Genomic DNA, 54,723 nt, shown 5'->3' on the forward strand with positions numbered 1-54,723 from the left:
GGTGCGGAGGAAGGTCATCAGGTCGGGCTGATCCCGCCATTGCTTTTGTCCTTCGGCACCGCCTTCCACTTCGCATGTCGCTAGCGCCCGCGCCTTTGTTTCCAGATTGATCTCGGCGTAGATATTGGTCGTCTCCAACGAAACGTGCCCAAGCCAGCCGCGTATCGTATTGATGTCGACACCGGCCTGGAGTAGTAGCGAGGCGGTCGTATGCCGAATCACATGTGGGTGCACATTCTTGCCGGCAAGCGACGGCGCGTTGGCTGCAGCACGGATAGCGCGGCGCTTGACCAATGCATGAATGCCGGAGCGCGTCATCGTCTGGTGGAATCGATTGAGGAACACCGGCGCGTCTGCGGCCCTCCCCTCGGACTCTGAGCGCAACGCATCGAGTGTGGATTTCCAGAGCGGGCAGCGGCGATGTCTGTTCCCCTTGCCGACGATGCTGACCGAGCACGTGTGCCAGTCAACGTCGCCAATCTTGAGCTGCGCAGCTTCGCTTGCACGCGCTCCTGAGTTAAACATGAAGAGCAGTAACGCATGTTCGCGCTGCCCCTGCGCTGTATTGACGTCAGAGGCAGCGAGCAGGGCGTCCATTTCCTGCCTGCTAAGGTAGCTGATCTCCGGCCGACTGGTTCTCTTGACAGGAATCAGATGAATCTGTGCCCACCAGTCGACGTATTCAGGCGCATGTTCGCCGATGAAACGAGCCAGCGCATGGATGCCGCCAAGCCGCTGATTTCGTGTGCTGACCGTACAGTGGCGTTGTTCTTCCATGTGCGTCAGGAACAGACGGACCATTTGCGCGGAGAGATCATCAACGGTCAGGCGATCGATCCGCTTGTCGACCTTGGCGGCTAAATACGGAAGCAACAGCATGAGCATGTCGCGGTAACTTCTTTGCGTATTGACGGCAAGGTTACGTTCGCCCACCAGATACTCAATCAGGAAACGTCGGATCCACGGACCCAGCAGGGATGAGTTATTCATGTTGCACCTCAAGGACGTATGTTTCAAAGCGCGTGCTCGCTGCATTCAGCAACTCGGGCGTCAGGGTAAGGTAGCGTTGGGTGCCCGCGAGATCGATGTGGCCGAGATAGGTCGCGAGCTGCGGCAACAACAGTTGCAAATCCGCGCCGCAGCGATACCAGGCGATTAGCCGGTGCACTGCGCCTGAGTGTCGCAAATCATGCAGCCTCGGCTGGCAGGACGCACCGCCTTCGCGTTGGATATTTGCCAGAGTACGCTGTCGCTGAAAGGCCTTGCGCACAGCTTTCTGGCTCAGGGGGCGACCATCGCGTAAGCAGAAGAACGGCGCATCCGGTGCCTGCCCAAATCTCTGGTTGCGTTGCCGGGCATAAGTTTGCATCGCTCTATTCAGATCTACGCCTAGCGGAACCAGCCTGGATCTATAGAATTTGCTCTCGCGCACGTGCAGGACGGCTTCGTCGAGATCGACGTCCTGCATGGTTAGCCGCAAGGCTTCGCCATGGCGGAGGCAACCGCCGTACAGAATGAGAATGAGTGCACGCAAAACATATGCATCCAGCAGACCGCGTGGACTGCATGCCGCCGACGCCACGTCGAGCAGGCGCTTTAATTCCTGCTGCGAATAAATATAGGGTGTCAGCGGTGGCGGCAATCTCGGACTGTAGCGAGGAAGCGGCGAAGCCTGGACATATCCACGCGAGAGAGCAAAACGAAACAGGCAGTCAAGTACAGACCTTCTCTTCCGCCAATGGTTAGTCAGCGGCCTGTTGCCTGTCAGAAAGTCCTGTACCTGTCCGACCGTGACCGATTCCACATCAATGTTGCCATCAACCCGGTGGCAGAATGAGGCAAGCGTGGCCGCCTCGGAATTGAAGCGCATGCCCAACGCCCGTTTGTGGCTCACGTATTGGGCGACGAGTTCGGAGAGCTTCATAGCAGACTCCCCAGATCGATTTCGGCTACACACCGCAGTCCGGTCAGGTCGACCTTCGCATAGATTCTCGTCGACGAAGCGCTGCGATGGCCGAGGTGATCACCGATCTCCTTCAGCGCAAAACCCGCGTCGAGTAAGTGCCGGGCGTTGGCGTGCCTCAGGCAATGTGCGCCACGCCGCGGAATATCGATGCCCAGCGTCGTGAGACGCGAGCGGACAATGCCGCTTACGCGTCCGGGTGACAGCGGTCGGATCGGCGCCTCGACCGACAGGAAGAGCTCTCGATGGGCGCTTCGTGGACGCGCTTCCTTCAGGTAGCGCAGAATGGCGTTTCCAACGGTTGCCACCAGCGGGTATTGCTGTGTGCAGCGTTGCTTCGGACGATTGACATGAAGGATCTCGCCGCACCAGTCGATGTCCTCCAGACGGAGCCGTACTACCTCGCCGCGCCTCAGTCCGTAAACAACCAGCAGCATGATCATCGCACGGTTGCGTAGATCGATCGTGCTCTCGCCGACAAAGCTGGCGACAAACCTTTGCACGTCATCCCAGTTCAGCCCGAGCGGCAACCCCTCCTCTCTATACACCACAGGTGCCTCAATGCCCGACGCAACGTTGGTAGCCCACCCTTGTCCTTCTGCGTACCGGAAGAAATTGCGCAGCGTGCTCGCAAGCGCGTGCAATGAGACTCTGCTCCAGCCGCGGTTGCCTTGATAGGCGAGGTAGGTGTCGACATCGTGGATGGTGAGAGCATCGAGTGCCTTGTCAGGGCGACAGACCATTGCCAGAAAATGGCCGATCTCATCACGACAGGTTGAAATCGTGGCAGAGGAAAGTCCTCGCTGGTCGCGCATGAAATCGACGTAGTGCTCGACATAGCGAACAAATGGTTCTTCTATAGGATGCCGTTCCTCCAGACGCCCCAGAAAACGCAGCCAGGCCGTCGCGGTATGGATGAACAGAAGCCGCGAGCTGCGGGACTCGTTCGTGCGCTCACTTCGGAGAAGTCGAATCCGATGGTCAACCGCAAACGCGATTTCCTCGTGCGTTATTAACCGCGGGCGGGACAGATCAATGCTCTGTGAAAAAACCAGCAGGATCCACGCGATCTTCCGAATCGACCTGAGCGGATAACCCTGTTCCTGACAATGTACGAGGAAGCGCTTCCTGGATTCCACGCAGGGCGCGAGATTGTGGGCAGCAAGAACATGCGGACGCGTAAAGAGAGTCTCGAACATGATATTCCCCCATCATTGATCAGTGGAATATCAGTATCAGCCTGAAAATTATGTCGTCATGGAAACGTCAACGCGATAGACGATGGGGGTTGTTGAGAACCACTGTGACATATTTTTTACCGCACCATACTCGTGGCGGCCGGCCAAAACAATTGTCGCTGCCCAGCCGAGCGTGAATCCGACGCGTGCCGCCGCCTGAGCGATGGCAGTCAAATCACCGCGCATCGATGTATGCGCGTTCGATAGCAAAACCGGGCTATGCATCGGCTGCTTTCGAACACGCGATGAAATCCGGGACTGGAAGAAGCTGACTGACTTCCGGCGACACCAGATCCTGAATGAGAAATCCCAGCGACGGGCGAAAGTGACTCGGGGCGCACCGACAACCCACGCGGAAAGCTGAAGAGGCGGGCGTGCGGGACGCCACCACCTGAATGTCCAGTCTGCTGCGTCTTGCGGTCCGTTCGCGGGGAATCGGTCAACGGCAGAAGTGGGTCGGCTACCGAAGTTTGTAGCTCCGGCGCTTCAGCGGCTCGTGCCGCCGACCGGCATCATTCATCTGGCTCACCCCCCGGCATCGCATCTTCTACGATGCCTTCAGGTAATCGGCGCAGAGCGCATGAATCCGCTGGACAACGGGCGAGCGGTAGTCGAGGAACCAACCTGTGCGCAGATTGAAGGGTCGATGCAATCTGCATCGCCCTTCGGGAAGGGACGCACACTCTCTTGCCCGGCGATCACGCGTGACGCCTCTACAAGCCTGGCACGCTCCAGCCAGTCACATTCAGCGTTGTTCGACCTCAGGCAGATCTGCACAGATTCAATCAGGTGATCCGTGCGCAGCCACACGCCCTCGCGTGCGAATGCAAAGAGCTGGCCGACCACAAGGAAGCACAGCAATTCGGTCCGGGCTTCGTCGTCAAGAAGTCTCAAAATGCGCCCCCCGGGATCTTGATGAATCCGTCGATAGGATAGCAGGCGATTCTCTGCGCGGATCTCCCCGCTCCGCATTTCCCTATGCATGGTCCTGTCCCGGCACATAGGCATCAAGCGTAAACTTCCTGCGTAACGCGACAAAGCGCTCCAGCACATTATCGCCGAAAAGCGGGTCAACAATAGCCGGCACTGCCACAGCAACCGCAGCCCAGTCCTCTTCAGTCAGCGCCTGTGCTGCGCGGCCCATCACATCCCGCTCCTCAGTGGAGATGTGGTGGCGGTAATACACAAGATACGTAGCGGTGGCGGCCTCGAGAGCCGCACGCGGTGCCAGTACGTCTCCCGCTGCGTCATTCAGGCGGTTAAAGAGTTCTTCTCCGGCCGTGGCAATTACGCGATGCTCTTGCAGAAGCCGGTTTACCACCAATTGAGTTCCCGGATTCCGTTTGACAAGCCGCGCATATGCAACGTCTTCCGGTGGATGATGAAACCGATCCGAATAATCCCGCAAGTAGAAGAGAATATCGCTCATAAGGGCGTAGTCCGGACTCTCGCCCCGGTGGAAGGCAGCTACCTGTTCGTCCAGAAGGTCAAGTAGTCGACCAAAATTGACGTGATCGGTATGCCAATTGGCAAGTGGGTTGGTCATGATGAGCCTCATCGAAGCGAACTATGTGCGCGATAGGCAATCGCTCGTGTCGGCCTGGTCTCATGCGCCCACGGCGATCCGTGAATTTTGAATACGTTGGCGCCGACCTGAATGGGGGCTGACGCTAGTCAATGCGGGGCGCTGCAGCCTTCGCGTTTCAGCGGAACGGAAACAGCGTCATCAAACTACCAACAACCGAGTTCGTTGTTTCTTGCCTCTTGCGCTACAGGGCGTACTGCAGCGCAAGATCGAGTGCAATCACAACCATCGAACAACTGAGGCCAGTCAGAAGATTCGAAACACGGTGCTCGAAGTCGTGATGTCGGCCGATCGACACCGCAATCAGGAAAAGAGTCGCGACGACGACTTGGATTCCGACGAACACGAGCATGAGCATGAGCAGGAACTCATATCCCATAAATCTGAAATTCGAGAAATGCATTCCGTAGTCGTAGATCCACCTGCTCACTCGATGAATCTCGTACAGCAACAGGAGGATCGGAAACACGTAGCTGATGACGTAGGTCGGCATCGTTGCATGCCGCAGTTCGATATTGAAATGATGTGTGGCTTGCATGGTCACTCTGCCCTACACGTCTCGCGGTCAGCGATCCCGCCCCGGCTGCTTTCGGGTACGACGCAAATCCACAATTCGCAACTCCAATGCGAGTCGACCTTGACTGCACCATGTTCCCGTTAGCGGCTCGACACATTGATCTAGATCAAAGTTGGGCAAAGTACGAGAGCTAGCAAGGAGCCCGCCGGAATAGCGGACTTTGCCCCCAGCGATTCGTCACAGCCGGCTAACGCGATTCAAGCCACTCAGAGAGGGTTTTCGCTTCGTCGGAATCCAACGTAAGGACGACGGCTTTCATGACGGGAGCGTTGGTGCGCGTCCACAACATGGCCAAAAACGCGGCTGTCACATACGCGCCAGAGAACGTCCGAGTTAATTCGGTGCATCCTGGTCTTATTCGCACGCCGCTCGTCGTCTGTCAGTCGGAAGACATGAACGCCGGAATCATCAAGAACACGCCAATGGGCCGGATGGGTACACCTGAAAAAGTTGCTGCCCGCTGGGTATTTCCGGCAAGTGACGAGTCCTCCTTTGTTACAGGCAGCGAGCTCGTCATCGACGGTGGGCATCTGGCGCGGCAGATGGAAGCAATAGCGGGCGTCGGCGACGGTGCGCGTCGCATAGCCACCGTCGATCGTGTAGCCGGTGAAGCCGGGCGCGTTGCAGAGGTTCTCGCGCCCGTCGGCGCAGAAACGGCAATGGCCGCAGGTATGCCCGAGCCACGGCACGCCCACGCGGTCGCCGGGCGCGAACCCCGTCACGCCTGCCCCGAACGCCGCGACCGTGCCGACGATCTCGTGGCCGGGAATGACGGGCCTTTTCGGGTGCGCGAGATCGCCGTCCACGACGTGCAGGTCGGTGCGGCACACGCCGCACGCGCGCACATCGATCAGCAGTTCGCCTGCGCCCGGCGCCGGGTCGGGTAGATCGGCTTCCCGCAGTCGCGGATTCTCGCCGTCGAATATCATCGCTCGCATCGCCAGCCTCCTCGGATCTACGTTCGGCGTCGCCCGGGGAAGCGGCACTTACATGCGGTCAAAACGCTTCAATAGCGTCCCAGCCTCCACGCCAACTTCCCACCATGCTGGCTCAATGTACCTGCCCTAACCATGCACAACCAAAACCGGACAGGACGATATTCGCAGAAAGCCCTCAGCGACACTGCCCAGCACAGCCCTGCTTACGCCGTGCCTGCCGTGGGTGCCGATCACGACCAGATCCGCTTCCTGCATTTTTGCGCAGCGCTGCAGGCATTCCGGGATCGAGTCGGATTTTCCAAGCGTCTCGCAGATCTCAACTGAGCACGAAACCTTCTGATCAATCGTCGCCCGCCTAACCTCTTCAAGCGCGAGGCGGCCGTCCTCGTTCAGCACCCTGCCGAGCGCCTCGGGATCGAAGTAGCCGGAGTACGGCGCAAGGCCCCACTTGTGCACGACGTACACAGCATGCACGCGGGCGTGCGCAAGTGCTGCGAGCGCCACGGCTTCCTGCGTAGCACGTCGCGCAGAATCATTACCGTCCACTGCCAGCAGAATCTTTCGATAAACGGGCTTTGCCATTTGACGGCTCCCCTGATTCGCGTCGTGTCATGACGACGCATTGACCCTACGCAACGGGCTCCGGTTTCGACTGATCTACGTCAACTGGTTGTGAATCGCAGGCGCGACGGCGGCTGCTTTCGCGTGCCCAAAATACTGGTTGATCTGAGTCAACCGCGCTCGCGAGCGAGCCACGAGACTGAAGCCGCACGACACGAGAGATGCTTGTCTTGATTGCCACCGCATTGCGCATGCGAGGAGACCATGTCCCATCCCGAACCGACGCCCACTGGCATCGCCCCATCACCGATTGCCTTGCTGAAGGGCGCTGCCATCGACGGCATGCCGGCTTATGAAGCGCTTGTTGACGAAGCGCGACGCGACCCCGACTCGTTCAGGGCACGTCTCGCCCGCGAGCACCTCGATTGGAAGCGCCCCTTCACGCGTACGCTCGACGCATCGGACGCGCCATTCTTCAAGTGGTTCGACGACGGGCTGCTCAATGCCTCGTACAACTGCCTTGATCGCCATCTAGCGAACGGCGGTGCTGAGCGCACTGCGCTGATTTTCGAGGCGGACGATGGCGAGGTCACGACGCTCACGTATGCCGAACTGCACGCGCGCGTGTGTCGGGTCGCGAACGCCCTGCGCGCACGCGGAGTACGGCGCGGCGATCGCGTGATGATCTATCTGCCCATGTCGATTGAAGGCGTGGTCGCGATGCAGGCATGCGCGCGCATCGGCGCACCGCATTCGGTTGTGTTCGGAGGCTTTTCCGCCAAGTCGCTGCATGAACGCATGGTCGACGTCGGCGCATGCGTGCTCATCACCGCCGACGAGCAGGCGCGCGGCGGCCGCCACCTGCCGCTCAAGACAATCGCGGACGAAGCGCTCGCGATTGGCGGTAGCGAGAAAGTGCATACCGTGGTCGTCTATCGGCGCACGGGCGGCTCGATACCATGGCATCCGCCGCGCGACGTCTGGCTGCACGAGATCGAGCAGGCGCAACAGTCCGAGTGCGAGCCCGAATGGGTTGACGCGGAGCATCCGCTCTTCATCCTCTACACCTCTGGGTCGACAGGCACGCCCAAGGGGGTACAGCACAGCACGGGCGACATGCTGTGGGCGGCGCTCACGATGAAGTGGACCTTCGATATCCGGGCGTCGGACGTATTCTGGTGCACGGCCGACATCGGCCGGATCACGGGGCACAGTTACATCTGCTACGGCCCGACTGCGGCGGCCGCAACCCAGGTGATCTTCGAAGGCGTGCCGACGTGGCCTGATGCGGGCCGCTTCTGGCAGATGATCGAACGCCACAAGGTTTCGATTTTCTATACCGCGCCCACTGCCATCCGCTCGCTCATCAAGGCGGCAGACAGCGAACCCGATGTCCATCCGTCGCGCTATGACCTGAGTTCGCTGCGCCTGCTCGGCACCGTGGGCGAGCCGATCAACCCGGAGGCGTGGCGCTGGTTCGCGGCACAGGTGGGCGGGGGGCGTTGCCCCGTGTTGGACACGTTCTGGCAAACGGAAACCGGCGGCCACATGATCGCGCCACTTCCGGGCGTCACGCCGCTCGTGGCGGGCTCGTGCACCCTGCCGCTGCCCGGCATCGAGGCGGCCATCGTCGACGAATCGGGGCACGAAGTGCCGAATGGCAACGGCGGCCTGCTCGTCATCAAGCGGCCCTGGCCTTCGATGCTGCGCACGATCTGGGGCAACCCCGCGCGCTATCGCGGCGGCTACTTTCCGGAAGAACTCGGCGGCAAGCTCTATCTCGCCGGCGACGGTGCGATTCGCGACGCGCAAACGGGATACTTCACGATCACGGTCCGCGTGGACGACGTGCTCAACGTCTGCGGCCACCGCGTGGGCACGATGGAGATCGAATCTGCGCTCGCCGCCCATCCACAGGTGGCCGAAGCCGCCGTGGTAGGCCGGCCCGACGCGACCACGGGCGAAGCCATCGTCGCCGTTGTGGTGCTCAAAGGCGCGCGCCCGCTCGACGAAGAGGCACAACGCATTGCCGACGCGCTGCGCACCTGGATCGGCCACGAGATCGGCCCGATCGCCAAGCCGCGGGAAATCCGCTTCGGCGACGCCATGCCGAAAACACGTTCCGGCAAGATCGTGCGCCGCCTGCTTCGCTCTGTCGCGAAGGGCGAGGCCGTTGAGCAGGACACCTCGACTGTCGAAAACCCCGGCGTCATCGCGCAATTCAGCAAGGCTGCATGAACAGGACATATTCACCATGAAAACTTCCGCACCCAACCCCGCATCCCTCGGCCTTGCCGGATTCGCCCTCACCACGTGGCTGCTCAGCATGATCAACGCCGGATGGTTTGGCGGCGATGCGCTGGGTCTCGTACTCGCCTGCGCCCTTGCGTTTGGTGGCACCGCGCAGGCGATCGCGGGGCTCATCGAAATCCCTCGCGGCAACACGTTCGGCGCCACGGCATTCGTCGCCTATGGCGCGTTCTGGTGGTCGTTAGCGCTGTACCTCATGTACCTGCACGAGCATGTCGTGCCCGCTTTTGTCGGCTGGTACCTGCTGCTTTGGGGCGTTTTCACGTTTTATATGTGGATTGCCACCTGGCGCGCGTCACGCGTCCTGCGACTTCTCTTCCTTGCGCTGTGGATCACGTTCTTCCTGCTAGCCGCGAGCGAATGGACCGGATCGAACCTGATCCACCACGCGGGCGGTTACGCCGGGCTGATCACCGCACTCGTCGCGTTCTACCTTTCCGCGGCGGAAATCATCAACGAGACCCACGGCCGCAGCGTGCTGCCAACCGGTGCGCCGGCCAGCGCGAATGCCGACGATCTTGCCGGTGCACGCACTGCGTGACCTCGAGCGACTGGAGAACACCATGACCGAACTTCAACGCATCGACTACGAACCCACGCCGCTGCTACCCCCCGCCCCCGCTAGCGGCCAAGCGCAGGAGTTCATCACCCTTCCGCGCCCTCGCCTCGGCGCCGGCGCGCCGCTCATGACCGCCCTGGCAAGCCGCAAGAGCACGCGCGCCTATGCGGATGTGCCCATGACGCTCGACACGCTCGGCGACTTGCTCTGGGCCGCCAACGGCGTCAACCGCCCGGATACTGGTGGGCACACGGCACCATCCGCGCACGGACTCCACGAGATCGACATTTATGTTGCGCTCCCGCAAGGCGTGTATCGCTACGAGCCGGCGCTTCATCATCTCGTGCTCAAGCATCTCGCCGACGCGCGCAACAGGACCGGCTATCAGGATTTCGTGGGCAAGGCGCCGCTCGACCTGGTGTACGTGATGCGGGGCTCGCAGGTGCTCGCTACGCCGCCGCAGCAGCGCGAACTTTTCGCCGGCATTGCCGCAGGTGCGATTTGCCAGAATGTTTCGCTTTACTGTGCATCGGAAGGGTTTGCCACCGTGGTGCGCGGCTGGATCAACCAGAGGCTGCTCGCCGACGCGCTGCGCCTGAACGAAGACGAGGTGCCGCTTCTCGCGCAGACCGTCGGCAAGCCCGCGGTGAATTGACCAGCGGCCGGATCAAGTCATAGCGGCGCCAGGCCGGAAAATGAAGCGACGATGTCCACACGCGTCGATTTGAGCGCTGTCCAAACCGGGTACCGGCTTTGTTATGTCCGCACGCCCTGGGCCTGGTTCACGCGCATCCCGCTCGACCAGCAATGGGGCGAGCACTGGGAGCGTGCGCCGTATATGCGCGAGGCTGGCTTGCCCTACTCCGACGAAGCCGACCAGATCCTCAAGGTCGGCTTCGATGGGCCGTTGCTGGGCCCAGAAGAGGGAGAGTACGCCCACCCGTACAGAGCGCAGGAAGTCCAATGCCAAACAGGCGTCGTGGCTGCGCACCGAAAGCTACCTCGGAGGCCCTACCATTCACATCATGGCAGGTGTCACGCTGCGGCGATTTATGGAATTGGTCGAACTGGCGGGAGGAGCGGTCTACGCGCCTCTCGGGTGGGGCGAGTTGCCCGGACTTCGGGTTGCGTCGGGCGCCGCCTGTTGAAAGGGGCTGCCGCCGCATCGAAAAAACGTGTGCGCGATGCCCTTGCGCACGTCAGACCTCGTGCGTGTCACCGCGCACGATTTTCAGGAGGGCGAACAGCGCTTCTTCTTCATGCGTTCGCTCCGCTTGGGTTAGCCGTCGCTCACTACTTGTCGGCGCCGCGAACGAGCAGTATCGGACATGGCGCTGACCGCACGAACTGCTCCGCGACACTGCCGAGTAGCGCGCGTTTGATGCCGCGCCTGCCATGCGTGCCAAGCACGACCAGTTGCGCACCATGGCTTGACGCGCAGCGCCGCAGACATTGCGCTACGTTGTCGTTCATGTCCTGCACATCGAGCAGTTCGGTCTCGCAGCGCACGCCAGCCGACGTCGCCTGAGTGCGGGCCTCCTCGAGCTGCTTCATGGCGTCTGTGCGATACGCCCGGATCATCTCGGCTGGCACGTAAGTAAGTCCCATGCCGACACCCATGAGCGCGACGATATCGAGCGCGTACACGACGCGCAGCTGTGCGCCGGTCAGGCTCGCGAGCTTAAGCGCTTCGGCGAGCGCCCGCTCCGACGTTTCGCTGCCGTCGTAAGCCACCAGGATTTTTTCGTACATGTCATTCACCTCTTGGGTATTCGCCCAGCGGTTCGGGTTTGTGTCTTTCCATCTTCGAATCGGCCAGCGTTATGCGCTTGACCTGTGTCAAGGAACGCCGGTGCCACGCTCGCCGTCGTCAATGCGTTCCCGCCACGCCCTCGCCGCTCGCGGGCTCGTCGCGCCATCGGCCGCCCAGCGCCGCGTACAGCGCCACGGTGGCCTGCGGGCGCCGCGCCGCGGCTTCGAGCCACGCGATCTGCGCCTGATGGGCTCGTCGAGCACAAGAATGTCGGGCTGGCTCACGATCGTGCGCGCGATCGCCACACGCTGCGGCTCGCCGCCCGAGAGCTTCACGGGCGGGAGTGCCGCGCGGCCGGCGAACCCCACCACGTCCAGATAACGCACGGCTTCGGCCAGCGTTTCCGCCCATGGACGGCGCTCCGCTCAGTGACCGAGAAGTTTTCGCGGGTCTCGCCCGCGATGCGCAGTCGCCGGCCGGGCACACGCTCCGCCGTGAGCATCTGTTCGAGCAGATTCCCCGATGAGCCGCCTGCCAGGTAGAGCGCAAGGCGGTTCGACTCGCGGCCGGCGAGCCGCTGGATCACGCGGGCGACATTGAGCCCGCCGCCGCCCGGATAGCGGCGCGCGGCGTCGCAACGCAGCTTGTGCGTATCGACGACCCGCTCCACTGCCGTCGAGACGTCGACGGCAGGATTCAGCGTACGTGTCGCGATCTCGACCACCCTCGCCCCCTCACGTAGGCGTTTGCCTACACACCAAGAAAAAATGCTGACGCCAGTTTCAGCGCCCGCTCATTGGAACGGGCCCGGCGGCGTCACATACTGAAGACGTCCCACCGCAGCCGCCTGACCCCATCCGTTGCAAGGAGCGTTGATATGTCCACCGTCGAAATCCGCTCGCTGACCGCCGCGACCCTCCCCAACGCCAGTGCCGCCGACGACCCCGAAACCCTGCTCGCACTCGCCCGTACCGCCGGCCTGCTCGTCACGCTCGACGGCCAGATCGGTCGCGAGAAGTATCAGAGCGTGGCGGGCTCGCTGCATGCGTTCCAGCGCTTCGCCGCCGCACTTGCGTGGCGTCCTCGTCGCGGCCGGCGCGCACTGAGGACGCCGCCTCGCGATCCTGGGCGCGCAAGTGCCGCGCGTCCTATTCCATGTGCATGCCGCCATTGACGGCAAAATTGGCCCCGGTCACGAACGCCCCATCGTCTGAGCACAGGTACGCGACCAGCGACGCCACCTCCTCCGGCCGCCCGAGGCGTCCAACGGGAATCTGCGGCAGGATGCGCGTATCCATGATGTCCTGCGGCACGGTTTCCACCATGGCAGTGGCAAGGTAGCCCGGCGATACCGTATTCACGGTCACGCCACGTTTCGCAACTTCAAGCGCGAGCGACATCGTAAAACCATGAATGCCCGCCTTTGCGGCCGCGTAGTTCGTCTGCCCAAAAGCCCCACGCGAACCGTTCACCGAGCCAATGTTCACAATGCGGCCGAACCGCCGTTCGTACATGCCCGGCAAGAATGGCTTCGTGAGATTGAACATGCTGTCGAGATCCGTGTGCATCACTGCATCCCACTCGGGCTTCGAGAGCTTCATGAAGCTCGCATCGCGCGTAATCCCGGCATTGTTGACGAGCACCTCGACACCGCCGAACTCCGCGATCACCCTTCGCGCACAGTCTGTGCATGAGTCGTAGCTGGCCACGTCGAGCCCGAACGCATGGAACGTGCGGCCCGCTTCGCGTTCGCCATGCAGCCATGTCACCACGTGGTCGTTCTGCTCCGAATGGGAAACGATCACGGTCATGCCAGCGTCGTACAGCCTCCGGCTGATGGCGGCGCCAAGGCCTCCCATTCCGCCGCTCACCAAGGCAATCCGGTCCTTGCGCATCGTGCTTCTCCTCGCAGATGGATGATCGGCCGCGGATCGGCGCGATCGAAATATTCGCACCACTATAGAATCGCGCCTTCGCCCGCGATTGACATGCATCAACCGGAGGCCTGGCCGCCGGAAACCATCGGTATCCGCGAAGGGTTGACTCAAATCAATTGTGACCACTCGCCGGAACCTAGACTGATCCCACGTCACTCTTGTTCGCGGTTTTCTCAATCGTGGAGCGCCGACCATGGAGTACCGCAGCATTCTTGTTCATCTGGACGGCAGCGCACGTGCGAGCGCCTGCCTCGATCTCGCGTTGCTTGTTGCGCGCCAACACGGCGCCCACGTCAATGCACTATTCGCGCCGGTCACGACCGACCACGAAAGCGCATGGTCGATCACGATCGACATGGGCTATCGCGTACGGACCAGGGAAGACAAGCGCCGCGCGCTGGAACATCAGTTCTTCAACGGGCTCTCGCAGGCGAACCTCAAAGGGACCTGGCGCACAGCCACGGATGTTGCCCAGCACGAGTTGCTCGCCCTCTCGCCGTTTGCGGATCTCATCGTGATGGGCCAAAGCGATCCAAAGGATCCGGAGGCTTCGCTGAGTAACCGTCTGCAAATTCAGGTGACGCTGGCAGCGGGACGGCCAGTCCTGTGGGCGCCCTATGTCGGGACGTTTCCCACTGTGGGCGAGCGCGTCGTCGTTGCGTGGGACGCAGGCCAGTCCGCCACGCGTGCACTGTACGATGCCCTGCCCTTCATGCGGCTTGCCGCACACACCACGGTCGTCACGCTCAACACCGAGCGGGAAGGCCGCATACCGGGGGCCGACATTGCCCTCGTCCTCGCGCGCCACGGCCTCGACGTGGAAATTACCCAGTTGCACACGCCCCCCACGGTGTCGATTGCCGACGCCCTGCTTTCACGCGCTGACAAACTGGGCTGCGACCTGCTCGTGATGGGGGCATACGGTCACGCGCGCTGGAAGGAACTCGTGCTCGGCGGCGTCACGCAAACCGTTCTCGGGGCGATGCCTGTCCCGGTGTTGATGTCTCATTGAGCGCTCATTGGATATATCGTGCGCCTGCGTTGCCGGGCGCACATGCTCGGGTTCAAGGAAAATCGCCATGTGCTACAAGAGCCTGCTCGTCCACCTCGACGACTCGGAACGATGCTCGGTGCGCCTCGCGCTCTCGCTCGATCTGGCGGATCGCTTCGATACGCATCTGACCGGACTGTATTGGTCGCATGCGAACCGGGACCCATCCGCGGACGTGCCAACTCCCGAGGCGCGCCTCGCGCGAACACACGAACGTTTTCTCCTCGCCGCGGAGCGTGCGGGCCGCGCTGTCGAGTGGCGCGCGCCACAGCCTTGCGATACCGCGACTGCGACGCTCCACGCGCGCCATGCCGATCTGCTCGTACTGGGGCAGCCAGAAGACGAGGCATGGGTCGCGCAGAGCGCTGGCGGCTTCGTGGCGGACCTGCTGATGACGGCCGGGCGCCCAGCCGTCGTGGTGCCGCGTTCCGGCGCCTTCCCGGAATTCGCGCAGAACATTCTGGTTGCGTGGGATGGCAGCCGCGAAGCGGCGCGCGCCGTCTCCGACGCGCTCCCCTTGTTGCAGCGCGCCCAGTCTGTCTCGATCGAAGTGATCGCCTCGCACCGGGGCGCGCAGCGCGCGCGCGCCGAAAACGAAGCCATCGACGCTGCCGCGTGGCTCGATCTGCACGGCGTGCAGGCATCGTTTCACGAAAGCGCGAGCGATCCCGCGGTCCTGACCGGAGCGGCGCTGCTCAGCCGCGCCAGTGACCTGCACGCCGACCTGATCGTCGCAGGCGCTTACGCGCACTCGCGTGTCCACGAATGCGTTCTGGGCGGTGTGACGCGTACGCTGCTGCAAGCGATGACGGTTCCGGTCCTCATGTCGCACTGATTCCACCTGGCGCGCCGCGGCTTCGCGCGTCTTTGAAGAGGCGGGAAAACCACCATGCTCGAGAAGCCCCACGACTCTGCCGCCGGCGCCACCCCGCTCGACAAGCTTGACGACTACGCGTTGCGTTACGCCGTGCGCCACGCAACGCTTGCCCCGTCGAGCCACAACAGCCAGCCGTGGCGTTTCGTGCCCGCCCACGACCGCATCCTGTTGTGCGCCGACCGTCTGCGGGCGCTACCAGTCGTCGATCCGTTCGATCGGGAGCTGATCATCAGCTGCGGGGCGGCGCTCTTCAATTTGCGCGTGGCGCTCGCGAGCCTCGGCATCGGCTATGCAATCACGCTCTTTCCAACGAGCCTCGATCCCGACCTGCTTGCCGATGTGCGCATGCTTCGTGAGCGGCCCATTGGCGCGGAGCTGGTTCCGCTGCTCAATGCCATGTCGCTGCGGGTTACCACACGTCACCCGTTTTCCCCCGCGCCGGTCGCAGCAGCCGTCGAACGCGAACTGGTCGAGGCGGCCCGGGCCGAGGGGGTTGACGTTGCATGCGCCACCGAAGCCGGAAAGCGCGAGGCGATCGCCGACCTCGTAGCCGTTGCCGACCAATGCCAGTTCGCCGATCCCAGGTTCCGCCGTGAACTCGCGAAATGGATACATCCGCGCAACACTGGCGACGGTATGCCGGCCTATGCGGCCGGACTCAATTCCCTGCTCGACTTCGCCACACCGCTCGTCGCCTCCGCGATCCGCACATTCGATGTGGGTGGCGGCGTGGCGGCGACCCACCGGGAACTCGCGGCAGGATCGCCGCTGCTGCTGTGCATCGCAACGAGCGTCGACGATGCGCAGGCCTGGCTTGCCGCGGGCGAGGCGCTCGAGCGGGTGCTGCTCGTGCTGACATCGCATGGACTATGCGCCTCCTATCTGAACCAGCCCATCGAGGTGGCCGAACTACGCGCGCAGCTAGGTGCGCTGCTCGGCATGCCGAAATCCGCTTGTCCGCAGCTTCTGCTGCGCATCGGACACGGCACGCCGGACGCGCCGTCACCGCGCCGACCGCTGAGTGAAGTCGTGGCGTAAGTCGTCGTCACAAGCAAATCGTCAGGATGCTTGAGCCTGCAATAGATCTGAACCCGGCAAGGAATTTGCCCTACCATGCGGCATATCGGTGTGATATGCCTGGTGCGCCAGGATGCGTCCGATCCCTGCTGACTCGGCAAATCATCCGGAGCGTTTCATGCAAACGGCAGGGCCCACGTCCTGGCTCGGACGCAACGACAGCAATATTGCAATCGCAGACCGGTATCGGCTTCTCATCGACGCGGTGCGCGACTACGCCATTTTCATGCTCGAACCTGGCGGCCGCGTTGCGAGCTGGAATGCCGGCGCGCAGCGCATCAAAGGCTATTCATCGGATGAAATCGTCGGCCAGCACTTCTCTGTGTTCTATCCCCCGGACGATATCGCCTCAGGCAAGCCCACGTACCTGCTAGAGACTGCCGCGCTGAACGGACACGTCGAAGACGAGGGCTGGCGCGTGCGCAAGGACGGCAGCCGCTTCTGGGCGAACGTTGTCATAACCGCGGTGCGCGACGACCAGGGTTCGCTCGTCGGCTTCGCCAAGATCACGCGTGACTTGACCGAGCGGCGCAGGCTCGAAGAACTCGAGCGCGCTCATGCCGCGTCCTCGCTCGTCCAGCAGGCGCGCGAAAACGAACAGAAGCGCGTTGCCCGCGAGCTGCACGACGATCTCGGGCAACGCATCGCGGCACTGAAAATAGCGCTCAGTCTCCACGGGTCCGAACTCGAGAACGCATTGCCGACGCAGTTGCATGCCGAACTGGAAGCCATCGCGCAAATCGGCGCACAGATCGACGAGCTTGCTGAGGCGGTCCGGCGCATTGCCGCCGACCTGCGTCCCACCATGCTCGACGATCTCGGACTCCAGGCTGCGCTCAAATGGCTGGCAGAGGACTTTCAGAGCCGCTACAGTGTGAGTGTCGAGTGCAGGCTGAAGGTTTCGGAACCTGAGCTCGGCGAATTCGCTACGACCGCCCTCTTTCGCGTCATCCAGGAAGCGCTGACCAATGTGGCGCGCCACGCTCACGCACACCGTGTGACGATCGAGCTTGAGAACGACGCGGAACATTGCCGGCTTCGCGTCAGCGACGACGGCGTCGGCTTCGACCCGCGCTCCGCGCCACGTCCCGATGCGCTCGGGCTCATCGGCATGCGCGAGCGCATTGTGCAGCTTGGCGGCTGGCTGACGGTCGAAGGTCGTCCCGGCGCGGGCGTCACGATTTCAGCGGAGCTTCGCTTGCCGGTGGACATTCATCCGGCGCTCGCTTGCGCTGGACGGTAGCAAACATCCACGCCGCTTTATCTGACGCTACCCATTTCGCGCGCGAATTCGAGCTGCGCCTGCAGGAGCTGTTCGGCGCAGCGCGCATAGAGCCATCCAGGCCCGTTGTCGGTGCTGTACATGCCGCGGCACAAGCCCTTGAGCCGTATCGTCGTCGTTCCGTCCGCCGCCGTCTGCCGTACTGCCCAGAAGTACGCGATGCCGAATTCATGCGGCATGCGTGTCTCGATGGTTTCGTCGGTCGCACGTTCGATGGGCGTGGGCGAGTGCCGCTGGACGAAAAACCGGGCGCGGGTCCAGGCCTGTGCGCAGTCGTCGGGCACTGCGCATTGGATCGCGCTCTGCTCTCGGCGCGCTTCCAGCTCGGTCTCGGACCGACGGAAGGCGACGTTTTCGTCACGGAGGGTCTCGCGGTACGTAGTACAAGCCAAAAGCAATCCAATCAACAGCGTCAGACCAAACGGCCAGCCCAAGGACAACCTGCGCGACATTTTCGCCTCTGCCTGAATATCGGCCCGCGACCGCGTGCCACCGACTCCAATGTATGAATCGTCTGACTCGCTGCGATTGATCTGCCTCAAGGAGAGGCGGGCCCGGGCGAAGCCCGTTCGTCTGATTCAGGTCAAAGCCGGCGTGCCGGCGCGCGCTCCAATCGATGTCAGGCGCGCACATGGCGCGTGAAGCGAGGAGAGCATGATGAGGCTGACGTTTCTGGGCGCGGCACAAACGGTCACCGGGTCGCGCTACCTGCTGGAGGCTGGGAGCAAGCGGGTACTGATCGACTGCGGGCTGTTCCAGGGAACCAAGAACCTGCGCCTGCGCAACCGGGAGCCGCTGCCCTTTCCCGCCGACTCGCTCGATGCCGTCATCCTCACGCACGCCCATATCGATCATTGCGGCTATCTGCCAGTCCTTGCGCGCAACGGTTATGGCGGTCCGGCTTATTGCACGCCCGGAACTGCGGACCTGTGCGGCATCATGCTGCGCGACAGCGCCCGGTTGCAGGAGGAAGACGCGGCGTTTGCGAACCGTCACGGCTTCTCCAAACACCATCCCGCGCTGCCGCTTTACACGCTGGAAGACGCCGAAGAGGCGCTGCGGCTCATCGCGCCGCGCCCGTTCGATGAACCCGTCACCCTCGGCGAACAACAGACTTTTCGGCTGCTGCCGGCCGGCCATATCCTTGGGGCGTCTAGCGTCGTGCTGTGTAACGGGCATACAGTCGTTGCGTTTTCGGGCGACCTTGGGCGCCCCGACGATCCGATCGTGCGTGCGCCATCCCCGCCGGTGCATGCGGACTACCTGGTGGTCGAATCGACCTATGGCGACCGGCTACACGATGCGCTCAACCCCGAGGACGAGCTCGCCGAGATGTTCTCGCGCACATTTGCGCGTGGCGGGATCGTGGTGATGCCCTGCTTCGCAGTGGGACGCGCACAGGAGGTCCTTTACTACATCGCGCGATTGAAACAGTCGGGCCGCATGGCGAATGTACCGGTCTACCTCGACAGTCCGATGGCGATCAGCGTGACCGACCTCTACCGGCGTCACATGAGCGATCATCGGCTAACGGTCTCGCAGGTGCACGCCATCGATCATGCGGCGTTCATGGCCCGAACGGTGGACGAGTCAAAGGCCATTGCCGGACGCAACGGCCCCATGGTCATCATTGCCGGCAGCGGCATGGCAACCGGCGGCCGGATTCTGCATCACCTGAGCCTGTATGCTTCGGACCCGCGCAACACGATCGCGCTCGTCGGCTACCAGGCGCCCGGCACGCGCGGCGCGGCGCTCGAGGCCCACGCGCCAGCCATCAAGCTGCACGGCGACTACGTGCGCGTGCGCGCCGAGGTGTCTTCGATCACGTCCCTCTCCGCGCATAGCGATTACCGGGAAACCCTGCGCTGGCTCGCCGGCATGACGTGCCCGCCCATTCGCACGTTCGTCACGCACGGTGAGCCCGCAGCGGCGGATGCCTTGCGGCGGCGCATCGTCGAAACGCTGCACTGGGATTGCTGCGTGCCGGAATACGGGCAGTCGTTCGAACTCGCCGAGGATACTGTGCGACCTTACCCCTGCCCGCCGTGCCCCGCGGATGAACTGGCGCCCGCGTCGGGGGCAGGCACGGCGCGGTGAAAGGCTGCTTGAAAGGCTACCTGAACACGAAACGGGGCGCCTGCGCGCCCCATGCGAGCCTGCAGGACGCGCGCCAAACTTTTTTGGGACACGATCTCGCGTGGCTCATAAAATGGGCATGCATCCCCCGAGACACGGGATGCCGATGTCCCTCCCATTGAAGTCGGTACTTCATATACGAATGGCCTACGCATCGATCTCGCGCAAGCATTGCGCCCCGGAATGTCGTCATGGGTCCGCGCGCTGACCCACGTACGCGCGCCGGACAACGGGTGGGGCCGGCAATTGTCGCCCGCCTGCGCAATCCGGCCGTTTCGGCCGTGCTGGCGTTCATTGTGGCCTTCGCGCTGGCTGGCGTCATCGCAACGTTCGTTACGCGGCAGTGGCAAGCGGCGGCGGAACAGCGGTTCACCCGGCGCGCGGCGGCGTTGCACGAAACGCTCAGGCAGGCCCTGATTGCCAACGAGGCCATCCTGCGTGGCGCGCGCGCCTTGCTCGCGCAAACGCCCGGCCCCGATCCGGCGGCCTGGAACCACTTTGTGTCAGCGATCGATCTGGACAACTCCCGTTCGGCGATCACTGCGCTGGGTTACGTTACCCCGCTCGGCAACCGGGCGACGGGCGCGGCCGACCGCGCCGAAGTCACGACGCAATGGGCCGGTCTGAGCGCCACTGTCCCCGCTAACGCATTCGCGGACACCGTCGCGACGCGTGCCGCGCGACGCTACGCTGCCGAAACCGGCAACGCTGCGCTCGCGGCCTTGCCGGAGTTGGCCAATGCGCCACCGCTTCTCACGCTCTGGCTGCCCGTGTACGAGACGGCGCCCGATGCGCGAGGAAGCGCACAAGGCAATGCACAGAAGGTGATCGGCTTCGCCGTTGCCTTGCTGGACGTGCGGCGGCTGTTCGCACCGCTCGTTGCCGCCGATCCGGGACTTGTGATCAGCGCCCGGATCGGTACTCCTCCGTTGCACCTCTACACGAGTGAGCGCAGCGAAGAAGACGAGGTGTTGCCCGGCATGCGGTTCCAGCGGAGGGATTCGTTCGTCTTTGGCGGCATAACGCTCGCGCTCGACGTCAGCGCCGATGCAAGCCCGCTGCTCACGGGTGCAGCCGCTTGCGCCACGGCCATTCTGCTCGCGGGAGCGCTCAGTGCTGCCGCACTCGCATTTCTCGCGCAACGCCTCATGCGCGCAAACCTGGCGCGCGTCGCGGGCGATATGCGGCTCAACGAAGCCCGCATGATGGGGATCATCCGCTCGTCGATGGAAGCGATCGTCACTGTCGACGAAACCCAACGCGTGGTGATCTTCAATCCAGCCGCCGAACAGGTGTTCGGCCTGTCTGCCATGGAGGCGATCGGCTCTCCGCTCTCGCGCTTCATTCCCGAGCGGTTCCGGGCCGCGCACGCGCAGCATGTCGAACAGTTTGGCGAGACCGGCGTCACCGAGCGACAGATGGGCCACCCGCAACGTGTGCTCCACGGGCTGCGCGCCAATGGCGAGGAGTTTCCCATCGAGGCATCGATTTCGCAGATCCGTGACGACTCGGGCAAGCTTTTCACGGTCATGCTGCGCGACATCACCGAGCGCGTACGTGCGGAGGAAGCGCTCAAGCGTTCGCGCGAAGAGCTCCGCGAGCTGTCGGCCAATCTGCAGAACGTACGTGAGGCCGAGAAAACACGCATCGCGCGCGAGCTTCACGACGATCTCGGGCAGCAGCTCACCGCGCTCAAGATCGATCTCTCCGCGCTCGAGCGCCGGCTCGGGGAGGATGACGCCACCGACGTCCCCGCGCGCCTCGCCGGCATGCGCAACCTGATCGATTCGACGGTGGGGGCCTTGCGGCGCATCGCGGCCGACCTGCGGCCGGTCATGCTGGATGACCTCGGCCTCGTGCCGGCCATCGAGTGGCTGGCGAACGACTTCACGAACCGGCACGGCATCGCCGTCGAGCGCGATCTGGACGCGGACGCCACGATGTTTTCGAACGGCGCCTCCTCTGCACTCTTTCGCATCGTCCAGGAAGCTCTGACCAATGTCGCCCGTCATGCCGAAGCGAACCTCGTCGAGATTACGCTCAAGGTGGACGGGCCGCGCTGTGTCCTGCGCGTTGCCGACGACGGCCTCGGCGCGACCGGTGACCCTGCCGACAGACAGCGTAACGCCTTGCGGGACAAGTCGTTTGGCCTGCTCGGCATTCGCGAGCGCGCCCACATGCTGGACGGCACCGTTTCTATCGATACCGCGCCCGGCAAGGGCTTTGCCATGACAATCACGTTCGCACTTCATGCTCTCCTCCCCGAAGAGGCCGCATCATGATCAAGGTGATCATTGCCGACGACCATGCGCTCATGCGTGACGGTCTGCGACGCATTCTCGAAAGCGCGCGCGACTTCCAGTTCGAAGTCGTCGGCGAAGGCTGCGACAGCTCGACCACGCTCGCGCTCGTGCGCGAGCACCCGGCCCAGGTCCTGGTGCTCGACCTCTCGATGCCAGGGCGCAGCGGCGTGGATCTCGTCAAGCAGATCAAGGACGAAAAGCCCGCGTTGCGCATTCTCGTGCTGACCATGCACGCCGAGCAGCAATACGCGGTGCGTGCCTTCAAGGCGGGCGCCTCCGGCTATCTCACCAAGGAGTGCGCGAGCACGGAGCTGGTCAGCGCCGTGACGAAGATCGCCTCCGGCGGCGTCTACATCAGCATGACGATGGCTGAGCGCTTCGCCCAAAGTCTGAACGAGCCCGCCGACATGCTTCCCCATCAACGGCTTTCCGACCGCGAGTTCGAGGTCTTCCGGCGTATTGCGGCCGGGCAGACCATTACCGAGATCGCGCAGGAACTCTGCGTAAGCGCGAAGACCGTCAGCACCTATAAGGTGCGCATCCTCGAAAAAATGCAGATGCCGCACGAAGCCGCGCTCGTGCGCTACGCGATGCGGTACAAGCTCGTCGACGATCCGGATGAGGCCTGACCGCCTGCTGGCGCAGCTGATTGCCGCATGACTGTAGGAATCGCCCTACACGTCTTCCGTTCCGCGTACGTCACTTTCCATCGCCGCCGATATTTTTTTGAGACGGCGTTGCCGATACTGGCTACATGAAAGCCAGTTCTGTCCGCCAGCGCCTGCAGGTCTTCCTCGTCGAGGATGCAACTGCAGTGCGCAGGAAAATCGCCGAAGCGTTGTCGGCCATTCCCGACGTGACCGTGATTGGCGAAGCCGAGGATGCGGCTAGCGCCCTGACCGGCATCGCGCAAAGCGGTGCGGACGTCGCGGTGGTCGACCTTAGGCTCGCGAGCGGCAGCGGCATCGAATTGCTCACCCTGCTCGGCCGCGAGCAACCCTTGGTTGTGACGGTCGTGCTGACGAATCACTCCGGCGCACCGTTTCGCGCAGCCTGCCAAAGAGCGGGAGCCCATTTCTTCTTCGACAAGACGTCCGAGTTCGAAGCCGCCTGCGAAGCCATTGAAGCGTTAGTGAAACAGCGCGTCACCCCCGCGCGCTGAACTGGAGACGATCATGTATGCCGAGCCCGTCTGCGAATCCTCACTGTCCACGCCGCCGTCCGCGCGCTGGCACGTCGTGCCGCTGCAGCCAGCCGTGCGTGAGGCCGCGCGGAGCCAGCCGGCTACGCGCTGCTCGACCTGCTCGCTGCGTGCGGTCTGCATGCCGCCAGACCTCACGTCCACAGAACTCCAGCAACTCGACACCGTGGTCCTCACCACGCGCAATGTGCACCGCGGCGAAACGCTGTTCCACGCGCACGACGCCTTCCAGAGCCTGTACGCCGTACGTACCGGATCGTTCAAGACGGTCGTCATGCATCGGGACGGACGCGAGCAGGTCACGGGCTTCCAGATTCCGGGCGAGCCGCTCGGGCTTGACGGCGTTTGCTCCGGCACGCACAGCTGCGACGCCATTGCGCTCGAAGACAGCACAGTCTGCATCATGCCGTTCGGCCAGCTCGAAACGTTCTGCCGCGAAAGCCGGCGCATGCAGCGCCATCTTTATCAGCTCATGAGCGGCGAGATCGTCCGCGAATCCAGTCTGATGATGCTGCTCGGCACAATGACCGCCGAACAGCGCCTCGCCGCGTTTCTGCTCGATCTCGCAGCGCGCTTCCAGGCGCGCGGCTACTCCGGTGCGCAATTCAACCTGAAGATGAGCCGGGAGGAGATCGGCTGCTTTCTCGGCATGAAGCTCGAAACCGTGAGCCGGATGTTTTCGCGCTTTCAGCGCGAAGGCCTGGTCGAGCCAAACGGCAAGCAGATCCGTATCATCGACCTGGAGGGGCTTGCGCGCGTGTGACGCGAAAGGCGGCGTTGCTGCCACCGACAGGTGTTTGCTCAGTAAGCCTCGTCGCTGAGGTGCATGTATTTTGCGGCGCCCGGTACCCGGCGCCGCTCACTTTTTAAGCGATCCTGATGCGAACGCGCGCGACCGGAATCCGTTGGTGATTGACACATATCAACGGGATAGAGGGCGCCGATGACACCATGGATCTGGCCGGCGGCCTTCCGCTTCCCGGCAGCACGCGAGGAGACATCCGATGCCACGCACTCCCACGCCTGTCGCTCGCGTCCTGGTGGTTCCGTCTTTCCGTGACTGGGTGAGCAAGATCCTGTTTCACGCGGCAGCAGTGTGTGCTCTCGCGTTGTATACCATTGCCGCGCACGCGCAGCTTGCCGAACCCACCGAACTCGTCGATCAGCAGCACTGCATGTTCTGCCACACGTCGGACGCGCCATTTCTCGCGCCGTCGTTTCACCAGATCGCAGAGCGCTACCGCGACAAGCCGAATGCCAGCACCCTTCTTGAAGATAAGCTCAGGCACGGCGGCAAGGCGCACTGGGGCGACATGGCGATGCCCCTGCCAGACGACCGCGGCGGCCCGCTATCAGCCGAGGACGCACGCACACTCGTTCAATGGGTACTGAGCCAGTAATTGCGCAAACGTATCTAAAGGAGAACCTTCATGCGCGTTACCGTCCATCTCGACAGTTTCGATCAACTCGACCCTTCTGCTTGCGCGATCGTCTGGATCGACACCGAAGCGAAGAAATGGTCCCGCGAAGGCCATGCAGGCGTGAGTCTGTCCGAATGGGGGCAATGCCGTCCCTCGCCGGGCGGCACGAGCCTGCTGGCGTGTGAAGACCGGCGTGAGGTGTGCACGCTGGACGGTCTGAATCTCGGGTCGAGCGATGGTCCCTTCGAAGGCGAGTGCGGTGACGTGCACTGGCGTGCGCGCATGAGCGCCGGGCCGCTCGGTGCACGCTGGCACGTGCAATGTGTCGATGAGAGCGCGCGGGAACCAGAGGATGGCCTCTTCGCCGACGAAGTCTGATGGGGCTTCCTCTTCAGACGCAGCGTTACTCAGTGATCGCGGCGCCTGGCACCGCTTCGACAAAAGGCGCTTGCGGGCCCAGTGGAACCAAGTTGACGCTCGGCTGCGTCGAATGCCGCGCGCATGGCGGCCACGGGGTCGTCGCCCTCGCAATGGCCAAGCGGCGCGAGTTCCCTTGAAGCTGAAACGAGGTCGAGACGAACGTCATAGGCCGGCTGGTGGATTCCGGGCTGCAAGGGGTGCATCCGCTCGATCGCGAGATGACACCCTGCCAGCACGCCGCCGCTGAACCGCTCGAGGCGCAGCAATTGAACGCCGGCTTCCGCCTCGAGGGCAGAGGAACCGGGAAAACCCAGATAAACAATTTGCATCCCGAGTCCCATCGCCGTGCCCCTTCAGAAATCGGCGTTGTTGCTGCCCGAAGGCTCGTTACCGCCATCGACCATGCCTGACTACACTTCAAACGCGTGACGGATTTTCAGGTCGATCCACACCATGCCTTCGCGCAGCCCCTCGAGCACCGCCTCTCGCTCGGTTTCAAACACACGGTGATGCGCAAAGGCGTGCGAGAAGCACTGCGTCTGCGGACCGTGCGTGACGCTGACTTCGCAGCAAAAACCGCCTTGCGGAGCCGGCGACGTGAGTGCCTGGACGCTCCAGGCGCCCGAATCGATATGGCCGGTAAGTGACATGATTGCGTTCCTCCTGGGGCCTGGTGGTGATCGACTGGATCTGCGATTGAATTCAGGATAAGACCGGGTAGCCGAAGCCAATTGATGCACGTCAACCCTGACTGGCACCGCTCACCGCGGTGCGCTACCAAAGGCCCGCGTAGCGCGCCGCTTACGCGGGCCGCTGTAAGAGCGGACCGACGTTTCACCGCCACCACCTGCGCTATGCGAGGCACACGTCGCCATCGCCTGATCTGTTGCGCGTTTCGCCGGCGCCGCAACGAGCACCGGGCACAGGGCGTCGCGCAGGGCGTGCGACGCAACGCTGCCGGGCAGCGCCTGCGTCCGCATGCGCCGCCCCTGCAATCCGATGACGAGTAGATCGGCACCCCAGCCACGTGCCTCGCGCAGAATTGTGCTGGCGATGTCGTCGAGTTCGTCGTACGTCGCCAGCGCCGCAATCGATACCCGGGAGCCGCAGGACGCAACGAGCGCCTCGGCACGGGCAAGCGTACTGGCGCGGTCATCCTCAAATAGATGGGTGAGTCCCTGGCCTCCCACATGGAGCGTGCGTTCTACGACGTAGATCACGCGCAATTCCACCTCCGCCGGCACGCACCCAACCGCGAGTTGAAGGGCGGCATAGGCACTCGCGCTTCCGTCGACGGCGATCAGCGCGCGCGCAAGAGGTGGTTCGTCCAGTGCAAGCAATTGCGACGGCACATACAGCAACGTCCGGCGCGTCGCGTACGCGATTTCCTCCGGATCAAGCCTGCAGGCCCAGCGCTGCCCAGGGTGATGCGCTGCGAGCACCACCAGATCGGCGTCGAAAGAGTCGGCAGCGTGAGCAACGGCGACAGGCGCGTTTGTGTGCAGCACCGGGAGATCGAGCAGTTGCACGTCCGGTTCGCGTCGCTCGAGTGCCAACGCGGTCGCGGCATCGCGCAAGTCGAGTTCTGCACGGCGGATCATCGCTGCGTGTGTCTCGGCACCGTCCGGCAGCCCCAACTGGAGGGCGGGGAACAGGGAGGCAGGATCGGCGATGAGTTCGACGAGCTTGATCGGCGCATCGCGATTCGCAAGGCGGCAGGCAAATGCCGCAAGCGAAACGAGGCCACTTCCGCCCTCGGCGGTGGCCATGAGGCGCTGGAAAGGTTCCGCTGGGAGTTCCATGTACGTATCCAGTTCAACTGAACGAAGACCACAGGTACACAATGCGTGGCCGCGTCGTGGGCCTGCCCTCAGGCCAGCATCGACGTCTTCGAACCCTGCGGCACGAGGAGCAGCGGCAGCACCGTGCGCTGCGCCACGTCGGCGGCAACGCTCGCGTAGCGCCACCGGCCGCCTTCATGGCCGCCGCGCGTGCCGAGCACCAGCAGATCCGCGCGCCACTGCAGCGCCGCCTGAATGATCGCGTGCGCCGTCGACTCGCCATCGTGCTGGGCTTCGAGGATGGCCGCGTCGAAGTCCTCGGGATGCTGCGCGGCCGCCCGGTCACACGCGAGATAACCCACGCGCACCGCCGTGCGTGAAGCGGCCAGCCTCGCCGCTTCACGCACGGCGTAAGCCGATGCCGCGCTTGCATCGCTCGCCACGAAAACGCGCCGTGGCGGCACCGAACAGTGGCGCGCGGTGAGTGTGGGCAGCAAAAGCACCGGGCAGTCCGTTTCGCCTGCAAGCGCGACCGGGTTGGCCGGGGCCCCGATCGTCACGTCGGCCTTCCAGCCGCGTACCGCGCGAGCAAGCGCCTCGTTACGCGCTGCGCTGTCCGGCCCCGTGCGAAGGAATTCGCAGTCCGCCTCGATTCCGCGTAGCGCCAGCAGTTCGCGAGCGGCTTCGAGCGTCGCGGCCAGGGTGATCCGATTGGAGAGGTGCTGCGCGGCCCGTTGATCCGAATCCGCCAGCAAAGCCGAAGGTGCAAGGCCAGCAAGCCGTACGTGCGCGCCACGAACTGCCCAGCCCGCTACGCAGTCGAGCAGCGAGGCGACGCGCTCCATTCCGGTAAACAGGACATAGAGGCGTGAATAGGGCGCAACGTGCTGCATTCTGGCGGCCGCGGCGGTCAGTCGCTTCATTCTATGCCTCCCCCGTTCATGCACCCGCACCGAGTTGCGCCGCGCGTAAGCCGTGCTGCACAAACGCAAAAAAAGAAGGCGCGGAGCCAATGCCCCTGCGCCGTCATGGCGTGCGCCGGGCCTTCATGCCCGGGTCGACGCGCCCTCTCCCCCGTCTAGAAGACCTCAGGCGCTCACTCGATCTGCAGCCGCTTCTGTTCGGTGGCCGTTTTTTTTGGCAGCGTAAGCGAGAGCACGCCATCCTGATACTGCGCATTGGCGCTGCTTTCGTCGATATCGCTGGCGAGCGAGAACGTGCGCGCGAAGGAGCCGCTGTACCGTTCGCGGCGAATGACGCGTTCGCCTTCCTTCTGTTCGGTCTTGCGCTCGACCTTCGCATGAATCGAAACCACATTCCCGTCGATTTTTACGTCGATGTCCTTCTTGTCCACACCCGGCATCTCGGCCTTCACCGTGTAACCCTTCTCGTTCTCCGTGACATCGAGTTTCATCGTCGAGAGTTCGCTCTCCTCGGCGGCGAGCATGCCGCGCATCGGCCGAAACAGCCCCTGGAAGAGATCCGAAACAGGTTCCATGGAAAACGGGTCATAACGTGTCAGATTGCTCATTGTGTTGCCTCCTGTAGCCCTTCGTGGCGCACAACCCTGCGATGAGTCGCGCTATACCCAATCTAGGCAGCAACGGAGTTTTCTGATTGATCTGCCTCAATGTCTCCTTTTTTCCGAAATCCGCGGGCGCCGTATTTATCCGTGAAGAGATGATTGATTCAAATCAACCATCGCGAGCCCTCCGTTCTTAGACTCGAATCACTTTCTCCGCCCTTAGGGGCGGTGCCACGACCCCGTTCGCTGGAGATCACGATGAGCTACAAAACGATCATGGTGCATATGGATACGAGCGCGCGCGCAAGCGCGCGACTCACACTTGCGTTGAAGCTGGCCCGCAGGTTTGGCGCGCATCTGGACGGATTGTTTGCGGCGTTCGAGCCGCACCCGCGCGAGTTTTACGTGATGGCTGGCACGGCCGACTATTACGACACGCACCGCAAGCTGCGCCGCGAATAGCGCGGCGCGATCGAGCGGCTCTTTCGCGCCGAACTGGCTCGTGCGCAGGTCGATGGCGCCTGGGTGACTCCAGAGGGCGATCCGGTCACGGCGGTCATGCGGCGCAGCCGGACCGCCGACCTCGTGATCCTCGGGCAAACCGATCAGGACAATCCGGAATCCTATATTGCTGAACACTTTTCGGAAACTGTGCTTCTCGGCGCGGGCGGTCCCGTGTTGTTAATGCCGTACACAGGCAGCTTCGAATCGGTCGGCGAACGCGTCCTCGTGGCCTGGAACGGCAGCCGCGAGTCCGCTCGCGCGATTCACGACGCCATGCCTTTCATCGCGCGGGCGGCCCAGGTGACCATCGTGGCCGCCTCCACGACCTTTACGCCCGCCGAGTCGCAGGCGTCGTGCGCCGATCTCGCCGCCATGCTTGCGCGCCATGGCGCGACGACGGTCGATATCACCCGGTTCGACCGCGACGCAGTTGAATCCACAGGCGATGCGCTGCTCAGTTCTGCGGCCGATGGCGGCTACGATCTGCTCGTGATGGGTGCATACGGGCACGCACGCCTGCAGGAACTCGTATTGGGCGGCGCCACGCGCTCCATCCTTGCCACGATGACGCTGCCGGTACTCATGTCTCATTGAAGGACCTCGCGTCGATTCTATTCAGCTTCCACTGGAGCCTTACCATGTACTCGCGTATTCTGGTCGCACTCGACGGCAGCAAGACCGCATCACACGCTCTCGACGCCGCGATCAAACTGGCGCTCGACATGGGCGCGCAACTGCAGGCGCTCTATGTGGTAGACCTGCCCGTCATCGCGTACGACGTGCCCGGCTACGATCCTTCGATCGTGCGCGACGCGTATATCGAGGAGGGACGCGTGATTCGTGCCGACGCGGATGCGCGCATGGCGCAACAAGGCGTGAAAGGCTCATCGTGCTCGGTTGAAGTCGAACTCCCTGCGGAAGACGTCGCACAGTGTATCCAGCAGGCGGCGGCAGACTGGCATGCCGATCTGATCGTCATGGGCACACACGGGCGTCGCGGTGTGCGCCGCCTCATGCTGGGCAGCGTTGCCGAGCGCGTGCTGAGGTGCGCGTGCTGTCCCGTGTTGCTCGTACCTGCACGTACGGCGGCGTCCGACGAGGAAGAGCAGGCGAAGCACAACGCCCGCGTACCGGCGTGAGTGACCGGGTGGATAGCCGCGCGTGATCCACGTCCTTTCCGACGTCACTCCGCTCGTCGTCGTCCGAGTCGTCCCCGTATTTTCTCCTCAAGCGAGAAGCGCCGCGACGGCGGCGGACGAAAACAACTGGGCCAGTCGTGTTGCTGGCCCAGCCTTCACCGCGCCTGGACGCACCCACCTTCCTTACATCGGCGTGAACACCACCGGGTAGCCGAGATGGTCCTCGACACCCTTGACGCCAGGCACACGCTCCGCAGAGACGAGTATCGCCTTGCGCTCCTCTTCCGAGTTCACCGTGCCCCAGAAATGGACGATCCCTTCCTTGACGACGACGTTCTCCGCCGCCATTGCCCAGCGATGTCCATCCAGCGCGTGCATGACGTTGCGATGGATGGTTTCGTCCGAAGCAAGGGCCGCCTCGTCGGGCCGCGCGGCGCTCGCCAGCGCGCGTATCAGGTTCGCACGGCTTACGATACCCACCAGATTGCCCTGATCGAGTACGGGCACACGCTTGATATGAAGGCGTTCGAGCACGTCGGCGATCTCGCTGAGCGGCGTGGAAGGCGAAACCGAAACGACGTTGCCCGTCATGACGTCGCCCACTTTCACCGCGTTTTCCTTCAGGTACTCGCCTGCAAGCTTGCGCGTCGAATGGAGGAATTCCCCAAACCAGCTTCGCTGTGGCTTGCCGGTGCCCGTTTCCACTCGATGCAGCAGATCGCTTTCGCTGAGAATGCCGACAACCGCTCCGCCATCGTCAACGACCGGAATCCCGCTGATGTGATGTTCGGTGAGCAACGTTGCTGCCTCGAAAATTGACGCATTGGGGCGCACGGTGATGACGTCCGTCGTCATGATGTCTGATGCTTGCATGAGGTCCTCCGTTAAGGGCCAACGCCCCGATATGATTCAATTTAAAGATTGCAAGGCCGCGCGCATTGACTTGAATCAAGCGTGCGGCCTCACTGCGAACGGGCTTTTCACGCCATCGTCCGAATCCCTGTACATGCGGAAGTAGCCGCTGTGAAGCGTGATCGCTTCGGACTGCGTCGCCTCGATCATGCGAGCCGCTGCTCTTTCGATCGCGGCCCGGTGGGCAAGGAATGCGCCGCACAAATCCGCTTCGCGCAGGGAGGCGGCGCCGAAATGATCTTCGAGCGCCTCGGCCGTGATCGCGCACTCGACGTGCATGTCGCCGGCCGTAGCGGGAAAGGTCAACGCGAGCCGGCTGGCGTCATAGTGCGGCGACCGATCGGAAAAGATGATGTTCATGCTGATGCCCCCCTTCGCATGCGCGCTCGCGAATGAGCTAGATCGTGATGCAACCCTGGAAGGACCATGGCAGTTTTATGTGCAATATCGAACTTGCGCGCGACATCGTATTAGATGCTTCGCCGAAGGAGCGCTTGCGCCACGCGCAGTTCGCGTTGCTATTCAGCATCGGAGTCGACCAGGGCGAGGCGGCGAGCCGCTTGCGCGCTTGCGCCGGGCTCGTGACGCGGGGGCTTCCGTAAACGACCACCGTATGCGCGATTCCGAGTTGCTGCAGCCGCTCTTCGGTTTTCCAGTAGTCGAGCTGAAGGCGTACGCCGCACATTTCCGGACGCCGCAGAAACGCCGCGTCCTCGTCGGCCTGAACATAGCTCTGGCTTTCGATCAGTTGGCGCACGCGCGGCGCGAGACGCACCGCTCCTTCGGCTGGTGGCTGCCTTTTGCGTTGCGCCGGGCGCGCCCCGGCTCGTTCGAGGCGCACTGCAGCAGAAAGCCCCCGGTTGCCCATGGCGAGTCACATCTCGATGATGACTTTCAACGCCTGCGTGCTCGCCGCGTGCGAAAACGTCTCGTAGGCCTTGAGGACGTCCTCGAACGCAAAGCGATGCGTGATCAGGCGGCTCGGATCGATGCGTCCGGCGCACAGGGTCTTGAGCAGCATGGGCGTACTCACGGTGTCGACGAGGCGCGTCGTGATCGCCACATTGCGGTCCCAGAGCTTGTCGAGAAAAAGCGACGCCGGCACGCCATGCACGCCGATGTTCGCGATCGTGCCACCCGGTGCGACGAGTTGCTCGCAGAGTTCGAACGTCGCAGGTACGCCGACTGCCTCCATTGCGCAATCCACCCCCACGCCATCCGTGAGCATCATCACCGCATCCACGGCGTCGCCCGCGCGCGGATCGATGCACGCCGTCGCGCCGAATCGCTTCGCGCATTCCAGACGGTTGGGGTCCATATCGATCATGATGATCTGCGCGGGCGCATAGAACTGAGCGGTCAGGAGCGCGGCCAGCCCGATCGGCCCCGAGCCGACAATGGCAACCGTGCTGCCGGGTTCAACCCGGCCGTTGAGCACGCCGCATTCGAAGCCCGTTGGCATGATGTCCGAGAGCATCACCAGCGCGGCCTCGTCGAGGCCTGCGGGAATCCGGTACAGGCTCGTTTGCGCGTGCGGAGTCCGCACGTATTCGGCCTGCGTGCCGTCGATGCGATTGCCGAGAATCCAGCCGCCCGTCTTGCAGTGCGAGTACATGCCGCGCCGGCAGTACTCGCACTGTCCGCAGCTCGAAATGCAGGAGACGAGCACGTGATCGCCGGCTTTCAGCGTCGAGACGCCGCTTCCGGTTTCATGGACGACGCCCACGCCTTCGTGGCCGAGAATACGGCCCGGCTCGCAACTGGGCACGTCGCCCTTGAGAATATGCAGGTCGGTTCCGCAGATCGTCGTTTTCGACATCTTGACGATCGCGTCGCCGGGAGCCTGCAAGGCGGGCATCGGCCGCGTTTCGACCGCGAATTTGCCCGGACCATTGTAGACCAGTGCTTTCATGTTCCCTCCGAGAATGATCGGAACGACAGCCGGCGCGGCCGCGAGGTAAAGCGCCTGTCTCATGATGAGCGGCGGCGAGGGTGCACATTTGACATCGATCAAGCACTTGCCGGCCTGGCAGATTCAATCGCCAAATGTTCGGGTGTGGTCGTCGTAGCTGAATAACCCGGCGTACCGGCCCCAGTCGATCGCGCTCCGCAGGGTCGTTTCGGCATCGGCGCGATGCAAGTGGTCCTCCAGTTCGAGCTCGAAACGCGCACGCGGCGCCCGGTGCCCTTCCCGTTCGTCAAGGACCTCGCGGATGTGGGCGATGAGCGGCACGAACTGCACCACGTGTTCGCGAAACAGCTTTTTGCGCTCGCTATCGCCAGCGTGGGCAAACATGCGTCCGGCCGCCGTGAGTTTGATCGTGCGCTCCTGCAGCTCCGCGAATGCCAGCAGATGCAGCGCCACGGCCACCGGAAAGAGTTCATCGGGCTTGAGCATCAGCGCCGCGGCCATCGAGGTCAGTTCCGTGTGGCCATCGTGCGTGGCCGCCGCGAGCGCATCGAGGAACCCGACAAGACGATGGCTCGATACCGCCGGCAGTCGCAGCCCAAACGCGCCGCGCACCGCGCCTGAGCCGTTGGCGGATTCGGCGAGGCGAGCGGTCAGGATTCCGTACAGCGTGTCGACGATGGCGCGAAACGCCGGATCGAGCCGGTTGCGCGGGCGCGACAGCGGCACATTCAACGTCGCGACGATATGACCCGGATGGCCGCCCAGCACATGGATGCGGTCGCACATCAGCACCGCTTCCTCGATGTTGTGCGTGACCATGAGCACCGCCTCGATCGGCGTTTGCCGCTGGGTCCACAGGTCGAGAAAGTCGCTGCGCAGCGTTTCGGCGGTGAGTACGTCGAGCGCCGAAAATGGCTCGTCCATCAGCAGCAGTTTCGGTTCGCTCACCAGCGCCCGCGCAAAGCCCACACGCTGGCGCATGCCGCCCGAAAGTTCGCGCGGAAACGCGGATTCGAAGCCGTCGAGCCCGATCCTCTCGATCGCGGACATCGCGCGCTCGCGCACCACGCTGGGCGCGAGTCCCGCCGCGTCGAGCCCCAGCTCGACGTTGGCGAGCACCGTGAGCCACGGGTAAAGCGCAAAGGTCTGGAACACCACTGAGATACCCTCGGCAGGACCCGAAAGCGGCGCGCGTTGGTACCGCACGCGGCCTGACGTGGGCCGCGCGAGGCCGGCTGCTACGCGCAAGAGCGTCGATTTGCCCGATCCCGAGCGCCCGAGCAGGCCGAGAATTTCGCCTTCGCGCAGCATCAGGTCGATATCCACAAGCACCGGCAGTGGGTCGCCGGAGGGCCGCGCGAACGCCATGCCCACGTGGTCGAGTTCGAGCACTGGCGTAGCGAGGCCAGCATGAGGCGCGTCATCAAGCGCCATTGCGGAGGGTGCTGGAGCTGGCATTGGGGCGATTTCCATGGCGAGGCGTTCAGGAGAGCCGCGTACGGCGTTCAGCGAAGGCGTAGAGTGGCCGCCATATCAAGCGGTTGGCGGCAACGACCATGATCGACATGACGGCAATGCCGAGGGCAATGCGCGGAAAGTCTCCCCTCGCCGTCATCTGCGCGATATAGGCGCCGAGGCCGCCTGCGCTCAGGCTGGTCGTCCCCCAACTGACGGTTTCGGCCACGATGCTTGCGTTCCACGCACCGCCGCTCGCCGTAATCGCGCCCGTCACGTAATACGGGAAGATGCCTGGCAGCAACACTTGCAGCCACCGCGCGCGCGGCCGTAGCCGCAGGCTCGTCGCCGCCTCGCGCAAATCGCTCGGCAAGGCTGTGGCGCCAGCTATCACGTTGAAGAGGATGTACCACTGCGTGCCGAGGATCATCAGCGGGCACAGCCAGATGTCCGGGGCGAGCCTGAAGTGCACGATGCAGAACGCGACGACGGGGAACAGCAAATTGGCGGGGAAGGCAGCCAGAAATTGTGCAGCCGGCTGGACCCAGGCGGCCACGCGCGGGCGCAGCCCCACCGCCACGCCTGTCGGAACCCAGATTGCGGAGGCGAGCGCAATGAGCACCACGACCCGCAGCAAGGTGAGCAAGCCGTTGCGTACTGCATCGACCACGTCGGCCCATGCGAGAGCTGGCGCTGCGAAGCGCAGCACCGCCATGGCCGCACCTGTTACGGCGGCCGCGCACAGTGCGAACCAGAGCGCGTCGCCCGCGCGCCGCGAGGAGGCGCTGTGTGCCCAAGCGAAGCCGTGCCAACGCGCGCCGGGCGACAACCGCAGATGTGCGGCGCGCGTGAGTGCCGCACCAGCCGGGCGGCACGCGTGCTGCATCCACGGCGACCGATGAAAAAGGTCGAGCAGCCAGCTGCGCGGGCAAGCCTGAGCCGCGATATCGCCATAACGAAACCGGTCGGCCCATGCCACCAGCGGGCGAAACAGCAACTGATCGTAAAGCACGATCGCGAGGCTCATGGCGAGTATCGCCCAGCCCACCGCCGCGAGATCGCGCTTCAGGATCGCCTGCGCCACCCACGACCCCACGCCGGGCAGCGCCACCTGCACATCGCCCACGGAGATGGCCTCCGAAGCCACCACGAAGAACCATCCGCCCGACATCGACATCATCGCGTTCCATACGAGCCCCGGCATCGCGAACGGCACTTCGAGCCGCCAGAACCGCTGCCAGCCGGACAGACGGAAGCTGCGGCTCGCCTCGTCCAGATCGGAGGGCACGGTGCGCAGCGCCTGATAGAAGCTGAACGCCATATTCCACGCCTGGCTCGTGAAGATCGCGAAAATCGAGGCCAGTTCGGCGCCCAGCACGTTGCCCGGAAAGAGCGACATGAAGAACACCACCGTGAACGACAGGTAGCCGAGTATCGGCACCGACTGCAGCACGTCGAGCAGCGGGATGAGGATCCGCTCCGCCCGGCGGCTCCTTGCCGCGAGCGTCGCGTACGTGAACGTAAACATGAACGAAGCGATGAGCGCGATCAGCATGCGCAGCACCGTGCGCAGCGTATAACCTGGCAGCGCCGCGGGAGAGAGCGAGATGGCCGCGCCGTGGCCGCCCGCCAGCGGGCCCGTCATCTGGCGCGCGCCCTCGCCCAGCAACACGATCGTGCCGAACACCAGCACCACGGCCGCCACGTCGCGCCAGCCTGGCATGCGCGGGTACCAGCGCAGTCCTCTCAGCACTTCGGCATGATGTTCCATGACATGGCCCTGTTCACCCGTCTGCGTTTGACTTCGAGCCACTCGTCCGCTGGCTGGCTGCGCGCGTTCATGTTTCGAGCACGTATTCGCCGGGCGCCGGCCCAAGCCCGGCTTGCGGCGTGCGCGCCGGCACCTCGCCCGTCGAGTGCTTGCGCAGCCAGTCGCACCAGCAGGTCCACCACGAACCGTCGATCACGGGTGTCTCGCTCACGTACTCATGACGGCTGCGGTACGGCGCGTCGGGCTCGCGCGTCGCGCATCGGAAGTAGCGCCCTTCATGTCCCGGCTCGGACACGATGCCGGCGTTATGGCCGCCCGCCGTGAGCACGAACGTGAGCGCGTTGTGCGTGAGCAAATGCAGCTTGTAGACCGAGCGCCACGGCGAAACGTGATCGCGCTCGGTCCCGACGGCGAACATCGGCGCTTCGATGTCCGAAAGCGCGATGGGCCGGCCGTCCACGCAATAACGGCCTGCCGCGAGATCGTTGTCGAGAAAGAGATGCGTGAGATATTCGGTGTGCATACGGTACGGCATGCGCGTCGTGTCGGCGTTCCACGACATGAGGTCGTTCGGCTTCGTGCGCCGACCGAGCAGATACTCGCTCATCATCCGGGACCAGATCAGGTCCCGCGCGTTGAGCAACTGGAACGCCGCCGACATCTGCGCACCATCCAGATAGCCCTGCCGCCACATCAGCGCGTCGAGCGCGGCGAGTTCGCTAGCGTCGATGAACAAACCGAGTTCGCCCGGGTCGCTGAAATCGGTGAGCGCGGCCAGCAACGTGACGGAGCGCAGCATGTCGCGCCTGCCGTCGCGTGCGAGCGCCGCCGCGCCGATCGCAAGCAGCGTCCCGCCCAGGCAGTACCCGACCGCGTGGACGGGCTCACTGCATCGCACGCGAACTGCCTCGAGCGCCGCGAAGAAGCCGTCGCGCAAGTAGTCGTCGAGGCCGAGATCGCGCGCTTCGGGGCCTGGATTGCGCCACGATATGGCGAATACCGTGTAGCCCTGTTCGACCAGAAACCGGATCAGCGAGTCGTGCGGCTGCAGATCCAGGATGTAGTACTTCATGATCCACGACGGCACGATCAGGATCGGCTCACGCTCGACATTGGGCGTCGTCGGCGCATACTGCAGCAGCTCGCACAACGCGTTGCGCCAGACGACCCGGCCCGACGTCACCGCGACGTCGCGCCCCGGAATCCAGGGCTGCGCCACGCGTGCCCGCGTGCCCCGCAGTGTGTCGGCCATGGCGTTCGCGTCGTCGAGCCAGTTGCGCAAGCCCGCAGCAAGATTGGCGCCGCCACTGCGCAACGTGGCCTGCAACACCTCTGGATTGGTCGCGATGAAGTTGCCGGGCGAACACGCGTCGAGCCACTGGCGCGCCGCGAAGCCAACCAGTTCCTCGTGGTGCCGCTCAACGCCCGGAACGCCGCGGGTCGCTTCGCGCCACCAGCGCTCGATCGCCAGAAACGCGTCACGGTATATCCGGAATGGCCAGTTCGACCATGCGGTGGCTGTGAAACGAGGGTCGGCATGACCAGCGTACACCGTCATCCCGCCCTTCTGCGCTTCGTCTCCGGTGGGGCGCAACTGCGAAGGAAACGTTGCCGTAAGCCACCCGTGCGTAGCAAGGTCGAAGCATTTTCCGGGTGAGACTGCGAGGTGCCCCGCCCAGTCGAGTGCGGCCAGCGCTAGCGCCAGGGGTGAAAGGCCGAATGTCGCCGCGGCCAGACTCGCATGGGCCGCACGATTCAACTGATCAGCGGGAGAGTCGTCGGGGCGTGCGCACGCCGCAGCGCGCGCGCGCCCCCCATGAATGGCTCGGCTCGTATGCAAGGGTTCAGCTTCGCTAACGGCGGAATCGGTCATGATCGGCACGCTCTTCGTTCGTCAGGCCGCCCGTGCGCGGTATGGCCCGGTGGCGGCGTCAACCGCATTACTGTGCGTTGGCTGCGGCAGGCGGCGATTGATCTGAATCAAGCATGCGAGCGCCGGCCTGGCGGGACGAGGCATGAACAACGCTGTTGCCCGCCATGCCTCTTGCGATCAACCGGCTCCGATCTGCCGAGCCGCGTTGTCTCCTCGTTGCGGACCGCTGCGGCTCGGCGCGAGCGCATCTCGCAGCCCTTCCAGCTCGCGATGCAGCGAAATGATTTCCGCATGCAGCACCTTGATGTCCCGATGCATCTCACGCCTGAGGCGCCGCTCTTCCTTGCCGATGAGCCACGCGGCAATGCCGGCAAATGCCAGTGAAAGCATGCCGTAGCCGAGCAGCACGACGAACACGGCAAAAACACGTGAAGCGGGCGTCGTGGGCGCGATGTCGCCGTAGCCTACTGTGGCGCTGCTTTCGAATGCGAGCCACAGCCCTTCGGCGTAGCTGTGCACATGCGGCTCCAACGCGTAAAACCCCGCACCGCCAAGCAACAAAACGATCGCGCACGCGAGCGGGAGCAGCGCGAGCCGGTTGAGTTCGAAATACGAGCGCAGGGCAACGACGATACGCAGCGCAATCATCGCCATGAACGCGAGTCTGAGCACCCATTCGAGCCAAGACCAGGGGTTCGCTCCGCCGATCATACTGACGAGCGCGCCGCAAGCGATCGCCACATCAAAGGCATTGCGATCCAGAAACCGTGCTGGTTTGTGGCTCGAGCATGCGGTTCGCGCAACGGCGGCCGCGCACGCCACCGCCATGCCGCCGTAGAGTGCGCGCGCGGTCAGCAGCATCGAAGTCGACGTTGCGAGCAGTTCGACATAGAAGGCTGGAATGGCAATCAGGCAGCCCGCAAGCACAAGCCAACGGGCGTGTGACCACGCGTGCTGTGCAGCGGCGCCGTCGTGTGAATCGACGCCCGCGAGTCCTGCCTTGTGCCAGCCGACACTCATTTGCCGTCTCCCTCATTATGGAAGACGCGGCGGCTTGAAAGTTGCGTTTGCGCTTCAGGCCGGATTTCATCGCAGTTCATATGAGCGGTCGGGCCGTTGATACGCCGCATGACTTCCTCGCCTTCAATCTTCCACTGCTGCCTGAATCCGGCCTTCGCGGATCGCCTGGATGAATTCGCGATAATCCCGGCGGTTTTGCGTGCTGTATTCCGTGGCGAACTCGGTGATGGCGTCGTCGAAAGTGCCGCCCGAGCCCATGTATCCGGCAATCATCGCGGCGTCGCCCGAGCGGGCATGGGCGCGCGCGAGCGCATGCGCGCACATGCGGCCGTATTGCCGAAGCAGGCCCGCATCCAGCGCCTCGATCACGACGGACATTTTCATGTCGCGAAGCTGCCGGACATAGAAGTCGCGCCCGTTCTTCCCGCGGCTCCAGCCGAGAAACACATCGCTCGCGGACTGCATGATGCGCTGGCCTGCAATCACGCGCTGACCGTGGTTCGCGTGCAAGCTCCTTCCCGCATACGGCTCGAGCACCGAAGCTTTCGCTTCCTTGACCTGCAGGAACAGCGGGTCGTTGTCGGAAGCCAAGAAGAGACCGACACCGCACATCGTGCCGACGCTGCCCACGCCCACTACCTTCAGCGCGAGGTCGAACAGATGGAACCGGTCGAACAGCACGCGCACATGTTCGGGGAGACTCTCGCGATACGATGCAAGCGCCTCGGCATAGCCCGACTCGAGGCCGGGCGCGAGATCCGCATCAGGGTGGAAGATGAGCGGCGGCTCGTCCTTGATACGCGGTCGCCCCCCTTCCTCGGTAACGAGCCTGGGGTAGAGATGATCAGGCACGGTCTTGCGCCGCTCCACTTCGATGCGCTGTGCGATGCGCTTGCGGGCGTTCTCGACGATATCCGGATCGCCCGACTTGTCCTGATACTTCTGCAGATCGATCCGGTCGTACCAGACGTCGAGCGCGCGCATGTAGGCATAGTCGTGCATACGTTCACGGTATTGGCGCACGAGATCGGTCGTGAGTCGCACGGTGTCGCTATAAGGCAGTTCGAGATGCTGTGCGGCGATCACGACGCTCGCGGCAAGCCGCTTCAGGTCCCATTCGAACGGGGCGGGCAGCGTTTCGTCGAGATCGTTGATGTCGAAGATCACATTGCGCTCGGGCGTCGCAAAGCCGCCGAAGTTCATCAGATGCGCGTCGCCACACGCCTGCACACGCAACCCGCTGGTGGGTACCGTGGCGAGATCGGCCGCCATCACGGCGGCCGCGCCTCGATAGAACGCAAACGGCGAGGCCGACATGCGGCCAAAGCGTATCGGGATAAGGCGCGGCAAACGGCCTGCATTGGACTCCTCGAGCAGGTCGATGACATCACGGCGCTGCTCAGGCAGTTTCCACCCCGCCTGGGACAAGCGGGGCACTGAGTCACGAATGAGTCGGCCCTGTGCCGATCTCTCGTCTGGCGTGCGGTATGGCGCCGCTATAGCACTTGCATCGTGCGCGGCCTTGCGTGAAACAGCTTTGTCCATGGCGTCTGCTCCTATCCCGTCTCATACGTGCGCTTTTGTGCTCGCGCTCTGCGCCGGAAGTTCGATATGGAAGGTCATGCCGCGATCAGCGTTGCGCTCGGCCCAGAGCTTCCCGCCGTGCGCCATGACGATGGTGCGGCTGATCGAGAGACCGAGCCCCAGTCCGTCCGGCCTCGAGGTCACGAACGGCTTGAATAGCGTGGCGAACTGGTCTGCATCGACACCGAGCCCCCGGTCGCGAATGGCTATGCCCACCTTGCCGCGATCCGCTGTGACCGTCACGGCGATGCAAACCTCGCGGTCTGCCGCATCGCAGTCGCGCACGGCGTCGAGAGCGTTCAACAGAAGGTTGACGAGGACTTGCTGCAATTGCAGAGCGTCCCCACGCAAATGAGGCAGTGCGGGCTCGATGCGCGCGGTGATGCTCGCGCCGGCGGCCTGCGTTTCGCGGCGCAGCAGGCCCACCACTTCACGCACGAGGCCGCCCACATCGACCGCGCTGATCTCGGGCGGTTCGCGTCGTGCCGATTGACGCATCCTTCGAATGATCGCGTGCGCGCGCGCACTATCGACGACGACCTCAGCGAGCAGTTCCTGCAGGTCGCCCAAAGCGGGCGGGTTCTGGGCAAGAAAGCGCTGCGCCGCCTGGGCGTTGCTGAGAATAGCCGTGAGCGGCTGGTCGACTTCGTGGGCAAGCGCGGCTGCCATTTCGCCCAGTTCCGATGCCCTCTCCCTATGCAAACGCCGCAACTCGTTCTCCGCGAAGGTGGCGCCCACCTGGTTTGCCGTATCCGGTTCGACGACGCTACCCGCCCGCGGCCCCGTCCCCGGCGCCAACGACGCCGAATTCGTCTCGCGAGCTTCGATATCTGTGCCACCCAGATTTGCCTTCATCACCGTTTCTTCCTCCGCGTCGGCTGCCCTGCTCTGGCCACACCTTGTTCCGCGGGCTCAAGCATGGGAGCGTGTCTCGTGCGAAAAGGTATGAGCAATGCTACCGACCCGCAGCTCATCATGTATCGCGTGGGTGCGCTCGCGCGACACTCTCGTTGCGTAGACATTAGAGCGGGGCGCCGATCGTCGCTTGACCTATATCAATTTGCACTTCGTCAGTCGCCCTAGCCTTCACACAAGATCCGCGATTTCCGAACTGGATGTCGTGGCGACCGATTGTTCGAAGGCCGTCGCGCTTGACATGAAGCCGCGTCGAGCGCGCATGAAACTGCCGATATGTGGATCTACCGTGTCAACGAACCGCGTCTCGGCGCAGTTCGCGTGCGCGAATGGCGGCGTCGTGCGTGGCACTCCATTGACCTGCTCGTGCTGCTGCTCGTCGCCGCCACCAGCGAACTCATGTTGCTAGAGCCGCCTCTTCATACGTGCCTGTTCAACGCGCTGTGGGACGCGGCCAACCTGACGACGACGCTTGGGGATTTTCCGGAATTCGACGACCGACAGAAGATTTTCATGCTCTCGGCCATGCTCGTAACAATGTTCGTTGCCGCGTTTGCGATATCGAGGCTGTCGTGATCGGCGATGAAATCCTCGCCAATGCATTGATCGGAAGAATCGGCATGCATGCCGAGGCTACTTCATGAAAACAGTTATTCCAGGCGAATGCAGTTCCCATCACGCCCGGTCTCTACCCGACGCTTCATGGACGAAATCCTGAAGCTCAACGCAACGTCATAGCCCGGCATTGCGGGCATTGGCGACGCACGAAACGCAATAGATAGCTCGCGACGCGTGCTTGAGCACAGCGACGCGAGCAGGAGATTCACCATGACGGATCAACCCAAAAAGATGAACGTAGTACAGCTCACGTTCATCGTCACCATGAACATGATGGGATCGGGCATCATCATGCTGCCCGCCAACATGGCGCAAGTCGGCGCGATTTCGCTGCTGTCGTGGCTTGTCACGGCAATTGGATCACTTGCCATTGCATGGGGCTTTGCCGAAGCCGGACTGTTAAATCAGCGTGCCGGTGGCATGGCCGCGTACGCCGAGGAGGCTTACGGCAAGGACGGTTATTTTCAGGTCTTCTTTCTCTACTTCCTGTCTATCGCCATTGCGAATGTAGCGGTTGCGAGCTCTGCGCTCGGCTATCTCGCCGCATTCTTCCCGGCGCTGACATCGTCCCCGCTCGCGGCCTGTCTTGGCGTGATCGGCCTTCTGTGGCTGACCACGCTGGCCAATTTCGGCGGCCCCAAAATAACGGGACGAATCGGCGCGGTCACGGTTTGGGGTGTGATCCTGCCCGTAGGCTGCATTTCGGTTGCAGGCTGGTTCTGGTTTCACGGCAGTACTTTCGCGGCTGCCTGGAATCCGAAGGGGCTGCGCCTCGTGGAGGGGATGGGTTCGAGCGTCTCGCTCACGCTCTGGGCATTCCTCGGTATGGAATCGGCGGTACAGAACTCGTCGGCCGTCGAGAACCCCAGGCGCGATGTCCCGTTGGCCTGCATGTTCGGCACCTTGGGCGCGGCGGTTATCTACATTCTCTCCACGGCCGTGATCCAGGGGATCGTGCCGAATGCCGAACTCGCCAAATCGACAGGACCGTTCGGCCTCGCCTTTGCCAAAATGTTCAGTCCCGCTGTAGGCTCCGTCGTCATGGGCCTTGCCGCGATGGCATGCGTCGGCTCTCTGCTCGGCTGGCAGTTCACGCTGGCGCAAACAGCCAGGGACGCTTCCGATAGCCAGATGTTCCCCGCTGTTTTCGGCAAGACGAACCGCTCAGGCGCGCCTGTTGCAGGCATGGTGATCATGGGGATCGTGCAGTCGATGATGGCCTTGTCCACGATTTCACCCAATCTGAGCGAACAATTCGCTGCGCTCGTCAACCTGGCCGTTGTCACCAATGTGATTCCGTATGTCATTTCGCTGTCGGCTCTATTCGTGATGATGCGCAACGCCGGCACGCAGGTGGCGAAGTACCGTCTCAATGCGACGGTCGCGGTAGTGGCGCTGGCTTACTCGGTCTTTGCTATCTACGCTTCCGGCAAGGATGCCGTGATGGGCGGAATGCTGGTCATGGCGATCGGCTACGCGATATATGGCTTCGCCGTCAATCGCACCGGCTCACCGACCTCTGCGCCGCGGGCGGCTGCAAGTTCAGCTGCCGCGGCGATGGCCATCGGCATACTGGCGCTTTCCGCTTTCATGCCGCATCCGGTGCGCGCCCAGCAGCAGACGACAAGCGCGACGCTGCTGCGAATCGAGCAGTCGGGGACGATCCGCATGGGCTATCTCAGCGACGCGCGTCCGTATGCTTACAAGGACGCCAGTGGGCAAGTGACGGGCTACACAGTAGCGCTGTGCCAGAAGATTGTCGAACAGATCAGAAGCGAAACGGGGCTGACAACGCTCAAGCCCCAGTGGGTTCCGCTCTCGCCCGGCGACAACACGCGCGCATTGCGAGAAAAGCGCGTCGATCTCGTATGCGGAGTACTCGATACACTCACGAACAGGCAGAGCATGTCGGTCTCCATTCCTGTCTATCCAGGCGGAATCGGAGCGGTTCTGCGCGCCGATGCGCCGGCGGGACTGAGCGAGATTCTGTCTGGCGAGCACCCGTCTCACCCAATCTGGCGCGCGTCGCCCGCTCAACTGCTGTCCCGGCAGACGGTTTCGGTCATCGCCGATTCGCCCGCGCAGCGCTGGCTTGCCGGAAAGCTTGGTGATTTTCAGATTTCAGCAACGGTTGCCCCCGTCACCTCTTTGCAAGCGGGTTTGCAGAAACTCATTGACTGCCGGTCGAACGTCTTCTTCGCAGACCGTGCCCTGCTCGTTGCAGCGACGCACGCCAGTCCCGCGGCGAACGATCTGGTCGTTCTCGACCGGCGGTTCACAAGCGTTTCCGTGGCGATCGGCATGGCACGCGGAGATAACGATCTGCGTCTGCTGGTAGACCGCACTCTGAGCCGCCTGTATGGGTCGCCGGCATTCGTGGCCTTGTACGAAAGGTCGTTTGGCAAACTCGATGCGGATTCGTCCGCGTTCTTTCGCTGGGCTGCGCTGCCGGAGTGAGTCATTCGCAAGCCGAACAACTTCGCGCGAATCGCGCTTGCGGGCTAACCGCACGTGCCTGGGAACTGATTTTCGTACACGTTTTGCAGCGACTGGAGATCCACGATGACCTACAAGACCGTGATGGTCCACCTCGATACGAGCAAAGGCGCCCATACGCGGCTCTCGTTCGCACTGAAGCTCGCCCGAAAATTCGATGCTCATCTGGACGGCGTGTTTTCCATGTTCGATCCGCATCCGCTGGGCTTCTACGCCATGACGGGCACAGCCGACTTTTACAAAGCTCACAGCAAATTCCTCGCGCAAAAACGCAGTGAGGTAGAACGGTTGTTTCGCGCGGAACTGACGTGTGCGCAGGTGCCGGGCGTATGGACCGCACCAGACGGCTATCCCGTCACCACGGTCATGCAGGGCAGCCGAACCGCAGACCTTGTGATCCTCGGGCAAGCCAGACCGCAGGACCCGGAGTCCTGTGTGGCGGACAATTTCCTGGAGACTATCCTGCTGGGTGCGGGCAGCCCCGTTCTATTGATACCGGAAACCGGCTCCTTCGAGGCGGTCGGAGAGCGCATCCTGATCGCCTGGAATGGCGGCCGCGAGGCAGCTCGCGCCATTCGCGACGCGATTCCCCTTGTCGCGCGTGCGACACGTGTCACGGTCGCCGCCGTCGTCGCCACGGCGTTCAAGCCAGCGCCGACCGAAGCGTCGTGCGCTGACGTCGCAGCGATGCTCCAGCGACACGTTGCGCTCCCAGTGGACATCGCTCGCTTCGATCGTCCGTTGGCGGTATCGACAGGCGACGCACTGCTCGAATTCGCGATCGATGGCGGATATGACCTGCTCGTCGCGGGTGCATATGGCCACGCCAGGTTTCATGACCTCGTCCTTGGCGGCGTCACGCGCACGATTCTTTCTTCGATGACATTGCCGGTGTTGATGTCTCATTGAACGACTGCGCGGATGCAGGTGCGTCACTTTCCCAGTGACGCCGGTTCCCTGTCGCTGTACTGCGTCGGGGTGCTCGTGCGCGGCTGCGGCAGAGCCAGCGACTCCGGCTCGTCGGCCTCCGATCTCACTACGAGGCGAACCAGATCGGCAAGCGAGCGAACTTCCATCTTCTCCATGACGCGCGCCCGGTGAATCTTGATGGTTTTCTCCGCTGCGCCCAGTTCGTCTGCAACGAGCTTGTTAGGGCGGCCTTTCACACCAACGCGTACCCGTATGCAGGCCGCGTGCTCCGCTAGTCATTCTTACAGGCATCGTTGGGAGTGCCGCGAAAAGCTAGCTGCGCTCCTGGCGAGTCTGTGCAAACGATAAAGCCGGTAGTCGCCGCGTAGTTGACCCACGTCAATCGGAGTCGAGCCAGCTAGCGCCCGCGACCCCGTCGTGAACGCGACCGCGAATGAATTGATGCAGGTCAAGTGCTCCAAAGCACCCCGGCGGTCGAATGACATCAACCGCCGAAGCGCCCGAAGCCGAAGGGACTGTGTGCGCACCGGCATGCACGGAGAAGTCACCATGAAACGCGGATGGGTCGATCGCGACAGGCGCCTGCTCACCCTGCGCGGTCCTACACGCTCGGTGGTATTGCGGGCGTCGTCGGACAGTCTGCTCGACGGGCTCCAGGCAGGCGATAGCGTGTGTGTCGATTACGTCGAGGCAACCGCCGTGCAGATTCAGCACAACGGCGAGCCGTTGCGCTGAACCCTTATTCCCTGCACTCCCGAACAGCGAGATCCCTCATGACAGGCAAGTCTCTCGTATTCCACCAGTCCTTCGAACGACGCGCCCTGCTGCTTCACCTCGGACGCACGCTGCAATTGCTGGCCCGCATTCTCGAAGCGCGCCATACAGCCGAGACCGTCGGGGAACTGATCGCGCTGCATCCGATACTCGAAGACGAGGTGCTGCTCGGGCATGTTTTGCCTTCCATGAGCGTGGAAGAATTCATTGTGCGCACGCAGCGGACATTCTGCGGCTGGCCACAGGCGTTACTCGACGAGAAGCTCGACCACGACGCATTCGACGCGTCAGTACGCGACCGTTTGTTCGCGCTGAATCTGCGCGGCTGGCATGCCTATGCCGCCAGCCTGCGCTCCGAGGTCGCCTGGTTCGGCCTGGAAACAGCACGGGCGAACCGGCCGCGCACGCACCATCGCAGCAACGACCGTGTAATCGCGCCCGCGCCAATACGCGCAGATGTGGCTGGCGCGAGCGCCGCTGCTGCGCCGGCTCGCGACATCGAGCGGGACAAGGACGAACTCGGACCGGACTTCGGAGAGTGTCGAAGGGCTCTCGCCACCACACGGGGCCGGACGCTCAAACGAGCAGTTCCTGCCTGATTGCGAATAGGCGCTTACGCGTCGAGGTCTGCTCGCAACAATCCACTCAGAAAAACGCCCGAAGTCATCGAGGTCAGGCAGCGCCGTCTTCTGGCGAAGCGGCTCGCGCACCGTCGCTATCGCCTCGCATGGCCTTTCGTTGCCAGTCCTGCGCGTCGGCGAGGCAAGTTTGCACCTCTTCATCGCTCGTCTGCGTGAAGTCGGCATAAAACTGCCCGATACCCATGAACCAGTCCGGCTGCATTACGTAGACGAAGTCGTCCGCGACCGAGTCGAAGCGGGCTTCGACTCCGGCTGGGCACACGGGCACCGCAACGACGATCTGCCTCGGGTGCCGTGTGCGCAGCGCGTTGAGGGCAGCGTGCATTGTCGATCCCGTCGCCATGCCGTCATCCACGACAATGACGGTTTTGCCCTCGACGGCAGCAGGCGGCAGCTGGCCTCTGTAGGCCAACTCGCGACGACGAAGCTCGACGCGTTCGCGCGCGATGGCATCCAAAACCTGCTCCCCGCTCACATGGAGCGCGCGCAACACCGAATCGTTGAGGTAGATCGCCTCGCCGGTCGCTATGGCCCCCATGGCAAGCTCGGGGTTATGCGGCGCGCCGAGCTTGCGCACGAGAAGCACATCGAGTGGGCAGCGCATGGCCCTCGCCACCTCACAGCCGACCGGCACACCGCCGCGCGGCAGCGCCAACACCACCACATCGGTGCGCCCAGCATAACGATCCAATGCCGCCGCGAGCTGCTTGCCGGCGTCAGCACGATTGCGGAATATGTCACTCATGGTCGATGTCCTGTATGCGATGCGTCGCCGGTCCTGGCGATGCCGGAAATCAGCCAGTGTCCAAACCAGCCAGCGGCAAGGCGCGTCACTTCCTCGAGCGTGCCGGGCTCCTCGAAGAGATGGGTCGCGCCGGCCACGATCGCCATGCTGTGCTCGCAGAACAGTTGCGCGGCGGCCGTCTGATTCAGTCGGATGACCTCCGTGTCGAGTTCGCCGACGATCAGCAGCGTCGGCGCAGAGACCGAGCCGAGCGCAGTCCTCGCGAGGTCAGGCCGCCCGCCCCTCGACACGATGGCGCCCACGGTGTTCGTCTGAGCCGCCGCGACGAGCGCGGCCGCGGCACCCGTACTCGCTCCGAAGAGCCCAACCGGCAGCGTCGCGACGTCGGCCCATTGCCGCAGCCAGACAAGCGTCGCGCCTAACCGGCGCGCCAGCATCGCAATATTGAAGCGGTACGTGGCGTCGACGTCGTCGTGCCGTTGCTCGTCCTGCGTCAGCAGATCGAACAGCAGGGTCGCAAATCCCTCGCGCTGCAAACCAGCGGCCACCTGTCGGTTTCGCGGGCTGAAGCGGCTGCTGCCGGTTCCGTGCACGAACACCACCGTCGCCGCGCGCATCACCGGGAATCTCGAGGATCCCATCAAGCTTCACGTAATCGACAGGAATCTCCACCTGAAGGGTTTGCATCTTTCCCTCCCGGGAACGTAACCGCGCGCCGGCACGGGGTGCCGGGCACGATAGCGGTCCGCATGCTCCATGCCATGTCCGCTCTCTACATCGCGCACGAGGCGACACCCCTTGCCTGGATCATCGTGCCTGCCCCGCTCCGCCCATTGACCTCGATCAATCCCCTGCCTTGCTCCGCTTAGAGACCACACGCTGACCTGGATCAACGCTCTGGCGATGCCGCCGTCCATGCTGTGATCAAGCCCCCCTGGGCACTTACGCGCTCAGCCATGCCACGTTTTCAGCGCAACGAGGGGATCCCATGCTCATTCACAATGCCGATGTTGCCGCGGTTTTCAGCGAGATTGCCGACCTGCTCGACATTCAGGGCGGCTGCGCCCGCTGCTTGCGCGTACGATGCGCTCGTCTGCTCACGAAATCTCGGAAAGTCGGTAATTGGGATCAGATGGTCTGAGGTCAACAATGTGGTATGCCCTTGTCGAACAACAGCGCCAATGGATGCGCGCATGGCGCGCGGCGGCGCAGTACGCGCGCCATGCATGTGATGCGTGGCCCGCACCGCCGCTGGCGCATGCCGCCTCGTCCTGCTATGCGGATCTGTTCGAGCCCCTGCTCGGCCTCACGGAGGAGCCGCCGCCGTTTGCGATCCGTTCCATCGCGCTCGATGGGAGGCATTGCGAAGTTGACGAACGTATCGTCGCGCATACTCCGTTCTGCGACTTGCGGTGCGTTGCACGCGCACGCGCCGAGCGCGCCGTTCTGCTGTGCACACCGCTGGCCGGCCACGCGGCCGTCATGATGCGGGAGACCGTTGAGGCGCTGCTCGCCGACGGCGACGTCTATATCACCGACTGGATCAACGCGCGCGACGTACCGCTCGCAGCGGGCCGCTTCGGCCTCGATGAGTATGTCGCGATGCTGGACGCCTTCATCGACAGGCTTGCGCGGGACAAGCGGCCGCTGCACGTCATCGCCGTCTGCCAGTCCACGTTTCCTGCGCTCGGGGCGCTGGCGCTGCGCGCGCAGCGCGGCTGCGCTCCGCCCACGAGCATCACACTGATTGGCGGCCCGCTCGACGCACGCATCAATCCGAGCACGCTCGGTCTCGCGGCCGCATCGCATTCGCCTGACTGGTGCGAGCGCCACCTGATCGACATCGTTCCAGCCGGGTTTGCCGGGCAAGGCCGGTACGTGTTCCCGACCTACCTGCAGCAGGCCGAGATTGCGATCGTTTATCCGCATCGCTATGTGGCGCTGGTAGACCACTACACAAAGGCAACCTCGCGCGGCGATACTAGCGCGCTTGCCGATGCGCGCCGCGCGTTGAAAGAGTACACCGCGCTGCTCGACATGCCGGCTGAATATTTTCTCGATACCGTGGATATCGTATTCCATCGCGCAATGCTGGCGCAACGCGCATGGCGTGTAAGCGGTACGCTCGTCGAGCCCTCGGCGCTGCGCTACGTCGAGTTGCTGACCGTCGAGGGCACGCGCGATGCCGTCACCGGCGCCGGACAAACGCATGCGGCCCTGAACATGTGCAGTGGCATTGCGGCAGCAGCGCGGCAGCAGCTCGATGTCGAGGGTTGCGATCATTACGGGCTGTTTACCGGCGAATGCTGGCGCGACGAAGTGCATCCGGCGCTGCAAGCAGCGTTCATCCGCGCAGAAGCGGCCCGGATGCGGCGGTGCACGACGCCGCGCCGGTCGGGGGTCGTGCCGGGGTGAGATCGCCGTGGTGCACGGCCCGACAGGCGGGCGCGGCCAGATCAGTCTGAACGAAAGCGAACAGATCACTGGCGCCCAAGCCACACACGTACGTCGCGTGGCGCAGTTGATGCAGCGCGAACAGGCCGCCCGCGTCGCCGTTGCATACGTCGAAGGATTGCATCGCGCTCCCCGCATGCTTGTGCGCGTTAGCGTGCGCTATTTGCACACCTCGCCTTCGTAGTCCGAGGCCGTCTGACCGATACGCAATTTCGCTTCGCCCATGTCGAGTACCGCCAGCGCCGCCGCACGGCCAAGCGACTGCAGCGACGCAATCGACTCCGCCGAAAAATCGAAGTCGCGCGCAAATGTCACGCTGTCCATGGTCGCGCCTTCGAGCGCGATACGATGAATCTGCACCGGCGCGTGGTTGCACATCAAGCGGATGTACTCCGGCGACTGCCGCGCGCGCGCGGCGGCCGCAGCGTCGAGCTGGCCGGTGATGCGCTCGACGAGATCGCGGAAGTCGTTGGCGTTCTCCTCGAAGCGCAGATCGTTGCGCACGCGGTCCGCATAGACGATCTCGTCCCGGCGCAGCATCACCTCGAAGAGATTCGACGGCGAGTTGCTGACGATGCCGCCGTCCCAGTAGGCGCGGCCCTCCACTGTCATCCACGGCATCGCTGGCGGCAGACTGCCGCTTGCGAGCAGATGCTCGGGGGTCAGACGGTCGACGTAGCTGTCGAAAATGCGCCGCTCGCCGCTTGCGACTTCCACGGCACCGAGCAGCAGTCGCGTTGGGCTTGCCGCCAGCGCGTCGAAGTCGACGTAGCGGCGCAATAGCGCGAGCATGGGCTGCGTGTCGTAGTAGCTCGTCCACCACGGCGCGAAGCTGCCGATTCGCGGCGCGTCCATCCACCAGCGCGGACGCATGAAATTCGGCACGCCAAAAAGCGCGAGGTGCCAGGCTAGTTCGGTCTGCCACAGATGCGCGCAGGACCGTGGCGCGGCGAGACCCTCGATCGACAGTTCGTGCCAGAAGGCATTGAGCACCGCAACCGCGTGGCCGGGATGGCTCGCGACGATCGCGCCGTTGAACGCGCCAATCGATACGGCCGAGACGATATCGGGGCGAACGCCATGCGACTCCAGCGCGCCGATAGCCCCGCTCTCGAACGCGCCGAGCGCGCCGCCACCCTGCAGGATGAGCACGGTCTGGGAAGGCAGTGCGCCAAGGCGCGAGCCCACTTGCTTGAGTGCTGCTCCACTGCTCGCGAGATTGCGCCGGTGGCGGATCATCTCTTCGGCGGCGACCGCTTCGTCGGCCGGCGCACCGATAGAGAACATCGCTCGCAGCACGTTGTGCCTCATGAATAGCAGCGAGTACGGCCGCTGCGGAAACTCGCCCCGCTCGACGACCTCCAGTGCATTGAACGGATCGCCCAGAAAGTTGTAGGGCACGTCGAAGACATCGCCATAGAAGATCGAGACGTCACGGTACGGCATGCGCGCGCCGCGCATGTTGCGAGCGGCGAGGCGCCCCTGGCGCACCGCGTTGTCCCAGTGCTCGACGCGGCGGCGCGCGCCCAGCATGGGGTCATGGAAGTTCGCGACATCGCCTGCGGCGTAGATGTCCGGGTCGGACGACTGCAGACACTCGTCGACGAGCACGCCATCGGCCAGCTCGACCCCATTGCCCGCAAGCCATGCGCAGTTCGGCTCCACGCCCGTCGCGACGACGCCGAGTTCACACGCGAGCGCGCGGCCATCGCTGAGCACCGCGCCCGTCAGCGTGTCGTGCCCCGTGAGACGCTCGACCGTGAGCCCGGTCAGCACCTCGACGCCGTGCTTTGCGCACAGCTTCCTGAAATGTGCCGAGAGCAAGGCGGAATGCAACTGCGGCAGCATCTGCTCACCGCGCTCGACCAGTGTCACCTCGAGGCCCAGCTCGCGCAACGCCGCCGCGGCCTCGACACCCACGAAGCCCGCGCCGATCACGAGCGCCCGGCGCTTGCCCACCGCATCCGCTCGCAACGCAACGGCGTCGCCGATGTCGTGCAGGCACTGCACGCCCGCAAGCGTGGCGCCGGGAACCTTCAGCATGTGCGGGGAGGCGCCCGTCGCGATCAGCAGCTTGCCGTAGCCCACCGCGCTGCCGTCTGCGAGCTGCACGCGGTGCGCGGCACGATCGACCGCCGCAGCCCGCGCGTGCAGCAGCAACGCAATGCTCTGCTTCTCGTAAAAGTCCGCCGGGTGGATCGTGGCCCGCGCGGCGCCGACCTTTCCCGTGAGGAAACCCTTCGTGAGCGGCGGCCGCCGGTAGGGTAGAACGGGTTCGCCACACAGGATCGCAATGCTCGCTCCCGGCTCTTCATGGCGCAGCGAGCGCGCAGCCGACACGCTCGCGATGCCGCCGCCTACCAGCACGTAGTCGAAACGCTGCTCGCGCATGCCTTGCCCCTGCGCGCGGTTCATCTGGCCGCCGCCGCATGCTCGCGCGCGGCGAGTGCATCCTTGATCGCCAGTACGAAGCGGGAAACCTTCTCGACTGCCGGGTCGGTCCGCATGTCTCGCGCGGAAATCGCACAGGTCGCGATCGGCGCGCGCCGCGCGAGCTGCTCCATCTGCGCGAATGCGTCTTCGCTGCCACGTCCGCCCATCGTGCAGAAGAACGCCACCGTGCGCATCTGGTGCCAGTGCAACGAAAGCCACGTCGCTACCGGCGCCGACGCGCGCGCCGCCCACACTGGCGTACCGATCAGGACGACGTCGTAGTCGGCCAGCGTATGCGTCATCGGCTGCAAATGCGCGGGGCGCTTGCGGACCACGTCGAGGATCGAAAGCAGGAAGCCTAAAGGGCCCACACGGCGCCGGAATTCGACCTCGTGCAGCCGTTCATAATCCCCTTCGAGTTCGGCGGCGAGCCGCCCGGCGAACTCCGCCGTCGTCTCGCTGCGCGAATAGAAGACCACAAGGATCCTTGATGGTGCATTCAAGGCGACCTCCATTCAATCTTTCCGATGCCAAGCACTCCGCACTATGCGCGGCGCTTCTCTTCGAGATGCGGCTGGCGCGCCGAAATGAGGCGCAGTTCGTCTAGCAGGCTTGCAGCCGCATGAAGCAGATCGTCGAGCGAAACGATACCGATCAGTCCGCCGTCTACGCCGATCACGGGCAGCCGGCGCACGCCATGCAAGCGCATGCGCCTCGCGAGCAGCCAGATATCGTCGGCGCCATCCGCAATCAATGCGGGCGTCGACATCACATCGCCGGCGTACAGCTCGCCCGCCTGCGCATCCGGGCTGACCACGGCCAGCACGATATCCCGATCGGTCAGCACGCCAAGGGGCACGCGCACGCCCTCCTTGTCTTGCACCACCACCAGATCTCCGGCATGCAGCGCGCGCATTCTCGCCGCGGCTTCGACGATGGATGTTTGCGGATCGCAGGTGGCGACTTCGCGTGTACAAAGCGTGGCGGCGTTCATTGCGCATCCTTCCATACGGCAAGCAATCGTTCGCACGAGCCGACGTGGCTCCTCTCTTCGCACCCGAGCGCGAACGGGACGCCCGCATCCACGGCGTGCTCTGGCACGAAGTCCGCTACCAGCGCGTCACCGAAACGGTGTACGACGAGAACGCCCGTGCAGACGATGGCCGAGGCGGGCACGATGCCGAACGCAAGGCGCTCGAATCGGCGGAAGAAGTGATACATGGCAGTGCTCCCTGTTTCATTCGACGCTCAGAAGGTTGACGATCGTCTGCACGCCCGGCGTCGCCTTGGCCGCACCGTAGACGAGCTTGCGTTCGGCGTGCGAAGCAACCTTGCCGGTCAGGGTGACCGTGCCGCCTTCGATCTTGATCTCGACGTGTTTCGCTTCCCGCTCCCCGTGCCGCCCAATCGCGGCGCGAATTCCGCGTGCGATGTCTTCGGCCGAGGTTGCACCGCGAATGCGGATCTTGTTGATCACGCCCGTTACACCGAGCAAATGCGCGATCGCTTGCTGCGCGGCGTGGCTCTGGTAGCCCCAGTCGCACTCGCCGAGCAACTTGACGCAACCCTTCTCGACCTCGACCTGGACGTCCTGGTTGTTGACGCCGACGGTCCATTCGAGGATCGCGCGCACCGTGTCCGCGATGTCTTCGTCTCTGCGCAAATCGTGAAGCGCCAGACGCACCTCCAACTCCACGACGATCCCTCGTACGCCCGCAACACGAGCGGTCGCCCGTTGCGCGGCGAGCTTAGCCGCGTAGCTCGCCGGATGTCCCGAGAGCGTCACTACGCCATTCGACACCTCCACGCCATTCGTCGCTGACTGGATCGACCGGTCGCACGCGATCTCGGCCTCCACGTCACGCTTCATTTCCAGATCGGATTTCATCGCTGTCCACTCCTGATTGCGTCCCGCCGCAGTCCCGTTTCACCGAGGATTCACGCTGTCGGTACCGCAGCAAAATGCCCGCGAACAAATTCACGCACCCGCGCGAGGTTTGCGGAGGCCGTAGCCGCAGGCATTGCCGGGCCGACTTCGTCGAAATGCAGGTG

The 54,723-nt window shown here is 63.6% G+C and carries 56 protein-coding genes and 8 pseudogenes (1 of these 64 only partly in view); 26 read left to right on the forward strand and 38 right to left on the reverse strand.

Translation table 11 applies throughout. The annotated features are described in order from the left end of the window. The 4 genes from M3I54_RS24110 to M3I54_RS24125 all read right to left on the reverse strand — a co-directional run. Positions 1–990 (reverse strand): tyrosine-type recombinase/integrase (locus M3I54_RS24110; RefSeq protein ID WP_254340565.1); only part of this gene is annotated, 990 nt, incomplete at its 3' end. Continuing rightward, a complete protein-coding gene (locus M3I54_RS24115; RefSeq protein ID WP_254340574.1) occupies positions 983–1,924 on the reverse strand; it encodes a tyrosine-type recombinase/integrase in 942 nt (313 codons plus the stop codon). The genes M3I54_RS24110 and M3I54_RS24115, both read right to left, overlap by 8 nt. Next, positions 1,921–3,162 carry a tyrosine-type recombinase/integrase gene (locus tag M3I54_RS24120; RefSeq protein WP_254340575.1) on the reverse strand — a complete coding sequence of 414 codons (1,242 nt, stop codon included), beginning with the start codon at positions 3,160–3,162 and terminating at the stop codon, positions 1,921–1,923. Before M3I54_RS24120 ends, M3I54_RS24115 begins: the two co-directional genes overlap by 4 nt. A 48-nt stretch (positions 3,163–3,210) precedes the next feature. Continuing rightward, positions 3,211–3,426 carry a hypothetical protein gene (locus tag M3I54_RS24125; protein WP_254340740.1) on the reverse strand — a complete coding sequence of 72 codons (216 nt, stop codon included), beginning with the start codon at positions 3,424–3,426 and terminating at the stop codon, positions 3,211–3,213. On the opposite strand from M3I54_RS24125, the gene M3I54_RS24130 reads away from it, so the two are divergent. Continuing rightward, positions 3,365–3,565, forward strand: coding sequence for a DUF1289 domain-containing protein (locus tag M3I54_RS24130; protein WP_254340576.1), 201 nt, complete (start codon positions 3,365–3,367; stop codon positions 3,563–3,565). The genes M3I54_RS24125 and M3I54_RS24130 overlap by 62 nt on opposite strands. Before the next feature lie 194 nt (positions 3,566–3,759). Here M3I54_RS24130 and M3I54_RS24135 read toward each other — a convergent pair whose 3' ends face one another. The 3 genes from M3I54_RS24135 to M3I54_RS24145 form a co-directional block, all read right to left on the reverse strand. Beyond that, entirely contained in the window at positions 3,760–4,185 is a 426-nt protein-coding gene (locus M3I54_RS24135; protein ID WP_254340577.1) for a hypothetical protein, read from the reverse strand. Next, the gene (locus tag M3I54_RS24140) at positions 4,178–4,747 is read right to left on the reverse strand and encodes a hemerythrin domain-containing protein (protein ID WP_254340579.1); all 570 of its coding nucleotides are present in this window, start codon (positions 4,745–4,747) and stop codon (positions 4,178–4,180) included. The genes M3I54_RS24135 and M3I54_RS24140 overlap by 8 nt, the downstream gene beginning before the upstream one ends. Before the next feature lie 223 nt (positions 4,748–4,970). Beyond that, positions 4,971–5,324: a hypothetical protein gene (locus M3I54_RS24145; RefSeq protein ID WP_254340581.1), complete on the reverse strand. Its 354-nt coding sequence runs from the start codon at positions 5,322–5,324 to the stop codon at positions 4,971–4,973. Between the two features lie 296 nt (positions 5,325–5,620). Here M3I54_RS24145 and M3I54_RS24150 point away from each other — a divergent pair. Then, positions 5,621–5,830: pseudogene (locus tag M3I54_RS24150) on the forward strand (SDR family oxidoreductase); the annotation flags it as partial. Between the two features lie 68 nt (positions 5,831–5,898). Here the strand turns inward: M3I54_RS24150 and M3I54_RS24155 are convergent. Beyond that, positions 5,899–6,301: pseudogene (locus tag M3I54_RS24155) on the reverse strand (alcohol dehydrogenase catalytic domain-containing protein); the annotation flags it as partial. Positions 6,302–6,427: 126 nt separating this feature from the next. Beyond that, entirely contained in the window at positions 6,428–6,883 is a 456-nt protein-coding gene (locus M3I54_RS24160; protein WP_254340582.1) for a universal stress protein, read from the reverse strand. A gap of 243 nt (positions 6,884–7,126) precedes the next feature. On the opposite strand from M3I54_RS24160, the gene acs reads away from it, so the two are divergent. The 3 genes from acs to M3I54_RS24175 are packed head-to-tail and all read left to right on the forward strand — an operon-like array spanning position 7,127 to position 10,386. After that, entirely contained in the window at positions 7,127–9,100 is a 1,974-nt protein-coding gene (acs, locus tag M3I54_RS24165; RefSeq protein ID WP_254340583.1) for an acetate--CoA ligase, read from the forward strand. A 16-nt stretch (positions 9,101–9,116) separates the two neighbouring features. Beyond that, the gene (locus M3I54_RS24170; protein WP_254340584.1) at positions 9,117–9,713 is read left to right on the forward strand and encodes an acetate uptake transporter; all 597 of its coding nucleotides are present in this window, start codon (positions 9,117–9,119) and stop codon (positions 9,711–9,713) included. Positions 9,714–9,735: 22 nt separating this feature from the next. Then, a complete protein-coding gene (locus tag M3I54_RS24175) occupies positions 9,736–10,386 on the forward strand; it encodes a nitroreductase family protein (protein WP_254340589.1) in 651 nt (216 codons plus the stop codon). Positions 10,387–11,024: 638 nt separating this feature from the next. On the opposite strand, the gene M3I54_RS24185 is transcribed toward M3I54_RS24175, so the two are convergent. From M3I54_RS24185 to M3I54_RS24195, 3 genes and pseudogenes are all read right to left on the reverse strand, one after another. Then, complete coding sequence (locus tag M3I54_RS24185) at positions 11,025–11,483, reverse strand: universal stress protein (protein WP_254340591.1); 459 nt, start codon at positions 11,481–11,483, stop codon at positions 11,025–11,027. Between the two features lie 249 nt (positions 11,484–11,732). Further along, positions 11,733–11,906: pseudogene (locus M3I54_RS24190) on the reverse strand (ATP-binding cassette domain-containing protein); the annotation flags it as partial. A 56-nt stretch (positions 11,907–11,962) separates the two neighbouring features. Further along, a pseudogene (locus tag M3I54_RS24195) lies at positions 11,963–12,208 on the reverse strand (1-phosphofructokinase family hexose kinase); the annotation flags it as partial. A gap of 153 nt (positions 12,209–12,361) precedes the next feature. Here M3I54_RS24195 and M3I54_RS24200 point away from each other — a divergent pair. Continuing rightward, the gene (locus tag M3I54_RS24200) at positions 12,362–12,658 is read left to right on the forward strand and encodes a hypothetical protein (RefSeq protein WP_254340593.1); all 297 of its coding nucleotides are present in this window, start codon (positions 12,362–12,364) and stop codon (positions 12,656–12,658) included. On the opposite strand, the gene M3I54_RS24205 is transcribed toward M3I54_RS24200, so the two are convergent. Then, the gene (locus tag M3I54_RS24205; RefSeq protein ID WP_254340594.1) at positions 12,633–13,379 is read right to left on the reverse strand and encodes a beta-ketoacyl-ACP reductase; all 747 of its coding nucleotides are present in this window, start codon (positions 13,377–13,379) and stop codon (positions 12,633–12,635) included. The two genes, M3I54_RS24200 and M3I54_RS24205, sit on opposite strands and share 26 nt — an antisense overlap. A gap of 235 nt (positions 13,380–13,614) precedes the next feature. Here M3I54_RS24205 and M3I54_RS24210 point away from each other — a divergent pair, with 235 nt between their 5' ends. The 4 genes from M3I54_RS24210 to M3I54_RS24225 all read left to right on the forward strand — a co-directional run bounded on the left by M3I54_RS24210 (position 13,615) and on the right by M3I54_RS24225 (position 17,669). Then, positions 13,615–14,433: a universal stress protein gene (locus M3I54_RS24210; protein WP_254340596.1), complete on the forward strand. Its 819-nt coding sequence runs from the start codon at positions 13,615–13,617 to the stop codon at positions 14,431–14,433. Between the two features lie 67 nt (positions 14,434–14,500). Continuing rightward, positions 14,501–15,307, forward strand: coding sequence for a universal stress protein (locus tag M3I54_RS24215; protein WP_254340598.1), 807 nt, complete (start codon positions 14,501–14,503; stop codon positions 15,305–15,307). Positions 15,308–15,361: 54 nt separating this feature from the next. Beyond that, positions 15,362–16,387: an Acg family FMN-binding oxidoreductase gene (locus M3I54_RS24220; RefSeq protein ID WP_254340600.1), complete on the forward strand. Its 1,026-nt coding sequence runs from the start codon at positions 15,362–15,364 to the stop codon at positions 16,385–16,387. A gap of 157 nt (positions 16,388–16,544) precedes the next feature. Further along, a complete protein-coding gene (locus M3I54_RS24225) occupies positions 16,545–17,669 on the forward strand; it encodes a PAS domain S-box protein (protein ID WP_254340602.1) in 1,125 nt (374 codons plus the stop codon). 17 nt (positions 17,670–17,686) lie between these two features. Here the strand turns inward: M3I54_RS24225 and M3I54_RS24230 are convergent, their stop codons facing one another. Further along, positions 17,687–18,142: a hypothetical protein gene (locus M3I54_RS24230; protein WP_254340604.1), complete on the reverse strand. Its 456-nt coding sequence runs from the start codon at positions 18,140–18,142 to the stop codon at positions 17,687–17,689. Positions 18,143–18,365: 223 nt separating this feature from the next. Between M3I54_RS24230 and M3I54_RS24235 the strand changes: the two genes are divergently transcribed. The 7 genes from M3I54_RS24235 to M3I54_RS24265 all read left to right on the forward strand — a co-directional run bounded on the left by M3I54_RS24235 (position 18,366) and on the right by M3I54_RS24265 (position 25,147). Beyond that, positions 18,366–19,805, forward strand: coding sequence for an MBL fold metallo-hydrolase RNA specificity domain-containing protein (locus M3I54_RS24235; protein WP_254340734.1), 1,440 nt, complete (start codon positions 18,366–18,368; stop codon positions 19,803–19,805). A 230-nt stretch (positions 19,806–20,035) separates the two neighbouring features. Then, positions 20,036–22,126, forward strand: a complete 2,091-nt coding sequence (locus M3I54_RS24240) for a PAS domain S-box protein (protein WP_254340606.1) — start codon at positions 20,036–20,038, stop codon at positions 22,124–22,126. Further along, a complete protein-coding gene (locus M3I54_RS24245) occupies positions 22,123–22,776 on the forward strand; it encodes a response regulator transcription factor (RefSeq protein ID WP_254340608.1) in 654 nt (217 codons plus the stop codon). The genes M3I54_RS24240 and M3I54_RS24245 overlap by 4 nt, the downstream gene beginning before the upstream one ends. A gap of 125 nt (positions 22,777–22,901) precedes the next feature. Continuing rightward, positions 22,902–23,309, forward strand: a complete 408-nt coding sequence (locus M3I54_RS24250; RefSeq protein ID WP_254340610.1) for a response regulator transcription factor — start codon at positions 22,902–22,904, stop codon at positions 23,307–23,309. 13 nt (positions 23,310–23,322) lie between these two features. After that, on the forward strand, positions 23,323–24,111 hold the full coding sequence (locus M3I54_RS24255) for a helix-turn-helix domain-containing protein (protein WP_254340611.1): 789 nt from the start codon (positions 23,323–23,325) through the stop codon (positions 24,109–24,111). 241 nt (positions 24,112–24,352) lie between these two features. Beyond that, positions 24,353–24,748, forward strand: a complete 396-nt coding sequence (locus M3I54_RS24260) for a c-type cytochrome (RefSeq protein ID WP_254340613.1) — start codon at positions 24,353–24,355, stop codon at positions 24,746–24,748. 30 nt (positions 24,749–24,778) lie between these two features. Further along, entirely contained in the window at positions 24,779–25,147 is a 369-nt protein-coding gene (locus M3I54_RS24265; RefSeq protein WP_254340615.1) for a DUF3564 family protein, read from the forward strand. Positions 25,148–25,176: 29 nt separating this feature from the next. Here M3I54_RS24265 and M3I54_RS24270 read toward each other — a convergent pair whose 3' ends face one another. The 5 genes from M3I54_RS24270 to M3I54_RS24290 all read right to left on the reverse strand — a co-directional run bounded on the left by M3I54_RS24270 (position 25,177) and on the right by M3I54_RS24290 (position 28,501). Further along, positions 25,177–25,530: a hypothetical protein gene (locus tag M3I54_RS24270; RefSeq protein WP_254340617.1), complete on the reverse strand. Its 354-nt coding sequence runs from the start codon at positions 25,528–25,530 to the stop codon at positions 25,177–25,179. 69 nt (positions 25,531–25,599) lie between these two features. Next, positions 25,600–25,839 carry a UDP-glucose 4-epimerase gene (locus M3I54_RS24275; RefSeq protein ID WP_254340619.1) on the reverse strand — a complete coding sequence of 80 codons (240 nt, stop codon included), beginning with the start codon at positions 25,837–25,839 and terminating at the stop codon, positions 25,600–25,602. Positions 25,840–25,950: 111 nt separating this feature from the next. Next, complete coding sequence (locus tag M3I54_RS24280) at positions 25,951–26,991, reverse strand: universal stress protein (RefSeq protein ID WP_254340621.1); 1,041 nt, start codon at positions 26,989–26,991, stop codon at positions 25,951–25,953. 68 nt (positions 26,992–27,059) lie between these two features. After that, positions 27,060–27,893 (reverse strand): universal stress protein, encoded by an 834-nt coding sequence (locus M3I54_RS24285; RefSeq protein ID WP_254340623.1) that lies wholly within the window; start codon positions 27,891–27,893, stop codon positions 27,060–27,062. Between the two features lie 173 nt (positions 27,894–28,066). Further along, positions 28,067–28,501, reverse strand: a complete 435-nt coding sequence (locus M3I54_RS24290) for an Hsp20/alpha crystallin family protein (RefSeq protein WP_254340625.1) — start codon at positions 28,499–28,501, stop codon at positions 28,067–28,069. 252 nt (positions 28,502–28,753) lie between these two features. Here M3I54_RS24290 and M3I54_RS24295 point away from each other — a divergent pair. Both M3I54_RS24295 and M3I54_RS24300 read left to right on the forward strand, forming a co-directional pair. Beyond that, a pseudogene (locus tag M3I54_RS24295) lies at positions 28,754–29,593 on the forward strand (universal stress protein). A 44-nt stretch (positions 29,594–29,637) separates the two neighbouring features. Next, on the forward strand, positions 29,638–30,138 hold the full coding sequence (locus M3I54_RS24300) for a universal stress protein (RefSeq protein WP_254340627.1): 501 nt from the start codon (positions 29,638–29,640) through the stop codon (positions 30,136–30,138). Positions 30,139–30,321: 183 nt separating this feature from the next. Here the strand turns inward: M3I54_RS24300 and M3I54_RS24305 are convergent, their stop codons facing one another. The 10 genes and pseudogenes from M3I54_RS24305 to M3I54_RS24350 form a co-directional block, all read right to left on the reverse strand. Continuing rightward, a complete protein-coding gene (locus M3I54_RS24305; protein ID WP_254340629.1) occupies positions 30,322–31,011 on the reverse strand; it encodes a CBS domain-containing protein in 690 nt (229 codons plus the stop codon). A gap of 75 nt (positions 31,012–31,086) precedes the next feature. After that, positions 31,087–31,410 carry a DUF1488 domain-containing protein gene (locus tag M3I54_RS24310; RefSeq protein WP_254340631.1) on the reverse strand — a complete coding sequence of 108 codons (324 nt, stop codon included), beginning with the start codon at positions 31,408–31,410 and terminating at the stop codon, positions 31,087–31,089. 190 nt (positions 31,411–31,600) lie between these two features. Continuing rightward, a pseudogene (locus M3I54_RS24315) lies at positions 31,601–31,918 on the reverse strand (cytochrome D ubiquinol oxidase subunit II); the annotation flags it as partial. 6 nt (positions 31,919–31,924) lie between these two features. Further along, positions 31,925–32,962, reverse strand: coding sequence for a zinc-dependent alcohol dehydrogenase family protein (locus M3I54_RS24320; protein ID WP_254340644.1), 1,038 nt, complete (start codon positions 32,960–32,962; stop codon positions 31,925–31,927). Between the two features lie 123 nt (positions 32,963–33,085). Then, complete coding sequence (locus M3I54_RS24325; protein ID WP_254340735.1) at positions 33,086–34,396, reverse strand: nitrate/sulfonate/bicarbonate ABC transporter ATP-binding protein; 1,311 nt, start codon at positions 34,394–34,396, stop codon at positions 33,086–33,088. A 49-nt stretch (positions 34,397–34,445) separates the two neighbouring features. Then, positions 34,446–36,188 (reverse strand): ABC transporter permease subunit, encoded by a 1,743-nt coding sequence (locus tag M3I54_RS24330; RefSeq protein WP_254340646.1) that lies wholly within the window; start codon positions 36,186–36,188, stop codon positions 34,446–34,448. A gap of 67 nt (positions 36,189–36,255) precedes the next feature. Then, positions 36,256–38,061, reverse strand: coding sequence for an alpha/beta hydrolase (locus M3I54_RS24335; protein ID WP_254340649.1), 1,806 nt, complete (start codon positions 38,059–38,061; stop codon positions 36,256–36,258). A gap of 177 nt (positions 38,062–38,238) precedes the next feature. After that, entirely contained in the window at positions 38,239–39,081 is an 843-nt protein-coding gene (locus M3I54_RS24340) for a potassium channel family protein (protein WP_254340651.1), read from the reverse strand. A 123-nt stretch (positions 39,082–39,204) separates the two neighbouring features. Next, positions 39,205–40,626, reverse strand: coding sequence for a DUF2252 domain-containing protein (locus M3I54_RS24345; RefSeq protein ID WP_254340652.1), 1,422 nt, complete (start codon positions 40,624–40,626; stop codon positions 39,205–39,207). A 21-nt stretch (positions 40,627–40,647) separates the two neighbouring features. Then, positions 40,648–41,520 (reverse strand): sensor histidine kinase, encoded by an 873-nt coding sequence (locus tag M3I54_RS24350; protein WP_254340653.1) that lies wholly within the window; start codon positions 41,518–41,520, stop codon positions 40,648–40,650. 336 nt (positions 41,521–41,856) lie between these two features. Between M3I54_RS24350 and M3I54_RS24355 the strand changes: the two genes are divergently transcribed. The 3 genes from M3I54_RS24355 to M3I54_RS24365 all read left to right on the forward strand — a co-directional run bounded on the left by M3I54_RS24355 (position 41,857) and on the right by M3I54_RS24365 (position 45,603). Continuing rightward, entirely contained in the window at positions 41,857–42,156 is a 300-nt protein-coding gene (locus M3I54_RS24355; protein WP_254340654.1) for a hypothetical protein, read from the forward strand. Between the two features lie 252 nt (positions 42,157–42,408). Further along, complete coding sequence (potE, locus tag M3I54_RS24360; protein WP_254340655.1) at positions 42,409–44,655, forward strand: putrescine-ornithine antiporter; 2,247 nt, start codon at positions 42,409–42,411, stop codon at positions 44,653–44,655. A 105-nt stretch (positions 44,656–44,760) separates the two neighbouring features. Beyond that, entirely contained in the window at positions 44,761–45,603 is an 843-nt protein-coding gene (locus tag M3I54_RS24365; RefSeq protein WP_254340656.1) for a universal stress protein, read from the forward strand. A 23-nt stretch (positions 45,604–45,626) separates the two neighbouring features. Here M3I54_RS24365 and M3I54_RS24370 read toward each other — a convergent pair. After that, positions 45,627–45,860, reverse strand: a pseudogene (locus M3I54_RS24370) (LuxR C-terminal-related transcriptional regulator); the annotation flags it as partial. Positions 45,861–46,173: 313 nt separating this feature from the next. Between M3I54_RS24370 and M3I54_RS24375 the strand changes: the two are divergent. After that, positions 46,174–46,359, forward strand: coding sequence for a hypothetical protein (locus tag M3I54_RS24375; protein WP_254340658.1), 186 nt, complete (start codon positions 46,174–46,176; stop codon positions 46,357–46,359). A gap of 38 nt (positions 46,360–46,397) precedes the next feature. Beyond that, positions 46,398–46,997: a hypothetical protein gene (locus M3I54_RS24380; protein WP_254340660.1), complete on the forward strand. Its 600-nt coding sequence runs from the start codon at positions 46,398–46,400 to the stop codon at positions 46,995–46,997. Positions 46,998–47,070: 73 nt separating this feature from the next. On the opposite strand, the gene M3I54_RS24385 is transcribed toward M3I54_RS24380, so the two are convergent. Both M3I54_RS24385 and M3I54_RS24390 read right to left on the reverse strand, forming a co-directional pair. After that, positions 47,071–47,784, reverse strand: a complete 714-nt coding sequence (locus tag M3I54_RS24385) for a phosphoribosyltransferase (protein ID WP_254340662.1) — start codon at positions 47,782–47,784, stop codon at positions 47,071–47,073. After that, positions 47,781–48,471, reverse strand: a pseudogene (locus tag M3I54_RS24390) (dienelactone hydrolase family protein). The gene M3I54_RS24385 and the pseudogene M3I54_RS24390 overlap by 4 nt, the downstream one beginning before the upstream one ends. A gap of 301 nt (positions 48,472–48,772) precedes the next feature. Here M3I54_RS24390 and M3I54_RS24395 point away from each other — a divergent pair. Further along, a complete protein-coding gene (locus tag M3I54_RS24395) occupies positions 48,773–48,925 on the forward strand; it encodes a helix-hairpin-helix domain-containing protein (RefSeq protein ID WP_254340663.1) in 153 nt (50 codons plus the stop codon). An 8-nt stretch (positions 48,926–48,933) separates the two neighbouring features. Next, a complete protein-coding gene (phaZ, locus tag M3I54_RS24400) occupies positions 48,934–50,199 on the forward strand; it encodes a polyhydroxyalkanoate depolymerase (RefSeq protein WP_254340665.1) in 1,266 nt (421 codons plus the stop codon). Positions 50,200–50,397: 198 nt separating this feature from the next. Here phaZ and M3I54_RS24405 read toward each other — a convergent pair whose 3' ends face one another. The 6 genes in view from M3I54_RS24405 to M3I54_RS24430 are tightly spaced (at most 50 nt apart) and all read right to left on the reverse strand, a layout consistent with a single transcriptional unit that may run on beyond the window. Next, positions 50,398–52,653, reverse strand: a complete 2,256-nt coding sequence (locus M3I54_RS24405; RefSeq protein ID WP_375542199.1) for an FAD-dependent oxidoreductase — start codon at positions 52,651–52,653, stop codon at positions 50,398–50,400. Further along, positions 52,650–53,174, reverse strand: a complete 525-nt coding sequence (locus M3I54_RS24410) for a flavodoxin (protein WP_254340667.1) — start codon at positions 53,172–53,174, stop codon at positions 52,650–52,652. Before M3I54_RS24410 ends, M3I54_RS24405 begins: the two co-directional genes overlap by 4 nt. 41 nt (positions 53,175–53,215) lie before the next feature. Next, on the reverse strand, positions 53,216–53,665 hold the full coding sequence (locus tag M3I54_RS24415) for a CBS domain-containing protein (protein WP_254340668.1): 450 nt from the start codon (positions 53,663–53,665) through the stop codon (positions 53,216–53,218). Next, positions 53,662–53,892, reverse strand: a complete 231-nt coding sequence (locus M3I54_RS24420; protein ID WP_254340669.1) for a hypothetical protein — start codon at positions 53,890–53,892, stop codon at positions 53,662–53,664. The genes M3I54_RS24415 and M3I54_RS24420 overlap by 4 nt, the downstream gene beginning before the upstream one ends. 16 nt (positions 53,893–53,908) lie before the next feature. After that, on the reverse strand, positions 53,909–54,559 hold the full coding sequence (locus M3I54_RS24425; protein ID WP_254340670.1) for a BON domain-containing protein: 651 nt from the start codon (positions 54,557–54,559) through the stop codon (positions 53,909–53,911). 50 nt (positions 54,560–54,609) lie between these two features. Next, positions 54,610–54,723 carry the final stretch of an NAD(P)H-dependent oxidoreductase gene (locus tag M3I54_RS24430; RefSeq protein WP_254340671.1) on the reverse strand. It continues 672 nt past the right edge of the window, so only the last 114 of its 786 coding nucleotides appear in the window; its start codon lies beyond the right edge, outside the window; the stop codon is at positions 54,610–54,612.

The organism is Paraburkholderia sp. CNPSo 3274 (genome assembly GCF_024206475.1).
In the GTDB taxonomy this organism is placed as follows: domain Bacteria; phylum Pseudomonadota; class Gammaproteobacteria; order Burkholderiales; family Burkholderiaceae; genus Paraburkholderia.

Excerpts from the sequence above, each read along its gene's own strand:
- M3I54_RS24245 (WP_254340608.1), top strand. The coding sequence starts at position 22,123 with ATGATCAAGGTGATCATTGCCGACGACCATGCGCTCATGCGTGACGGT.
- M3I54_RS24170 (WP_254340584.1), top strand. The coding sequence starts at position 9,117 with ATGAAAACTTCCGCACCCAACCCCGCATCCCTCGGCCTTGCCGGATTC.
- M3I54_RS24240 (WP_254340606.1), top strand. The coding sequence starts at position 20,036 with ATGGGTCCGCGCGCTGACCCACGTACGCGCGCCGGACAACGGGTGGGG.
- M3I54_RS24130 (WP_254340576.1), top strand. The coding sequence starts at position 3,365 with ATGGCAGTCAAATCACCGCGCATCGATGTATGCGCGTTCGATAGCAAA.
- M3I54_RS24265 (WP_254340615.1), top strand. The coding sequence starts at position 24,779 with ATGCGCGTTACCGTCCATCTCGACAGTTTCGATCAACTCGACCCTTCT.
- M3I54_RS24425 (WP_254340670.1), bottom strand. The coding sequence starts at position 54,559 with ATGAAATCCGATCTGGAAATGAAGCGTGACGTGGAGGCCGAGATCGCG.
- M3I54_RS24380 (WP_254340660.1), top strand. The coding sequence starts at position 46,398 with ATGACAGGCAAGTCTCTCGTATTCCACCAGTCCTTCGAACGACGCGCC.
- M3I54_RS24300 (WP_254340627.1), top strand. The coding sequence starts at position 29,638 with ATGTACTCGCGTATTCTGGTCGCACTCGACGGCAGCAAGACCGCATCA.
- M3I54_RS24275 (WP_254340619.1), bottom strand. The coding sequence starts at position 25,839 with ATGTCACTTACCGGCCATATCGATTCGGGCGCCTGGAGCGTCCAGGCA.
- M3I54_RS24340 (WP_254340651.1), bottom strand. The coding sequence starts at position 39,081 with ATGAGTGTCGGCTGGCACAAGGCAGGACTCGCGGGCGTCGATTCACAC.
- M3I54_RS24305 (WP_254340629.1), bottom strand. The coding sequence starts at position 31,011 with ATGCAAGCATCAGACATCATGACGACGGACGTCATCACCGTGCGCCCC.
- M3I54_RS24385 (WP_254340662.1), bottom strand. The coding sequence starts at position 47,784 with ATGAGTGACATATTCCGCAATCGTGCTGACGCCGGCAAGCAGCTCGCG.
- M3I54_RS24285 (WP_254340623.1), bottom strand. The coding sequence starts at position 27,893 with ATGAAGCGACTGACCGCCGCGGCCGCCAGAATGCAGCACGTTGCGCCC.
- M3I54_RS24125 (WP_254340740.1), bottom strand. The coding sequence starts at position 3,426 with ATGCATAGCCCGGTTTTGCTATCGAACGCGCATACATCGATGCGCGGT.
- M3I54_RS24350 (WP_254340653.1), bottom strand. The coding sequence starts at position 41,520 with ATGAAGGCAAATCTGGGTGGCACAGATATCGAAGCTCGCGAGACGAAT.
- M3I54_RS24120 (WP_254340575.1), bottom strand. The coding sequence starts at position 3,162 with ATGTTCGAGACTCTCTTTACGCGTCCGCATGTTCTTGCTGCCCACAAT.
- M3I54_RS24375 (WP_254340658.1), top strand. The coding sequence starts at position 46,174 with ATGAAACGCGGATGGGTCGATCGCGACAGGCGCCTGCTCACCCTGCGC.
- M3I54_RS24225 (WP_254340602.1), top strand. The coding sequence starts at position 16,545 with ATGCAAACGGCAGGGCCCACGTCCTGGCTCGGACGCAACGACAGCAAT.
- M3I54_RS24115 (WP_254340574.1), bottom strand. The coding sequence starts at position 1,924 with ATGAAGCTCTCCGAACTCGTCGCCCAATACGTGAGCCACAAACGGGCG.
- M3I54_RS24205 (WP_254340594.1), bottom strand. The coding sequence starts at position 13,379 with ATGCGCAAGGACCGGATTGCCTTGGTGAGCGGCGGAATGGGAGGCCTT.
- M3I54_RS24335 (WP_254340649.1), bottom strand. The coding sequence starts at position 38,061 with ATGACCGATTCCGCCGTTAGCGAAGCTGAACCCTTGCATACGAGCCGA.
- M3I54_RS24235 (WP_254340734.1), top strand. The coding sequence starts at position 18,366 with ATGAGGCTGACGTTTCTGGGCGCGGCACAAACGGTCACCGGGTCGCGC.
- M3I54_RS24250 (WP_254340610.1), top strand. The coding sequence starts at position 22,902 with ATGAAAGCCAGTTCTGTCCGCCAGCGCCTGCAGGTCTTCCTCGTCGAG.
- M3I54_RS24200 (WP_254340593.1), top strand. The coding sequence starts at position 12,362 with ATGTCCACCGTCGAAATCCGCTCGCTGACCGCCGCGACCCTCCCCAAC.
- M3I54_RS24310 (WP_254340631.1), bottom strand. The coding sequence starts at position 31,410 with ATGAACATCATCTTTTCCGATCGGTCGCCGCACTATGACGCCAGCCGG.
- M3I54_RS24185 (WP_254340591.1), bottom strand. The coding sequence starts at position 11,483 with ATGTACGAAAAAATCCTGGTGGCTTACGACGGCAGCGAAACGTCGGAG.
- M3I54_RS24320 (WP_254340644.1), bottom strand. The coding sequence starts at position 32,962 with ATGAAAGCACTGGTCTACAATGGTCCGGGCAAATTCGCGGTCGAAACG.
- M3I54_RS24210 (WP_254340596.1), top strand. The coding sequence starts at position 13,615 with ATGGAGTACCGCAGCATTCTTGTTCATCTGGACGGCAGCGCACGTGCG.
- M3I54_RS24330 (WP_254340646.1), bottom strand. The coding sequence starts at position 36,188 with ATGGAACATCATGCCGAAGTGCTGAGAGGACTGCGCTGGTACCCGCGC.
- M3I54_RS24395 (WP_254340663.1), top strand. The coding sequence starts at position 48,773 with ATGCTCATTCACAATGCCGATGTTGCCGCGGTTTTCAGCGAGATTGCC.
- M3I54_RS24160 (WP_254340582.1), bottom strand. The coding sequence starts at position 6,883 with ATGGCAAAGCCCGTTTATCGAAAGATTCTGCTGGCAGTGGACGGTAAT.
- M3I54_RS24260 (WP_254340613.1), top strand. The coding sequence starts at position 24,353 with ATGCCACGCACTCCCACGCCTGTCGCTCGCGTCCTGGTGGTTCCGTCT.
- M3I54_RS24420 (WP_254340669.1), bottom strand. The coding sequence starts at position 53,892 with ATGTATCACTTCTTCCGCCGATTCGAGCGCCTTGCGTTCGGCATCGTG.
- acs (WP_254340583.1), top strand. The coding sequence starts at position 7,127 with ATGTCCCATCCCGAACCGACGCCCACTGGCATCGCCCCATCACCGATT.
- M3I54_RS24290 (WP_254340625.1), bottom strand. The coding sequence starts at position 28,501 with ATGAGCAATCTGACACGTTATGACCCGTTTTCCATGGAACCTGTTTCG.
- M3I54_RS24255 (WP_254340611.1), top strand. The coding sequence starts at position 23,323 with ATGTATGCCGAGCCCGTCTGCGAATCCTCACTGTCCACGCCGCCGTCC.
- M3I54_RS24365 (WP_254340656.1), top strand. The coding sequence starts at position 44,761 with ATGACCTACAAGACCGTGATGGTCCACCTCGATACGAGCAAAGGCGCC.
- M3I54_RS24140 (WP_254340579.1), bottom strand. The coding sequence starts at position 4,747 with ATGACCAACCCACTTGCCAATTGGCATACCGATCACGTCAATTTTGGT.
- M3I54_RS24215 (WP_254340598.1), top strand. The coding sequence starts at position 14,501 with ATGTGCTACAAGAGCCTGCTCGTCCACCTCGACGACTCGGAACGATGC.
- M3I54_RS24220 (WP_254340600.1), top strand. The coding sequence starts at position 15,362 with ATGCTCGAGAAGCCCCACGACTCTGCCGCCGGCGCCACCCCGCTCGAC.
- M3I54_RS24145 (WP_254340581.1), bottom strand. The coding sequence starts at position 5,324 with ATGCAAGCCACACATCATTTCAATATCGAACTGCGGCATGCAACGATG.
- M3I54_RS24345 (WP_254340652.1), bottom strand. The coding sequence starts at position 40,626 with ATGGACAAAGCTGTTTCACGCAAGGCCGCGCACGATGCAAGTGCTATA.
- potE (WP_254340655.1), top strand. The coding sequence starts at position 42,409 with ATGACGGATCAACCCAAAAAGATGAACGTAGTACAGCTCACGTTCATC.
- M3I54_RS24270 (WP_254340617.1), bottom strand. The coding sequence starts at position 25,530 with ATGGGACTCGGGATGCAAATTGTTTATCTGGGTTTTCCCGGTTCCTCT.
- M3I54_RS24405 (WP_375542199.1), bottom strand. The coding sequence starts at position 52,653 with ATGAACCGCGCGCAGGGGCAAGGCATGCGCGAGCAGCGTTTCGACTAC.
- phaZ (WP_254340665.1), top strand. The coding sequence starts at position 48,934 with ATGTGGTATGCCCTTGTCGAACAACAGCGCCAATGGATGCGCGCATGG.
- M3I54_RS24135 (WP_254340577.1), bottom strand. The coding sequence starts at position 4,185 with ATGCATAGGGAAATGCGGAGCGGGGAGATCCGCGCAGAGAATCGCCTG.
- M3I54_RS24415 (WP_254340668.1), bottom strand. The coding sequence starts at position 53,665 with ATGAACGCCGCCACGCTTTGTACACGCGAAGTCGCCACCTGCGATCCG.
- M3I54_RS24175 (WP_254340589.1), top strand. The coding sequence starts at position 9,736 with ATGACCGAACTTCAACGCATCGACTACGAACCCACGCCGCTGCTACCC.
- M3I54_RS24280 (WP_254340621.1), bottom strand. The coding sequence starts at position 26,991 with ATGGAACTCCCAGCGGAACCTTTCCAGCGCCTCATGGCCACCGCCGAG.
- M3I54_RS24355 (WP_254340654.1), top strand. The coding sequence starts at position 41,857 with ATGTGGATCTACCGTGTCAACGAACCGCGTCTCGGCGCAGTTCGCGTG.
- M3I54_RS24325 (WP_254340735.1), bottom strand. The coding sequence starts at position 34,396 with ATGGCGCTTGATGACGCGCCTCATGCTGGCCTCGCTACGCCAGTGCTC.